The 49,341-nt window shown below is 55.1% G+C and carries 38 protein-coding genes; 25 read left to right on the forward strand and 13 right to left on the reverse strand.

Going from position 1 to position 49,341, the window contains the following annotated elements; all coding sequences use genetic code 11:
* Positions 1 to 234: 234 nt before the first annotated feature.
* From HQL65_07930 to HQL65_07945, 4 genes are read right to left on the reverse strand one after another with little or no spacing between them, the layout of a single operon-like run.
* The gene (locus tag HQL65_07930) at positions 235 to 1,590 is read right to left on the reverse strand and encodes an aspartate/glutamate racemase family protein (protein MBF0136154.1); all 1,356 of its coding nucleotides are present in this window, start codon (positions 1,588 to 1,590) and stop codon (positions 235 to 237) included.
* 20 nt (positions 1,591 to 1,610) lie between these two features.
* Positions 1,611 to 3,398 (reverse strand): asparaginase, encoded by a 1,788-nt coding sequence (locus HQL65_07935; protein ID MBF0136155.1) that lies wholly within the window; start codon positions 3,396 to 3,398, stop codon positions 1,611 to 1,613.
* A 47-nt stretch (positions 3,399 to 3,445) separates the two neighbouring features.
* Entirely contained in the window at positions 3,446 to 5,701 is a 2,256-nt protein-coding gene (locus HQL65_07940; protein ID MBF0136156.1) for an asparaginase, read from the reverse strand.
* A gap of 17 nt (positions 5,702 to 5,718) precedes the next feature.
* Complete coding sequence (locus HQL65_07945) at positions 5,719 to 7,170, reverse strand: hypothetical protein (GenBank protein MBF0136157.1); 1,452 nt, start codon at positions 7,168 to 7,170, stop codon at positions 5,719 to 5,721.
* A gap of 331 nt (positions 7,171 to 7,501) precedes the next feature.
* Between HQL65_07945 and HQL65_07950 the strand changes: the two genes are divergently transcribed.
* On the forward strand, positions 7,502 to 8,353 hold the full coding sequence (locus tag HQL65_07950) for an aminotransferase class IV (protein MBF0136158.1): 852 nt from the start codon (positions 7,502 to 7,504) through the stop codon (positions 8,351 to 8,353).
* A gap of 97 nt (positions 8,354 to 8,450) precedes the next feature.
* Here HQL65_07950 and HQL65_07955 read toward each other — a convergent pair whose 3' ends face one another.
* The 3 genes from HQL65_07955 to HQL65_07965 all read right to left on the reverse strand — a co-directional run bounded on the left by HQL65_07955 (position 8,451) and on the right by HQL65_07965 (position 12,493).
* On the reverse strand, positions 8,451 to 11,729 hold the full coding sequence (locus HQL65_07955; GenBank protein MBF0136159.1) for a tetratricopeptide repeat protein: 3,279 nt from the start codon (positions 11,727 to 11,729) through the stop codon (positions 8,451 to 8,453).
* A gap of 81 nt (positions 11,730 to 11,810) precedes the next feature.
* Entirely contained in the window at positions 11,811 to 12,014 is a 204-nt protein-coding gene (locus HQL65_07960) for a hypothetical protein (protein ID MBF0136160.1), read from the reverse strand.
* A 2-nt stretch (positions 12,015 to 12,016) separates the two neighbouring features.
* Positions 12,017 to 12,493 carry a type II toxin-antitoxin system VapC family toxin gene (locus tag HQL65_07965; GenBank protein MBF0136161.1) on the reverse strand — a complete coding sequence of 159 codons (477 nt, stop codon included), beginning with the start codon at positions 12,491 to 12,493 and terminating at the stop codon, positions 12,017 to 12,019.
* Positions 12,494 to 12,777: 284 nt separating this feature from the next.
* Between HQL65_07965 and HQL65_07970 the strand changes: the two genes are divergently transcribed.
* On the forward strand, positions 12,778 to 13,098 hold the full coding sequence (locus HQL65_07970; GenBank protein MBF0136162.1) for a DUF2442 domain-containing protein: 321 nt from the start codon (positions 12,778 to 12,780) through the stop codon (positions 13,096 to 13,098).
* A 13-nt stretch (positions 13,099 to 13,111) separates the two neighbouring features.
* Here HQL65_07970 and HQL65_07975 read toward each other — a convergent pair whose 3' ends face one another.
* Positions 13,112 to 13,684 (reverse strand): hypothetical protein, encoded by a 573-nt coding sequence (locus tag HQL65_07975; GenBank protein MBF0136163.1) that lies wholly within the window; start codon positions 13,682 to 13,684, stop codon positions 13,112 to 13,114.
* 174 nt (positions 13,685 to 13,858) lie between these two features.
* Here HQL65_07975 and HQL65_07980 point away from each other — a divergent pair, with 174 nt between their 5' ends.
* On the forward strand, positions 13,859 to 14,281 hold the full coding sequence (locus HQL65_07980; protein ID MBF0136164.1) for a VOC family protein: 423 nt from the start codon (positions 13,859 to 13,861) through the stop codon (positions 14,279 to 14,281).
* A 1-nt stretch (position 14,282) separates the two neighbouring features.
* On the opposite strand, the gene HQL65_07985 is transcribed toward HQL65_07980, so the two are convergent.
* The 3 genes from HQL65_07985 to HQL65_07995 are packed head-to-tail and all read right to left on the reverse strand — an operon-like array spanning position 14,283 to position 18,320.
* Positions 14,283 to 16,448, reverse strand: a complete 2,166-nt coding sequence (locus tag HQL65_07985; GenBank protein ID MBF0136165.1) for an AMP-binding protein — start codon at positions 16,446 to 16,448, stop codon at positions 14,283 to 14,285.
* Between the two features lie 2 nt (positions 16,449 to 16,450).
* Positions 16,451 to 17,812, reverse strand: coding sequence for a glycosyltransferase (locus HQL65_07990; protein ID MBF0136166.1), 1,362 nt, complete (start codon positions 17,810 to 17,812; stop codon positions 16,451 to 16,453).
* Between the two features lie 25 nt (positions 17,813 to 17,837).
* Complete coding sequence (locus HQL65_07995; protein MBF0136167.1) at positions 17,838 to 18,320, reverse strand: ferritin family protein; 483 nt, start codon at positions 18,318 to 18,320, stop codon at positions 17,838 to 17,840.
* A 262-nt stretch (positions 18,321 to 18,582) separates the two neighbouring features.
* Between HQL65_07995 and HQL65_08000 the strand changes: the two genes are divergently transcribed.
* The 5 genes from HQL65_08000 (at position 18,583) to HQL65_08020 (ending at position 26,433) form a co-directional block, all read left to right on the forward strand.
* Positions 18,583 to 21,951, forward strand: a complete 3,369-nt coding sequence (locus HQL65_08000) for a response regulator (protein MBF0136168.1) — start codon at positions 18,583 to 18,585, stop codon at positions 21,949 to 21,951.
* Positions 21,948 to 24,353: a response regulator gene (locus tag HQL65_08005; GenBank protein MBF0136169.1), complete on the forward strand. Its 2,406-nt coding sequence runs from the start codon at positions 21,948 to 21,950 to the stop codon at positions 24,351 to 24,353. The genes HQL65_08000 and HQL65_08005 overlap by 4 nt, the downstream gene beginning before the upstream one ends.
* Positions 24,354 to 24,603: 250 nt before the next feature.
* Positions 24,604 to 25,056 carry a CBS domain-containing protein gene (locus HQL65_08010; GenBank protein ID MBF0136170.1) on the forward strand — a complete coding sequence of 151 codons (453 nt, stop codon included), beginning with the start codon at positions 24,604 to 24,606 and terminating at the stop codon, positions 25,054 to 25,056.
* A 23-nt stretch (positions 25,057 to 25,079) separates the two neighbouring features.
* Positions 25,080 to 25,571 (forward strand): CYTH domain-containing protein, encoded by a 492-nt coding sequence (locus HQL65_08015; GenBank protein MBF0136171.1) that lies wholly within the window; start codon positions 25,080 to 25,082, stop codon positions 25,569 to 25,571.
* Between the two features lie 4 nt (positions 25,572 to 25,575).
* On the forward strand, positions 25,576 to 26,433 hold the full coding sequence (locus HQL65_08020; protein MBF0136172.1) for a symmetrical bis(5'-nucleosyl)-tetraphosphatase: 858 nt from the start codon (positions 25,576 to 25,578) through the stop codon (positions 26,431 to 26,433).
* 135 nt (positions 26,434 to 26,568) lie between these two features.
* Here the strand turns inward: HQL65_08020 and HQL65_08025 are convergent, their stop codons facing one another.
* Entirely contained in the window at positions 26,569 to 28,914 is a 2,346-nt protein-coding gene (locus HQL65_08025) for a CHASE domain-containing protein (GenBank protein MBF0136173.1), read from the reverse strand.
* Positions 28,915 to 29,449: 535 nt separating this feature from the next.
* Here HQL65_08025 and HQL65_08030 point away from each other — a divergent pair.
* The 15 genes from HQL65_08030 (at position 29,450) to HQL65_08100 (ending at position 44,298) form a co-directional block, all read left to right on the forward strand.
* Complete coding sequence (locus HQL65_08030; protein ID MBF0136174.1) at positions 29,450 to 29,728, forward strand: BrnT family toxin; 279 nt, start codon at positions 29,450 to 29,452, stop codon at positions 29,726 to 29,728.
* Positions 29,729 to 29,749: 21 nt separating this feature from the next.
* Positions 29,750 to 29,974, forward strand: a complete 225-nt coding sequence (locus HQL65_08035; GenBank protein MBF0136175.1) for a CopG family transcriptional regulator — start codon at positions 29,750 to 29,752, stop codon at positions 29,972 to 29,974.
* A gap of 141 nt (positions 29,975 to 30,115) precedes the next feature.
* Positions 30,116 to 31,744, forward strand: a complete 1,629-nt coding sequence (locus tag HQL65_08040; GenBank protein ID MBF0136176.1) for an efflux RND transporter periplasmic adaptor subunit — start codon at positions 30,116 to 30,118, stop codon at positions 31,742 to 31,744.
* A gap of 6 nt (positions 31,745 to 31,750) precedes the next feature.
* Positions 31,751 to 34,981: an efflux RND transporter permease subunit gene (locus HQL65_08045; GenBank protein ID MBF0136177.1), complete on the forward strand. Its 3,231-nt coding sequence runs from the start codon at positions 31,751 to 31,753 to the stop codon at positions 34,979 to 34,981.
* 11 nt (positions 34,982 to 34,992) lie between these two features.
* Entirely contained in the window at positions 34,993 to 35,376 is a 384-nt protein-coding gene (locus HQL65_08050) for a hypothetical protein (GenBank protein MBF0136178.1), read from the forward strand.
* Positions 35,377 to 35,451: 75 nt separating this feature from the next.
* Complete coding sequence (locus HQL65_08055) at positions 35,452 to 36,840, forward strand: TolC family protein (GenBank protein ID MBF0136179.1); 1,389 nt, start codon at positions 35,452 to 35,454, stop codon at positions 36,838 to 36,840.
* Positions 36,837 to 38,111, forward strand: a complete 1,275-nt coding sequence (locus HQL65_08060) for an efflux RND transporter periplasmic adaptor subunit (protein ID MBF0136180.1) — start codon at positions 36,837 to 36,839, stop codon at positions 38,109 to 38,111. Before HQL65_08055 ends, HQL65_08060 begins: the two co-directional genes overlap by 4 nt.
* A gap of 16 nt (positions 38,112 to 38,127) precedes the next feature.
* Positions 38,128 to 41,277, forward strand: a complete 3,150-nt coding sequence (locus HQL65_08065) for an efflux RND transporter permease subunit (GenBank protein ID MBF0136181.1) — start codon at positions 38,128 to 38,130, stop codon at positions 41,275 to 41,277.
* A gap of 69 nt (positions 41,278 to 41,346) precedes the next feature.
* Entirely contained in the window at positions 41,347 to 41,550 is a 204-nt protein-coding gene (locus HQL65_08070) for a hypothetical protein (GenBank protein MBF0136182.1), read from the forward strand.
* Between the two features lie 187 nt (positions 41,551 to 41,737).
* Complete coding sequence (locus tag HQL65_08075) at positions 41,738 to 42,028, forward strand: CopG family ribbon-helix-helix protein (GenBank protein ID MBF0136183.1); 291 nt, start codon at positions 41,738 to 41,740, stop codon at positions 42,026 to 42,028.
* On the forward strand, positions 42,016 to 42,306 hold the full coding sequence (locus tag HQL65_08080) for a type II toxin-antitoxin system RelE/ParE family toxin (protein MBF0136184.1): 291 nt from the start codon (positions 42,016 to 42,018) through the stop codon (positions 42,304 to 42,306). Before HQL65_08075 ends, HQL65_08080 begins: the two co-directional genes overlap by 13 nt.
* Before the next feature lie 211 nt (positions 42,307 to 42,517).
* Positions 42,518 to 42,793 (forward strand): hypothetical protein, encoded by a 276-nt coding sequence (locus HQL65_08085; protein ID MBF0136185.1) that lies wholly within the window; start codon positions 42,518 to 42,520, stop codon positions 42,791 to 42,793.
* The gene (locus HQL65_08090; protein MBF0136186.1) at positions 42,783 to 43,190 is read left to right on the forward strand and encodes a PIN domain-containing protein; all 408 of its coding nucleotides are present in this window, start codon (positions 42,783 to 42,785) and stop codon (positions 43,188 to 43,190) included. Before HQL65_08085 ends, HQL65_08090 begins: the two co-directional genes overlap by 11 nt.
* A 153-nt stretch (positions 43,191 to 43,343) precedes the next feature.
* On the forward strand, positions 43,344 to 43,610 hold the full coding sequence (locus HQL65_08095; protein ID MBF0136187.1) for a hypothetical protein: 267 nt from the start codon (positions 43,344 to 43,346) through the stop codon (positions 43,608 to 43,610).
* A 280-nt stretch (positions 43,611 to 43,890) separates the two neighbouring features.
* Complete coding sequence (locus HQL65_08100; protein ID MBF0136188.1) at positions 43,891 to 44,298, forward strand: DUF411 domain-containing protein; 408 nt, start codon at positions 43,891 to 43,893, stop codon at positions 44,296 to 44,298.
* A gap of 104 nt (positions 44,299 to 44,402) precedes the next feature.
* On the opposite strand, the gene HQL65_08105 is transcribed toward HQL65_08100, so the two are convergent.
* Positions 44,403 to 47,276: a bacteriohemerythrin gene (locus tag HQL65_08105; protein MBF0136189.1), complete on the reverse strand. Its 2,874-nt coding sequence runs from the start codon at positions 47,274 to 47,276 to the stop codon at positions 44,403 to 44,405.
* A 553-nt stretch (positions 47,277 to 47,829) separates the two neighbouring features.
* On the opposite strand from HQL65_08105, the gene HQL65_08110 reads away from it, so the two are divergent.
* Together HQL65_08110 and HQL65_08115 are read left to right on the forward strand one after the other, a co-directional pair.
* The gene (locus HQL65_08110; protein MBF0136190.1) at positions 47,830 to 48,675 is read left to right on the forward strand and encodes an ankyrin repeat domain-containing protein; all 846 of its coding nucleotides are present in this window, start codon (positions 47,830 to 47,832) and stop codon (positions 48,673 to 48,675) included.
* A gap of 219 nt (positions 48,676 to 48,894) precedes the next feature.
* Positions 48,895 to 49,341, forward strand: a 447-nt coding sequence (locus HQL65_08115) for a hypothetical protein (GenBank protein ID MBF0136191.1), incomplete at its 3' end; no start/stop codon positions are given.

Below are 49,341 nucleotides of genomic sequence, written 5' to 3' on the forward strand. Positions count from 1 at the left end.
AAATCCAAAATTCGTTGAATGATGTCCAGAGCCAAAAAAATTACCTCCATCAATCGATAAATTGTCATATCATCCTCCCTGAAAGTCAAGCCGGCCACAGCAGGATTGCGGTGGTCACAGTTCGACTCTACAACAAGGAAAGATTATGTCAAATGGTATAGTATTGCTTATTTAAATTATTATAAAAATTTGACATTTACATTTTGAGTCAAAACCAAAGCCAAATTCTCAAATCTATTCCCACTCGTCGAAACGATCCCCGATTTCCCTCGGCATCGCGTCAAGATGGACTTTGGCAAAAAATTTGCCGTATAATTCAAGGCAATCGATAATATTGATGCCGGAAATTCCCTGTTTGGCATGCCTGGGAAACCGTTCGAGGAGAACAGAAATTTCGGTGAGGGCAATCAACACATTTCTGGTTTTGACGCCGATGCGCAGAATCAAGACGAGCTTGTTCAGGGTCTTGCTGTCGTCCTTGCCGCCCTGCCGCCCCAATTTTTTTACCATGTAACCAATCTCTTGCAGATGCGGCAAAGCGGTCTCCAGAACAGATTGCACCCCCAACTCCTTGAGTGGTGCATAGGCACTGTATTGTCCCATGTTGGCCACAATCGGAATGCCAAGGATTGTCAAATCATCCAGATGATGGTCGCGAACGTGTTGGACGACGACATCCGCCATGGAGGTAAACTGGATACCGGATGGCTTACAAAGGTCCTTGATCTGGTTGGCAAAGTATTGGGTGGTATTGCAGGCCAGGGCGATGTGGGTGACGCCATCCTGGATGAAACGTCGGATGGCATCCTGCATCACCAGCCACACCTCCTCTTTTCTTTCCAACAATTCCATGGAAAGTCCCATCTCTGGGATCGACTGAATGTGGACCCTGGGATAGGAGAGATCACCATGCAATCGACTCTCCTCACTCATCGAGGCATAGATATGATCGTTGATATGACGCCACAGAGCCATCCCACTTTCCGGGCCATTGCCCGTGAGAATACCGAACACCGGCGGGGTATGCTCTTCCGAGTCCAGGGTGGTGATACGGGATACCACGACCTTGGGTGATATTTTTTCAAGCGCAGCAATGGCCTCGGCAGGGCGAAACTCCACTCCCCAGGTCAGGTCCCCTGCATTGGTCATGACGGTGTGCGGCGGTGTCAACCGGGTCAACAGCCCGCTATCGAATACTTGAATGCATTCGGCTGCCTCCGAAAAGGGGTTGACTGTACCGTACCGTATCCCTTGGCCAAGTCGGGCCAACTCCTCGCCCTGGACCCGGACCAGCGCGGTCTCGGCATCCAGGGCAACCGCAGCGGCTTCCAGGTCAAAACGGGCGGTGGCCCGGCAATGCAACAGGACATGACGGGCACCCAATGGACCAAATTGCCCCTTCATGAAGAGGGATTTGACCTCGTCATGCAGGGGGATGCCCGTTTTCCCCAGACGTTGCCGGCGATGCGCCGCATCCTGACAACTCGTGGCCGGGGTGTTGCGGGAAAGAATGTGCCAGACCCCGTGGGAACGAAAAAAATCCAGTGTCTGGCGTACCCGGGGCGGCAGGGTGGATACATCCGTTTCCATGGCAGAATCCGATGGAACTCTCATTGGTCGTGGGTATAAATATTGAGTTCTGCACCCTTCCAGGCGAAAGCAGCGCCAGAATCTCCGGCCAGGGCAACATGAATTTTGACTTTTTGTTTGGCTTTGATGCGTCCGGCACTCTCTTTGATCAGAAAGAGATGCTTGTTGCGGGTCAAATCGACGGTCAGGCTTTCTCCGACACTCTCGTTGGTACCCACCAGGGCGTTTTCAGGCACCCGTCGCCGGGAAAAAGTACCCAGGTATTGGTCACTTTGTTCGTTCATGGCGCTTTCCAGGGAGATGCGTATGGTGGCGCGATAATCGGGGTCCTCATTTTGTCCGGTCTGCAACTGGGCATGCATGAAACGCAGCATCACCTTTTCAATGCGACTCTCTTCCGGCACACTTGCCAGTTCTCCCTCCACAGCAACCGCTTTTCCATCGGCTTCGAGCTTTTTCTCGCCTGCCAGGAAGGTGCTTTCCAGACTGAGGCGCTGTTCTCCGGCAATGGATTGTTGCATCAACTGTTTCACAGTTCGCAGATCGTAATCGTCTTCGCCGAGCAGCACCATCAATTTACACAGGGCGGCTTCTGGAGTGATGTCAAACCCGCCGATAATGCCCCGGTCAAGAAGAACCTGGCTGGTTTCATACAGTCCCATGACCACTTCGCCAGCCGGGCAACTCGTGGTACAGACCACCACGCCACCCCGTTCGATAAATGCACTGAACAGGTCCAGAAAAAGTGCATCCGTAGGAATGTTGCCGGCACCATAGGCCTTCAACACCACCCCACGCAGGTTGCCATCCTTCAAAATGTTGGCCAGGACCTGGGAATTTTGCATGCCGGGAAAGACTTCAACAATGATGACGTTGGTGTCCATTTTTTTGTGGAATTGGACCGAAGAGTTATCAACCGAGCGAATGTTCTTGCGCTCGATGACGATATGGTCACCCGCCTTGCCAATGAGGGGATAGTTGGGCGAATTGAATCCCTGATATTCGACGACATTCATTTTTTTGGTGCGGTTGCCGCGAATGAAAAGATTGCCGAAGGCGACAATGACTTCCGAAATCAATGGCAGATTGTGAACCATGGGATTGGCCAGCATGATGGCTGTGATCATGTTTTGGTGGGCATCATTGCGCGGATTGGTGATGCCGGCAATCTGGGATCCGGTGATCACCACAGGTTTGCTCAGATACAACATCATGAAGGAAAGGGCAGAAGCCGTGTAGGACATGGAATCGGTACCGTGGAGAATGACGAAACCGGTATAGTCGTCATAATGTTTTTCAATAATATTCACCATCGCGTGCCAATGAGGAGGACCGACATTGCAGGAATCCAGGGGATTTACAAAGGCGATGGCATCCACCGGGTATCCCAACAGGCCCAGCTTGGGAGCAGCCAGTTTCAGGTCACGCCAGGGCTTGACCACCTGGGGGCTGTCGGGATCATCCATGTCTTTTGGGGCGCTGCCAATCGTGCCGCCGGTGTAGATGACCAGAACTCCTTTTTTTTCTTGCAACGTGGCCTTGGCATTGTCAATGGCAATGGGAACATAGCGTTCCAGTTCCGGGGCAATACCCTGGAGCAAAGCGGTAACCACCTTCTGGAAACCATCGATTCCCTCAAAGCGCATGTTACGCAAAGTGTCGAGAATTGCCTCAACAGCTTCCTGCTGCTCTTTTTTGAGCTTCGCGAAGCCGCTTTCCTCAGGCAAGGTTCTGATAAAATTATTGACGACCTCGTCAATGCGATCATCCCGTTCCAGATCAGTCAATTCTACGGATTCAAGAGACATGGCAGAACTCCTTGCTGATTGCTGTCGAATGGCTGTGATTATTGCGGTTAACGTGTTTCACCGTACTCTCCCTCCTCGCCAACATGGATGGTACGCATCCGTTTTTTCACCTCGGCCAAATAGTCTTGCGGGTCATCAAAACGGATCAGTTTCATTTTTATTTCATGCTGGATGCATCCAATGACCCAGGCAAATTTGGTCAGGGCGGCAGCCAGGGTCAGATTGCCTGCCGGGATGGCACCATATTGCGCCGGGACACTGGCCATTTCATATTGTGTCTGGGTGTAGGGATTGATGGGTACCTGGCTGGCGATGAGGACAGGAATACCGGATTGCACCGATTTATGAATCAAATGTCGGAAATTAAAGTCACCCCGGCTGGGAATGTTACCCAAACCCGGCGTGGTGATCAAAATACCGTCAATTTTCTCCGTAACCGGGTTTTCAAACGACCTTTCCAAAATTTGTTCATAAAAAACCGGACGCAATCCCGGTGCCAGGGTGATGAGCAGGATGCGGTCGGCAATGTAGGGGCGAAATATGTAGTCGGGTGCCGTTTTTCTCTCGTCCATCGCGTATCCATTAACCAGAAAGTGTTCGGTGATACGGGCCAACAGGGGCCAACCCGGAGATTGGAAACCGTCATAGGTCCGGTCATCCTTCTTTTCCGCCCGCACGGCCCGCATGACCAGGTCCCCAAAACAAATTTGCACTTCGGGTAGTGCCTGGTCGTTGACCGCTGCGAAACAGGAGCGGATAAAATTGTCACGGGTGTCGCCATGAACCTGGTCAATGGTGGTTTGCGAACCGGTGAAGACGACCGGCTTGCCAAAACCGCGCCCCAGCATGAAGGCCACAGCACTGGCGCTGTAGGCCAGGGTATCGGTGCCATGCGCAACGACAAAACCGTCAAATGTATCGCGGCGTTTGTGAATCTCTTCGGCAATGCGGATCCACTCCAGAGGAGTGACGTTGATGCCATCCAATTGGAACAGGGGCACATGCTCCACTGCGGCAAGTTTATCCAGTTCCTTGCGAATGAACTCCTCAATCGGTCCCATGGCACCCGCAAAGCTGGAAACCCTGCCTTCCGTGAGCATGCCCATGGTCCCTCCGACCAGGATCAGAGACAGTTTTTTATTGAAGCGTCGTTGAACAGGTTGACCTTTAGCCTGATCCAGGGATGTGCGCTGGCGTCCAGCCTGCATTTCATAACTGGCAACCACCTCATCGGCCCAGGCTGGAGTCAAATGCGTGCGGTAAATGGGGTTGGAGATGATGTGGCGTCCACTCCGGTCCCTGGCGATCAAACCAATATTTTCCAATGGGGCAATATTCCAGGGAGAGGGATCTGCCTTTCTGTCTCCATGAATATCTTTGTAGGTCTCCACGACCGAAAAAATTCGTGTTCCAAGGGATAACAATTGAATACGCAATCCTTGCAGGTGGTTTTGTGCCAGATTACGCCCCGGCTCCATTAATTCCGCTTCCAACTCGGCGATACGGGCAGATATGTCCGTAGCCAATTGAATCTCCTGGCCGATCAGGGAAGTCAGGAAAGGTTGGCCACCTGTCATGGCCAGCATTTTTTCCAGGATTGGGCTGATCTCTGCAAAATGCTCTTCAGGGAAGGCTTGTTCAGCGAATTGTCGATGATTGGCCGTGGTATTTTCAAAAGGCAGCAGGGCAACATCCGAAAAAAAGCTGATCCCCATGCCAGCCCTGTTATGTTCCATCAGCATTTCATTGGGTGTCAGTACCGAGACGAGAAGAAACGTGATTCGTTCTTTTCCGGAAGAATCCCCTTGAAGATATTCTCGCATCGAAAAAAAAAACTCTCCCACCTCGCCAAGCGGGAAAATCGTCACGATATCGAGTTCATCCAGCATGACAAACAGTCGCTTTCCTTCAGGTATAGCCATGGCCATGGCATCCAGGTGCCGAACCCAAAAAGAGCCGATGGATTCATCCTTGCGGCGACGTTTCAAACTGACGGAAATTCCTGGTATCTGTTTTCGCAACGCCTCCATGATGTTTTGTATCAGGCTGACGACACCTTCCTGGAAAGGATATTCCTGCCGAAACAGCAAGGAAAGATTGATTTCCACGCATAAGTGCCCCTGTGCTTCAAAACGGCGCTTGGTTTTGCGCATCAGGCTGGTCTTTCCCCCCTGCCGTCCTGCGTGCAGGTTGCAATGATTTCCTTGTAACAACAAATCATACAGTCGCTTGTCGGCGTCCCGAACGATATAAACGTCCTTTCGGTCGTCAATGGCTCCAGCCGGACGAAATCTTCGTTGCACGGATTTATTCCTGCCGATCAGGTGGTTTTATCTGCATTTGGAAGTTCCCGGGCAAACAGTTCCAGATTTTCTTTGACCCAATCGGATATGGGCACAGCACACGCAACATTATCATTACCCATTTTTCTCTTGAACAAACCACTATCCAGCAACCATCCAGAAATGCGTGAATGTTTTTGCATAAATTTTGTATAATTTTCCGACGAAATTTCCAGGAAACAATTTTTTATTTCGAAAGGCTGACCGTTTCCGGAATATTTTTCCAAAAATAAATCAAGCTTTTGGAAAAGGGGTCGGAATAAATGCTCCTTGCTCAGGAGAACCATCTCGTTTGAAGTCTGTTCCATAACTGCTGCCAACTCTTGACCTGAACTGTTGGCCACTCGTTGCACCGCATTGAAAGTGAGAAAAGGGTGACCGCGGAAGTGGCTCCATGCCCAATCGATCAGGCATCCACGATCCTTGGCAAAAGGGTGGACGGATGAACCGACAGAACCTTTCGGGTCTTTTTTTGTTTTTACCTTAAGTTCCTTTGCAGTTCTGGTCAGTATTTGCACGGCCATACGCTCGACTTCACTTTCCGTGCAGTTGGTCATGTAATAGGGCATGAGCTGCCGATGGATGGTACTCCCTACACCGAGATAAGCATCGGTTGTTCCACCTGTTTCATCGTAGGCACCAACAAAATGAACAATGCCTCCATGGTGATCCGGATCTCCCATATCATGTAAAAAATATCCCAGCTCAGTTGCAACCGCACCGGAAACCTCCTCCATGTGATCAAACACCAGAGCCACTCCAGCCTCACGATTCAGACTGTTGTTCAGAACATTTCTGACAATCCAGTCATGCACATCCTTTGGCTTTTGCAACCTGACTGAAAAACGTCCCTTGGGCATCTGTTTTCTGGTCTCCTGGTGCATCCAATCAAAAAGGGTTTGATTCTCTTGCCGACTGGCGATGAATTGCCGCAGGTCAAAAAGCAGGGTGGTCACTTCCTGTCGGGTCAGGGACCTGACAATCCCCCGTAAAGTGCTGCTCTTGCCCATTTTGCCCCCCCCCACCACACCAATGCGCAAGGGGGATCCCTGGGCATTTTCCAAGGTCCTGAATATCTGCGAATGTCTCTGTCCCTTGAGAAAACCCGGATTGTGGACCGGAATGACGCCCATGGCATCCAATTCCCGGGGATGCAGGGCATGACTCAAATATTGCGGGCTGTTTTCCAGTATGGCCACCTGGGCATGGTACGTGGAGCGCAAATCCTCTTCTCTCTCGCTGGATTTGATATCGAGATGCTCCAGAACTGCCTGGACAATCTTGGCAATCCCTTCTTCTCCTAAATCCTTGTTTCTATTTAACCATTGCGACAACTGTCCCTGGTTGATACCGGAATCTTCAGCCATGCGTCTCTGATTGAGAGAAGGTTCGGCTTTGATGATGAAATGCACGGCTTCATGGAGTTCCATCGTTATCACCCCTGAGGACATTCTGCCCGGTCTGGCGTTTGAATTGTAATCTGGTTATTATCCATCGGTTGGCGTCCAGGAGATATTGACTCAAACAGATTCGGTCAAATTTCTCGCTCCCCATGCCAAAACGAGGTGTATTTTTCATTTGATAGGCATTTGAGTCAATAGATTTAATTCAAATTTTTCACAGGGTGTATCAGGTCAATGGATGCCGTGGAGGTGGATGGTGGGGGGGGATGTTTTGACGTGAAAGTTTTGCATGTAATAAAGTTAATTTTTTACTGTAATCATGCCGGTTAAACATTGTGCGTATGCGAGGTCAATCAACATGGGAACTGTCTATTTAAACGGGAAATATCTCCCCCTGGAACAGGCCGCCATCGGGCCGCAGGACCGGGGCTTTCAGTTGGGTGATGGCATATTCGAACTGGTTCGCGCTTACAGTGGACACTGGTTTCACTTGCCAGAACATTTGGCACGCCTGGGCCGGGCGGCCCATTTTCTCAGACTGGTCAGGCAGGATTTTTCCGAGATGGCTGGTGTGGCAGACCGGCTGCTCGCAGAAAATAGAATGCAGGGACAAAATGCCCTATTCTATCTACAAATCACCCGGGGCGTGGCACCACGCGGTCTGACCTTTCCAGGAGTGGACACACCGTTGACTCTCTACGCCAGCGTGCAAAAATTTCAACCGGATTTGCACATGCGAGAACAGGGCGTGCGGGCGGTATGGGTGGCGGATGGACGCGGGGCCAGATGTGATCACAAGACCATCGAACGCTTGGCCAACGTACTGGCACACCAGGAGGCCCTGGATCAGGGAGCGGATCAGGCCATCTTCGTTCGCAATGGCCTGGTCTCGGAAGGGGCACACACCAACGTTTTCGCTCAGGTGGGGGACACGCTGATCACCCCGGCCATCGGGAGTGGCCACCTGTTGCCGGGAATCACCCGCCAGGTGTTGCTGGATTTATGTCGGAGTCACGCCATTCCGGTCCAGGAGACGGAATTGTCGGTCGGCATGCTGCACTCTGCATCGGAAATCATGCTTTCCGCCACGACGATGGAGATTGTGCCGGTGGTCTCCCTGAATGGACGCCCCGTGGGCACGGGAACCCCCGGCCCGGTGGTGCGGCGGTTGCAACACCTGTTTCAAGACATCACACCCAAACCCCGGTGAAGCGGCGTGTTTCTCGGCAAACTGGACCAACGCAGACGCTGCACTCGTGCGGTCACGGCTTGTTTCGGGAGTCCCGATATGGCGACCCGGCTCCTGATCAGGTGCTGGCAGACTCATAGCGCACCAGTTCATTCTGGGTATCGGCGGCCTCTTTTTCCAGACCGAGGCGGGTGAAAAGTGCAATCGCCTCGCGGAATTTATCTTCGGGACGCCGTCCTTCCAGGAGAATCAGACGGGCTTCCAGCCGCAGGGTCCGGGCCAGATCGGCCTGTTCCTTGCCGATGCCCAGGGTGCGTTTGGCCTCCTCAAGATAGGTTCGCGCCGAGGCCGGATCCTTTTTGTCCAGATAAAGCTCTGCCAAAACGAGGGCATTGGCGACAATCTTGCGTTTGAGATCCAGCTTGCGGTGAATGCGCATGGCCGCCAAAAGGGCCGCTTCACCGGCATCTGTTTCTCCCATTTCCAGGGAACAACGGCCCTGGCTCATCAGGGCCGTGCCGGCCCCGAATGGATTGCCGATCCGTTCCATGATCTGGGAGGATTTGCTGAAATAATCGAGGGCCGTGGCCAACTCTCCCTTTTTGGTGTGCAGAAAACCCAGGGAAAGATACAGGTTGGCCGTCTGGCGTCGATTGCCAAGTTCGGAAAAAATTTGCAGGCTGCGCTGACTGAAGGCGGTGGCCTGATCGAAATCGCCCCGATGTTCGTGGATGACGCCCAGATTGTTGCAGGCCATGGCCACTGCATCGCGGGCCTTGTGTGTTTCGAAAATGCCCAGGGCGCGATTGGCCAGCTCCACAGCCGAATCGGATTGTCCCATGCTGTTCATGATCCAGCTTTGGTTGAGCAGCAACAGACCGGTTTCCAGGGCATCCGGTTCGCCAACCAAGAGCTGCTGTGCCTGCTGGTAGACGGCCAAAGCCTCGTCCCGGGAACCCAGTTTTTCGTGGATGCGGCCAATGTTGCGAATGATATCGGCTTGACGGCGGGGTTCCTTTTCCAGGGTGACGGCCCGCTGGCGGGAGGCGATGGCGGCTTGCATCTCCCCGGCCAGTTCCTGGACTTCCGACAGATGCACCAGGATTTCCCCCAATGACACAGGGGTTGCTTCCATGTCGCTCGCGAGTTCTATGGCCTGGTTGAAATAGATCACGGCGTCCGGATTGGCATAGGCCTTTTTGGCCTTCAGGCCGCTGCGCACCAGAAAATCCAGGGCACGCTCCCGCTCCCCGGCCCGCTGATAGTGCCGGGCGAGAATTTCGTAATGATCCTCCAGACGGCTGCTGTACAACTCTTCGATGACACCGGCCACGGCCGCATGCATCTCCTTGAGCTTTTTTTGCAGCAGGGTGGAGTAGATGGACTCCTGGATCAATATATTGCGGAAACTGTATTCAATTTCGGGGAAGGATTTGGATTCGAAGACAATGCCCATTTCGACAAACTGGTTGAGACGCTCTTCTGGATCCTTGACTCCCCGGACATCACAGATACGCCGCAGCAAGGCCAGCTTGAATACCGGACCGATCACGGCGGCGGTGTGCAGAATTTCCTTGGGTTCATTCTGCAATTTATCGATGCGGGCAATGATCATGCCCTGGATCGAACTGGGAATGGCAATCTCGGCCAGGTTTTTGACAATCTGGATGGTGCCCTGTTCGTCGCGGCGGATCACCTCTTCTTCTTCCAGGTTGCGCACGATCTCTTCGATGTACATGGGATTGCCATCGGCCCGATCCCGGACCAATTCCAGAATTTCCGTGGGAATGGTCGCGGATTGCAGGAGATGCTGCACCATCTGGTCACACTGGTCGGGTGTCAATTGCTGGAAGGTGATTTCGGTGGCGCGTTCCCCGAGGGTTTTGTGGGCAATCATGGGGAGCTTGGCGGAGGGGTGATCCTTGACGGGCCGCAGCAGCAGCAACAGCATGATGGGGGCGTCACGCAGGGAATCGAAAAGAAAATTGATCAATTCCACGGAACTGGCATCGGCATAGTGCAAATCCTCCATGACCAGGACCAGGGGTTTGTTGCGTGCCATGCGTTTGAAAAACCAGGCAAAGGCCCGAAACGACGCCATTTTGATCTCCTGGGCATCCATCTGGGCCATGGGAATGTCATACTCCTCGCCCAGATTGATGCCGAGAATGCTGCCCAGAAAAACCATGGCTTCGCGGGTTTCGGTATCCAGATTGTCCGGATTGATGTGCAGCAGCAGGGGAAGATTGGTGGTCACTTTCTGGGCCACGGCTTCGGCGAGGTCTTCCGAGTCAATGTTGAACAGGTGTTTCAGGATTTCGGAAAAGACATAATAGCTTGTGGAGCGACTGAACGAGCGGCAAATGCCATCGATGATCTGGGTATCGCCACTTTTGAGGTGATTTCTGACTTCAAACTTGATGCGGCTTTTGCCAATGCCGGGATCCGAGATCAGGAACACGGCCTGTCCCTGACCGGACATGAGCTTGTCGGCGCACTCCTGGAGGATGCGCAATTCCTGGTCGCGCCCGACGAGCGGCACCACCATCTGGCCGGGTTTGCGATCCATGGCCTTCTGGCTTTTGGCGCGCAGGACTTCGTAGACGGCAACCGGATCTTTTTTGCCTTTGACCTTGATGGGATCGTGTTTGACAAAATCGAACAGGTTGCGTGTCTGATTGTAGGTATAGACAGAAATGAAAATCTGGCCGGATTTGGCGATGGATTCGAGACGGGAGGCCAGATTCACCGTATCGCCCATGACGGTATATTCCATTTTTTGATCCGAGCCGACGCCACCGGCGATCACCATGCCGGAGTTGATGCCGGTATGGAGTGTGAGGGGTTTTTCCAGTTTGATTGGCAGGCGGCGGTTGTACTCTTCCATTTCCCGTTTCATGTCCAGGGCGGCGCGGATCGCCAGTTCCGGGTCATTTTCGTGGGTGATGGGGGCACCAAAGATGGCCATGATGCAATCGCCGATGAATTTATCCACATGCCCTTCATAACGCATGACAATATCGGCCAGCATTTTCAGGCAGCCATTCATGACATCGGTCACTGCTTCGGGGTCCATTTTTTCGCTCATGGCGGTGAAACCCGAAATGTCGGCAAACAGGACCGTCACATTTTTGCGTTCGGATTCCATGTCTACCACGTTGCCGGTGGTGCGTGGGGGGGAGAGTGTGGGCGGGGTGGTGCGAGAGGTACTGGTCAGGACCGGCAGGGGAGGGGAACCGCTGCCCAGGGCCAGACGGTTGCCACAGCCGCCGCAATACTGGTCTGTCTCCATGGCAGGTGTATGGCAACGCAGACAAAACAGGTGCAATGGCGCACCGCAGCGGGTGCAAAAACGCACACCATCCCGGTTGACGGTTCGACACAGGGAACAATTCACGTCCAATACCCCCATTTTCTGAACGGCAAATCAAAATCTCACAGGCTCCATCCCCGGCATGATACACCATTGCCGGGCTTCTCAGTATGGGGAATTTGTTCCATCAATTTGCGATATTTTATTCACGTGGCCGGGCTTGGAATCAGCCAGAGAAACCATTGTCCTATCGGATTTCGCTTCCCGTTCTTGCAGTGCTTTTCCCATGGCCCGCAAATCGAAATCAAATTGAGCGGCATATGCCTCCCTGTTTTTGCGTACTTCTTCGACAATCGGATCAGTCCACATGGTTAATCCTCCTCTGGTAATTCTTCAGGAGTCACGATGATTGGGGATACCATTTCTTGTGTACGTAGAGCCTCATCAACGGCACGACGGGTCCTGCCATTGGCGATATGTCGGCAGTTCCATGTCAACAAAAAATCCATGCGGTAGGATGCTGCCAACGCAATATGCAGACTGTCCGCATTGGCCTTCGCGGGCAGATTTGTGAATTGATGCAATTTTTCACCAAGCAGGATTGTTTTGTCGTCAAGCATCAAAACAGGAACGGCTTCCAGTAGGGCCAATCGTCTCCGAGCCGCATCCTGGTTACCCATTTCAATTTCCTGTATGACCAACTCTGATACGAACAGATCATACCGATCGCGCCGCTCGGTCCACCACTCCTGGGTAATTTGCTGATGGGCGGCAACGATCAAATCTCTGCTTGGCAGTGCGGCCAGGTAGCTGATGATGCTTGTCTCAAGATAAAGGCGAGGTTTCATGTAATTATCTTCCATAATATCAATAACATAAATATGATTATTGACGCACACTATCCTGATTGACGGTTCGACAAAGGGAAGATGGCAAATCAAGATTCCACAGGCCCTATCGCCAGCATGATACATCATTGCCGGGTTTCTCAGTATGGGGAATTTGTTCCATCCATTCGCGGTGGATTTTGCATCATCCATGGATCATACTGCGTGGCACTGACAAGCCCTTCTTTGGGCTGACGCCAATCTAAAGAATTGCTTATGGATGCCTGGCACAAATGGAGCCTGCCATGAATTCCTGGAAAATTACCAAAGTCACGCCTGTCACAGGCGTTCCTCAGTTGGATATTTTGTGGGAGGATGGCTACTTTGCCCGGGTGGATCTTTCCCGGATCGTTGCGCTCAATGCCGAGACTGCCCGGTTGGGAGATATGGATTATTTCCAGGGCGTGACGATCATTGACTGGGGATGGGGAGTTGGCTGGTCCGACGATCTTGATCTGGGTGCGGATAATCTCCGTACATGGGCTGAGGAACAAAACAGGGCATGCACGGATCGTGCTGGCAAAAATTTACCAACAGCGCCTGTCTCATCCTGGGCACAACCTTGAAATCCTTGCCATCTCAGGTCGAAATTTCTTGCAGAACCCGGTGGGCGGTTTTCTGGAAAATTTCTGCGTCCCGGACCGGGGCAATGGTCGTCTCATGCCCGGACCCGTCCCGGATGACCAGTGCCGAATAACAGGATAGTTTCCAGGGATGGTGTCGGACCGTGAGCGTTGTTCCTGGGGCCAGGGACCAACTCCGGGTTTGCGGATGCCGGGCACGGGTCTGCAAAACCACCTGTCGGGAAGTCAGGGTCAGACGGGTAAATTCCCGCCGCCACATGGCACGCACGAAGAGTATGGCGGCGGCAAGCGTGGAAAAAAACAATCCGGTCACGGCAAACCGGGCCAGGGGCACCATGCGCAGAGGAGGGGATTTGCTGTAGGCAAATTCCGAAAAATCCGTAACATAATAAAAATTGTGTATCACCTTCAATTGCACCAATGCCAGAAAGATTGCTGCCACAAGACCCAGAAAAAAGGGTACAAGATAGACGCAGACATGCAGGATGGTCTGTTGCCGAATCTCTTCCCCGTCTGCCAGGGGAAAACCGGTTTTGCTGGTGGGAAGGGTGCGATATTTGCGGAACATAAGTTTCTGCCAGCTTTATTGGGGGGTATGGGAATATTTGGACAGCGGGTCAAACAGCGGATAGGATGCAATGTCCGATCAAGAGAATGGAGGATAACGGACCCGGGCGGTTTCGTCATCCATTTTTATCAATGATTTTTGTCACGCGGAATTTGTCATCTGGGAGAAACCGGAATGGATCAACGTCTATCGCTTGTGACCCTTGGGGTACGGGATTTGGCCAGGGCGCGGGCATTTTATGAATCTCTTGGTTGGCGGGCTTCGTCGGCCAGCAATGCGCATATCTGCTTTTTTCAGACCGGTTCCATGGGGATTGGCCTCTATCCCCTGGAGGCTTTGTTGGCGGACAGTTCAACAGTGAATACCGATCCCAGGCCAGGCGGCATCACCCTGGCGATCAACGTGGTGCATCGTGCAGATGTGGACCGGGAACTGGCCGCTGTACTGGATCATGGCGCAACCCTTCTCAAGCCGGCGGTCGATACGCCTTGGGGGGGACGCACGGCCTATTTTGCCGATCTGGATGGCCATCCCTGGGAAATTACCTGGGCACCCATGTTTCCCCTGGGACCCCGGGGGGAGTTGTGCCTGCCGTAAATCAAGAATTTTTCTCCTCGTCCAGACTTTTCAATAATGCCGAATAATCAATTTTCCCCACTCCCAGGAGCGGCATGCTTTCCATGGGGATGATTTTTTTGGGAAGGAAAATTTCACCCAGGCCGGTGGTGCGGGCACACGTCAGCAGGGCATGGCGTTGGGGATTGGCCTGGGTGGTAACCAGAAGGATTTGTTCTCCTTTTTGGGCATCGGCAATGGCCAGGGCCGCATGCTGGGCGTCGGGCCAGACCTGGCAGGCCAGGGCCTCCACCATGGCCAGGGAGACCATTTCGCCACCGATTTTGGCAAACCGCTTGACCCGCCCGATGATGAACACAAAACCGGCCTGATCCACGCGCACGACATCCCCCGTATCGTACCAGCCATCGACCAGCCCGGCAGAGCCTTGATGTGTGGCCAGATAGCCCAGCATGATGTTGGGACCCCGCACCCAAAGCCGTCCACCATCCGTCAGGCCGGGAAGCGATTCCAGACGAAAGTCGAGACCCGGCATGAAACACCCGACGGAACCGGCCCGACAGGCAAACGGGGCATTGACCGCCAGGACAGGACTTGCTTCGGTGGTGCCGTATCCTTCCAGGATGCGCAGGCCAAATTTGTCCATCCACAAGGCGCGGGTGCGGTCCCGCAACGGTTCGGCCCCGGAGAAGACCAGACGCAGGGTGGCAAAATCCAGGGGATGGGCGGCACGACCATATCCATGGAGAAAAGTATCGGTACCAGCCAGAATGGTGGCCCGACTGGCATGGACCAGATGGGGAATACCCTCGAAATCCAGGGGCGACGGCACCAGGTGAATCCGCACCCCGGCCAGCAGGGGGGCCAGCGTGCCCATGGTCAGACCAAATGCATGAAACAGGGGCAGAATGTTGAGCAGGGTGTCCCGGGCATCAAAATCCAGGCGTGCCCCAACCTGGGCGCAATTGGTCAGGAGATTCAAATGGGAGAGCAGGACACCCTTGGGCACGCCCTCGGAACCGGAGGTGAACATCAACAGGGCCGGATGTTCCACCCGCAGCCACGCCGCCTTCCGCCGATGCATCCAGCAGGGGGTTAGTGTCGCCAAGCCGGCCCAGAGCATGTGCCCGGGGGTGATGTGTTGCCGCAAATCTTCCAGAATGAGAATGTGGCACACCTCGCCCAACCGTGCTACGGTTTTGGTCAGACCGGCCTTGTCGATGAAGGTGCGCGATGTGACGATGGTCTGGATGCGGGCCAGCCGGCACGCCTGCAACATGGGCTCCACACCGGCGGTAAAATTGAGCATGGCTGGCAACCAGCCCCGGAATTGCAGGGCCAGAAAGGTGACCACGCCGCCAACCGAAGTGGGCAGCAGGAGACCCACCGGCAGGGAAGGATTGGCCGGCAGGTGCTGTTGGAGCAGCCGGCTCAGCAACAGGGAACGAAACACCATCTGCCGGCGGGTCAATTGCTGCCCAGTGGTATCCCGGATGGCCCAATCCTGACCGGAGAAGGCCTGGCCGGTTTTCAGCAGGGCCTCCCAGAGGGTGCGATACTGCACACGGCCCGCCAGGGCGGCCTGTTCCATGCGCAGGGCCAGTTGCCGGCTGTCGGCCAGACGGCGTTCCCGGGGGGATACACTCTCCTCGACCTGGCTGTCATCGGGAAACCAGGGGGCCATGGCCGTCAGGCTGAGACGGGGCAACCACCACCGCCGCCCCGGGGCACTTCCGCCCAGCAAACGGGAGCGCTGGGGACCCTCCAGATGTACCGGCACCAGGGGCACACCGGCCAGGCGTGCCACGTGAACCGGCCAGGCCTGCACCTTGCCCGGACGCCCCGCATGCCGGGGCCGATCCTCCGGAAAACAAACGGCACACCCCCCGTCACGCAAAAAAGCGATCAGGGAGTCCTGGGTTGCGGGTTTTTGACCATCAATCCGCAACAGCCGCGACAAACCAGGCATGAAGCGCCCAAAAGCGTTCCATGGGTGGGCGGCGAGAGCGTCATGGGGCAGGACCAGGGCCAGGCTGGTGCGCGGCAGCAAAGAGGCAAGCAGCCAATCCCGTTGTGCCGGATGGTTGCAGACGAACAGGAGACCGCCCGTGGCAGGTATCTGTTCCCAACCAACCTTTTCGACCCGCAACAGGCGGCCCAGTACACGCACGACCAGAGACTGCGCCACAGTCAATCCGTATCACGGCGGCTGGGAGCGATGCCCAACTTGTCAGCTACCGCACGGGGAATGTCGGCCCGGGCCTCGGCAAGAATTCTGGCCAATCGCTGTTGTTGAGAAAAACTGGGTTTTGGCAAGGCAAGGGCGGTGCGCAGGGCACCCGGCACATGCCGGGTACGTTCGAAGGTACCGATCAACACGTCGCTGATCTGCTGGAGATAGTTGGGATCCGGGGGTGGGGTCAACTCCAGCAGGGCGTGCAGCTCCCTGGCGGCATGATCGTAATAATCGCGGGACATATAGGCCAGGGCCTTGATGAGGAAAATTTCCAAATCCCGAAAACCGTCTTGTTGCAGGCGCTCCAACAAGGTGATGGTCTGTCCCGGCATTTCGCGATGAAAATAGACAAAGGCATGGGCCTTGATGCGATCCGGTTGTGTAAAAACCACCTGTTTTTCAGTCGCCAGGCCGGCCACAATGGCCATCATGCGTTCAACACGCACATCCCAACTGTTGACCGCTGCGACCCGTTTGGCCTGCCGGGAAATTTCCTGCCAGCGATCCGGATGGCGTTTCATTTCCCGACAGAAACGCAGGAGTTCACCGGTATCATGATAAATCAGGATATTCTGGCCCGGGGTAAAAAACTCTTCCAGGGAGATGGCGGGATTGGCCAGGACCACAGCCCCACAGGCCGATCCTTCGAAATTGCGTGGGTTGAGAACCTGGGTATCGTTGTCGTTGAAAACAAGTTTGGCGCGGGAATAGAGACGAGCCACTTCTTCATTCCAGATTCCCTCTGTAAAGAGCGTCTGGAAGCCTGCTTCCCGCAAGGCATTCAAATGTTTGACCCTGAGGGGACGTGTCTCTGGATTCATGTCCCCCACGAAAGCAATATCAATGTCGCGTGGCGTACCAAAGTCACGATAGTGGTCGGCATCGAAGCCATGGGGCAACCAATGGATCCCTGCATGTCCCGTCTTGAGAAAGCTTTTCAAATATTGTTGAAAGGAGACAAAAACGACATTGAAGAGCTTGGCATACTCGATCTGCCAGTGGAGATTGAAATGGGGATCAAGGGCGTAGTACCAGCACGGCAGCGGGGATTCCTCCAGCCCTTCGGGAAAAAATCTGACGCCGGACTCGATGACGCATACCACCTCGGGCACAAAGGGACTTTCCAGGGATGCCAGATTGGCGAGGATTTCCTGGATGGATGTGGTCTCTTCGCAGCCAAAACTGGTTTCGGTGGCGACATGTCCCGGCCCCACGGAAAAGACAGCAACCCGCTTCCGCAGGGCCTTGTCCAGGGAGCTGGCTGTGGTGCCCCGGTGATATCCGTACAACAGGAGAATTTTTTCCGGGAATTTCATGTCATGTCCCGGGTACGTTGTCTACTCACAGGGCGGAACGATCCTCATCGGCCATGTCGAGGGAGTTGAGGGTCCTCTCCAGGGAGTTGAAGTGGGATTGTTCTTCGACAGCCAGATCCAGGCAATATTTGCGCAGGGTGGGATCGGTGACAGTTTCGGCCATGTCGCGCAGATTGTCGCGGGCGTCAGCCTCCATGTTCATGGCCATTTCCAGGATGGTGCGGGGATCGGCTTTGGCCAACGCCTGGTTTTCCTTGGCACCCAGGGAACCGTCCGGGTCTTTTTCCAACTCTTTCAGGTAAGCCTCGGCATCGAACTTCTGGCCCAGGGGGGTTCCCCGGGTCTTGGCGATCAGATTGCGGGCATGGTCATCTTCCTGGTTGGCCAACTCCAAGAGGAGCATGCGCGACACATCATTGGTAGTCACTTCAGCGGCCTGGGCATAATAGGCTGAAGCCTTGATTTCGTTCAGTATTGCTGTCTTGAACAGCCTGACGGCCTTTTCCATGATCTGGTTCCTTTTCAATGTCTTATCGCGACACGGTTGCAGACTACCCACTCAACCAAAATCCGGGTGCCAGGGCCATTAAGCCATATTTCAGTCTGAATTTCAACCATCACCCGCTGATGGTACTTTGCACAAGGCTCCGGCAAGGGTAGGATGCTGGAATCAGCAACCTGTACACTAGTCGGCTGCCATGGAATCACTCCTTGTCGTTGAAGATTCGAAAAGTTTCGGAGAATTGCTCTGCAAACGGATGCAGGGTGCCATGGATCTGAACGTGGTTTGGGCGCGTTCCCTGGCCGAGGCCAGGGAGGCTGTGGCCCAGGCCCAGACCAGACGGCCCTTTGCCATGGGAGTTCTGGATCTCTATCTGCCGGATGCCCTGAATGGAGAAATTGTCCCCTTTACCTTGAAACAAGGCATCCCGGGCGTGGTCCTGACTTGTGAGTATCACGAAGAGTTGCGGAATCGCATTCTTGCCCAGGGAATTCTGGATTATTTCATCAAGGACAACATTCACGTCATCAACTCCGTGGTGCATTTCGTCAAGCGGTTTTTCCGCAATCATCAGACCCGGGTTCTGGTGGTGGACGATTCGCGCAGTGCCCGCAGGGTTTTGGCCGATCTGCTGCAACGCCATGGTTTTACCACGTTGGAGGCTGCCGATGGCAACGACGCCCTGCAACAACTTGCCACCACGCCCATTCAAATCGTGCTTGCCGACTATCAGATGCCCGGCATGGACGGCTTTCAACTGACTCGCAAGATTCGCAACCAGTATTCCCCCGAAGAGATGGCGGTGATCGGACTCTCCGCACATGGTGACGGGGATCTGGCCAGCCGGTTCATCAAGGCGGGAGCCAATGATTTTCTGGCCAAACCGTTTCGCAATGAAGAGTTGTTGTGTCGGGTCTTCCAGACCAATGACATCATCGAGCGGCACCGGGAACTGGGCAAACTCGTCAAGCACCAGGAAAGCCTGGTCAAACGCCATCAGTCTGTCCTGGAAAATGCCCTGGATGCCATCATCATGACCGACCGCCACGGTCGCATCACCGATTTCAATCCTGCTGCCGAGACGTTGTTCGGATATGACAGGGATACGGTCGTGGGACAGTTCGCCCACGAATTCATTGTTCCGCCCCACCTGCGGGAACGACACCGCGACGCCATTGTCCGCCGGGCAACTCCGGAAAAGATTGCTGCCCCACTCAAGCGTCGTCTGGAACTGCCGGGATTGCGGGCCAATGGCGACATCATCGACCTGGAAATTGCCCTGACCACCATCCGCCACGATGATGATTTTCAGTTCACGGCCTTTCTCCAGGACATTACCCAACGGCGGCAACTGCTGAAATCCCTCGAAGAAACCCTGGGCGTGGCCGAATCCGCCAGCCGGGCCAAGAGCGAATTCATCGCCAACACCAGTCATGAAATCCGCACTCCCATGAACGCCATCATCGGGTTTACGGAGCTGGCCCTGAAGACCGATCTTTCTCCCCGACTGACCGATTATCTCAGCAAGGTGCAAAGGGCCTCCCATACCCTGATGGGACTCATCGATGACATTCTCGATTTTTCCAAGATGGAGGCCGGCAAACTGGAATTGGATCCGGTCGCCTTCGACCTTCAGGACATGATCGACCGTCTGGCGGAATTGTTCAGCATGCAAACGTCCGAAAAGGGGATCGAGCTGGTTTTTTACATGCCCATGGCCACCCATCGTGCCACTTTCGGTGACGCGCAGCGCCTGGAACAGATTCTCATCAATCTGATCCGCAATGCGATCAAATTTACCGAAGGGGGCACCATTGCCGTGCGCATGAACCTGCGCGACCTGGAAGGGGAAGGTGTCGAACTGACCTGTCAGGTGCAGGATACCGGTATCGGCATCGATCAGGATCGCCTGCCGCATCTGTTTTTGCCCTTTGTGCAGGCCGATGGTTCCACGACCCGCAAATATGGGGGGACCGGTCTTGGTCTGACCATTTGCAAACGACTGGTCGAACTGATGCATGGCCATATTCATGCGGAAAGCACACCGGGTGTGGGCAGTATTTTTTCTTTTACGATACCCCTGGAGTGGCGTCCGCCTCTGCACCCGGAAGCACCGACCATGGCGCAACGTTTTCGGGGCATGCGCATTCTGGCCGTGGACGACAATGGGGCCACCCGGGAAATGTTGCGGGGCATTCTGGACTCCTTTGGTCTGGAACCGGTCACCGTGGATTCGGGCGAGGCGGCCATGACGGAATTCATCACCGCCCAGGCCGCCGGCCAGCCATTTCCCCTGATCCTCATGGATTGGCGTCTGACGGGCGAAAACGGTATCGAAATCGCCAGAAAAATATGGGAAACCCAGGCCAGGATGACCCCACCCACCGCCAGGGTCAAAGTGATCATGCTGACGGCTTTCGGCGACGACGACACCGAGCAGGAGGCCTTTGCCTCCGGCATCGATGCCTTCATCCACAAACCGGTCACCCGCTCCCAGATCATGGAAGCGATTCAGAGGGTGTTCGGCGAACAGACCCCCAAACGCAACCGGTTTGCCAAGGTGCTGGCCGAAGAAGCTGAAACCTCGAAAAAAATCGGTGGTGCCAGAATCCTGCTGGCTGAAGACAATGCCGTCAATCAACAGGTGGCCAGGGAAATTCTGGAACGGGTCGGATTGTTCGTGGAGATTGCCAACAACGGGCAAGAGGTTTTGGACCTTTTGGAAAAAAATACCTACGAAGCGGTACTCCTGGACATCCAGATGCCGATCATGGATGGTCTGGAAACGGTGCGCAGAATGCGGGCCGATCCCCGCTTCCGCGACTTGCCGGTGATTGCCATGACAGCCCATGCCATGGCCGATGACAAACGGAGGTGTCTGGAAGCCGGCATGACCGAACATGTGGCCAAACCGATTCGTCCAGAACGTTTGTACGGTTTGCTGGGCCGCCTGATCGGACCTGTTGGCGCTCTGCAACCGATCTCTCCTGTTGCCGATCACGAGGTTGACATTCCAGAACTGCCGGGTCTGGACAGCGTCGATGGACTGCGTCGCCTTGGAGGCAACCGCACCTTGTATCGTCGTTTGCTGATCCGTTTTCGGGAGGATCACCTGCACCTGTTGGAAAAAATGTCCACTGCCCTGCAAGAAAACAACTTGGACGAGGCTGCCCGGTTGGCCCATGCCACCAAGGGGGTGGCCGGGAACATCGGGGCCAAACCTCTTGAACGAGCCGCTCTGGAACTCGAAACTGCCCTGCGGAAAAATCAGGATCCACAAGTCGCCGGTACGGCCTTTGCCGCGCACCTGACCTCCCTGCTGCAAGCCCTGAATACAATTACCGAAACAGGTGATGACGATCCGGAGGATGCGGCTTTTTCGGACAAAATCAACGCTATCGACCGCAACCGCCTGGTGCCGTTGCTGCAAACACTGGCGCAACGCCTTGCCGATTACAATTTTGAGGCCCAGGATCTTGTCGATGCCCTGCGCCCGGATTTTACGGATACCCCCCTGAGTGGCCTGTTTGGCAAGATGGCGACCCAATTGGGGCGGTATGAATTTGAGAAAGCCTTGGCAACACTCGAAAACCTGGCCGTCAGGCTGGCTATTCCCCTGGGAGAATGCGTCTCATGAGCGATTCGTCACCCAAGAAAAAGGTACTCATCGTCGATGATCAACGCACCAACATTGACATTCTCATCGGCATTCTTCCCGAATATGAACGTCGTATCGCTCTCAACGGCAAACAAGCGCTGAAAATAGCCCAGTCGGACAATCCGCCCGATATCATTCTGCTCGACATCATGATGCCGGAGATGAACGGCTATCAGGTTTGCCAGTTTCTCAAGGATGATCCGAAAACCCGGGATATTCCGGTGGTCTTCGTCACGGCCAAGAAGGAGGTGGAGGACGAAACCAAGGGGCTGGAAATGGGGGCCGTGGATTACATCACCAAACCCTTCAACCCCGATATTGTGCGCCACCGGGTCAAAAACCACCTGGACTTGAAAGAGCAGCGCAACAACCTGGAAAACCTGGTGCAGATACGCACCCGGGATCTGGAACTGGCCCGGGTCGCCGCAGAAACGGCCAATCGGGCCAAGAGCGAATTCCTGGCCAACATGAGCCACGAAATTCGCACCCCCATGAATGCCATCATCGGCATGACCGATCTGCTCCTGGAAACAAAACCCTCCCAGGAACAACGCGAATATCTGGAAATTGTCCAGACCTCGTCCCGCTCCCTGCTCGATCTCCTCAACAGCATTCTCGAACTCTCCAAGATCGATGCCGGGTATCTGCGCCTGGAAAAAATTCCTTTCGACCTTCTGGGACGTTTGGAAAATGCCTGCGAAACCATGGCCCTGCGCGCCCATGAAAAGGAACTGGAACTGTTGTGTCATGTCTCCCCCAATCTGCCCGCCACCCTGCTGGGGGATCCGCTGCGTCTGCACCAGATCATCATCAACCTGCTCAGCAACGCCATCAAATTTACCGAAAGCGGAGAGGTGGTGTTGCATGTGGTACCGGAAGAAGAGGTTGTTCCCGATGCCACAAGCTGCCTGGTGCGATTTACGGTCCAGGATACGGGAATCGGCATTCCGGCGGATCGATTGGAACAGATTTTTGAGCGTTTTACGCAGGCTGACGGTTCCATCACCCGACATTTTGGCGGCACCGGCCTGGGATTGACCATCAGTCGCCATCTGGTCGAGCTGATGGGGGGCAAAATCTGGGTGGAAAGCCGGGTCAAAGGAGGCAGCCGCTTTCATTTTACGGTGCGGTTTGACATCGGCCATCGCTGCATCGCCAAACCGGACCAGATCATGGAAGAGCGCCGGGTGGAATCCAAACGTTCAGGATTGGACGGGGTCTCCATCCTGGTGATCTGGAAAAATCTCCAGGGACAGGAGATCATGCGTGAGGTATTACAATCGTTCCATGCCGGAGTCACCCTGGCGACCGACACCTCACAAGCCAGAACTGCTTTGGAACATTGTCCACCTGACAAACCATTTGACCTGATCATCCTCGATGACGCATCCTTTGATCAAAACGACCCCTCACTCTCCATACGGGAGTCACATTCGGGCTGGAAGGGAAACTTGATCCTGTTGTTGCCCACCCATCGCCGCGTTCAGAATGCCGATCACCTCTGCAAAACCAATAAAATTGTGTGCTGCCGCAAACCGGTCAATAAATACGCCCTGTGGCACCACATCATGCAAATCCTGGAACGACTTCCAACCCGGGAGACACAACCCACAGCCGTCAAACCGGTCACGCCCCCCCCCCAGCAGGGCAGCCCGCTCAACATACTGCTCGTCGAAGACATGCTCAACAACCAGAGGTTGGCCCTGTCCATATTGAAACGGGCCGGACATCGGGTCATCGTGGTCAACAACGGCAAGGATGCCCTGGTCGCCATTGCCGCCAACATGATCGACCTGATCCTGATGGACCTGCAAATGCCGGAGATGGATGGCTACGAAACCACCCATCACATCCGTCATGGTGACGGCGTGGCCGAGGAAAAACGCCGTATTCCCATCATCGCCGTCACCGCTCACGCCATGGAAACCGAACGGCAACGCTGCTTTCAGTCGGGCATGAACGGCTTTTTGCGCAAACCCTACCGTCTCCAGGAAATGCTGGATGCCATCGCCCCCTTCAGCAATCTGCCCAAAAAAATTCCTGGCAAATCTGCCCACAATTTGGAAACCCAGGTTTTAAAAACCGTCGCCAGCACCCCGGAAGCCATGGCTCTTCATCGTACCCGTTTTCTGAATGAGGGACCGGAGCAATTACGCCTCCTGCAACAGGCTGTTGCCCTTGAAGATGCCCAGCGTGCCCAGAAAATCGCCGAATGGATCAAGGGAACAGCCATGGAAGTCGGTGCAGCCCGGGTGCGGGTGAAAGCCCTGCTGCTGTGCGGCAAGACCGAAATGAAAAACTGGCCCGAAGCCGCCGCCATCCTCCAGGACCTCGTTATTGAATTCGAAAAAGCGCAAGTTGCCCTGCACCCTTCTCCCTGATACGGACTCTGCCGCCATCACGCCTTTTTTTGTCATGGGACTGATTCTTTTCCAGACCCTTTTTTTCTCCCTGTTTCGGCCAGAATCTGCCATGATGACACGTTGAATGATCGGGACTGGAAAGGGAGTGGGGATTCTGTTATAAACTGGACTTTGAGTTACTAAACCATTTTTGGGATAGCCCGGTCCTTGCAGTCGGTGGCTTGAGTGAAGACCGCCGGTATCCCATGGTCAGGAGGGAGATCACATCATGTTGGTTCGTGAAGTCATGATAAAATCCGTGCGCACCGTCAAGGCGGGCGACTCGGTCCGTGCCGTGGCAGCGATCATCTGTACGAACAAGATCAGCGGCTTGCCCGTTGTGGACGAGCAGATGAAACTCATTGGTCTGATTTCGGAAAAGGACATTCTCAACACCCTGCTGCCGAGCTACCACGACTTTCTGGAAGATCCCATCGGTGCCCGGGATTTTGTGGGCATGGAAAAAAGCTACTCTGCCGTTTTGCAACGCGAAGTTTCCAGTCTCATGACCAAAAAATTGTTCACCATTTCTCCCGATGATCCGGTGATGAAAGCCGCATCACAGATGGCCCTGCACAATTTCCGCCGCATGCCGGTGGTCGAAAAGGATGGGACCCTGGCGGGTATTGTCAGCCTGGGTGACATTCACAAAGCCATCTTCAAACGGGAACTCGGCATCTGAGCCACCCGATGCGGAAATGACCTGTGGGCCTGGAAATCGAACGCAAATTTTTGGTCAGGGGAGACGCTTGGCGGTCTTTGGGAAAGGGCACCCTGTATCGTCAGGGTTTTCTTTCCACGGACCGGGAGCGGGTGGTCCGGGTGCGTCTGGCCGGGGATGTGGCCACCCTGACCATCAAAGGCCCCAATCAGGGTTTGGTCAGGCCGGAGTTTGAATATGTCATTCCCCTGGAAGATGCCCGGTTCATGCTGGATGCCTTGTGCATCCGGCCATTGATCGAAAAAATCCGCCATGGTGTTCCGGCAGGCGACCTGCTATGGGAAGTCGATGAGTTTCTGGGGGATAATCTGGGTCTGATCCTGGCGGAAGTGGAGTTGACCACCGCCGACCAGGTGATTGACCTTCCTGCGTGGATTGGCCAGGAAGTATCCGGCGATCCGCGTTACTTCAATTCCAATTTAATCCTGAATCCCTATTGCCGTTGGCAATCGGGATCCGCGACAGCGAGGGGGTAGGATCATGGCGGTCTATGCAATCGGCGATGTCCACGGTTGCATCGAGGAACTGGAAACCCTCCTGAAGCTGATCCGGTTTGACTGGCAACAGGATCGGCTTTGGTTTGTGGGAGATTTGATCAATCGCGGTCCCGGTTCCCTGGAGGTGTTGCGCTTGGTCCGCAGTCTGGGCAAACAGGCCACGACCGTCATGGGCAACCATGAATTCCGGGCAATCCTGGGCCTGTGCCGGGGGGGATCCCCCTACTTTCGGGAACATATGACCTATCTGGTGGAATCGCCCGAAGCCGACCAGATTTTGGCTTGGTTGATCCAGCTCCCCCTCATGCATTGGGACGCAGAGCTGGGTTGTGCCATGGTCCATGCCGGTCTCTCCCCCCGTTGGACCCTGGAGGCCGGGTTGCGCCGCGCCGAAGAAGTGGCCACCATCCTGACCGACATTCCCTCCCGCCTGGAATTTTTTCACCACAATGAAAATCGATCCTTCCCCACCATGGAAACCGACGCCATGCCGGCCATGGATCGCTACTGGCTGGAGCTGACCGTCCTTACCCGCTTGCGGCGCTGCACGGCGCAGGGACGTTTTCTCTGGCCAGGCACTGATATGGGGCGCGGCGACAATCCTTTCTTGACACCCAACGCCGATTCTCCATTTCAGGCCTGGTATGATGTCCGGCGATGGCAACCCCACGAAAAGGTGATCTATGGTCATTGGGCCTCCGCCGGTCTGACCATCCGCCCGCACTCCTTTGGTCTGGATTCCGGCTGTGTCTACGGTCGCGGCCTGACCGCCATGCGTCTGGATGATCCCAAACATCCGATTCTGCAAGTGGCCAGCAAGGCTTATGTCAATCCGGATTGATGTCAGAAAATGCCCTATATTTCAAGTATGGAACGTTTTTTAGAAAAGCGCTGTGAAAAAAGAGGTGAGGCCAAAATGCTGATGCTTCAATTGCAACGTCGCTTTGGATCAGTGCCTGACTGGGCCTCGGCCTCATCATTTTTTTTGTTCCAAAATTTCCAGGGGGATCTGGATATGGAAAGCAGTCCCCTTGCCCGGTTCACTGGTACACTGAATGGATCCCTGCAAAGTCTGCGTCACAAGATTGTAGACGATATGCATGCCCAACCCGCTGCCGCCTTGGCCACGTTTGGTGGTAAAGAACGGATCGAATATTTTTTTCCGGGTAGCTTCATCCATTCCCTTGCCCGTATCGGCATAGGTCAACGACACATTTTTTTCCTGCACTTCAATGGTGATGGTGATGAAACCGTCATCCTGGGTTTCGAAGCCGTGGAGCAGCGAATTGTGAATCAGGTTGGTCAGGACTTGTGACAGGGCACCTGGATAGCTGTTGATTTCCAAATCTGCCGGACAGTGAACGGTGACGGCATGCCGGGTCTTCTTGAGCCTGGGGGCAAGACTCAGCAAGACATCCTGAATATATTTGGCAACATTGAATTTTCTTTTATCCTGACTGGTCTGATCCACAGCGACCATTTTGAAACTTTGCACCAGATCCCCGGCTTTCTGGAGATTCAGGATGATGATCTTCAACCCTTCTTCCAAGTCGGAGAGAAACTGTCCAAGCTGGGAACGTTTGATTTGATTGCTTTGGAAAGCTTGCGCCATGGCACGGGTTGCTTCGCTCAGAAAGGTCACGGTGGTGAAACTGGAACCGACAGGGGTCTTGATTTCGTGGGCAACGCCCGCCACCAATCCCCCCAGGGCGGCCATTTTTTCGGACTGGATCATTCTTTCCTGGGTCCTTTTCAAGGCCACCAGGGAACTGCGCAACTCTTCCGTGCGCTCCGTGACCCGTTTTTCCAGGTCTTCATTCAAGGATTGAATGGCATCTTTCGATTCCTGACGTTTGATGAGGGCAGCCAGGGCATTGCCAATACTGGTCAAAAGATTTTCCTCTTCGGCATGACGTTCGTGACCATCGTCGAGGTACAAGGTCAATACGCCGAGAAACTGTTCTCCGGATACCAGAGGCACAATATAATGGCCGTGCGGTTGCATGCCATCGTAGGTAATGTCATGCCTTGCATCCACATGGGCGGCAAAATGAATCCTGTCGGGACTCTGCGCGGCCTTGCCGCACAGACAATGGCCAAAAGGAATCCGGTTACAGAGATCCGCAAGTTCGGCACCAAGCCCGCGCTGGGCAGCCAGACGCAGGAAATTCCCTCCCTCTTCCACCAGAAAAATTCCCCCCTTCGATTGGTTGAACAGCCAGGGAATTGTCAAAAATTCCTCCAAAGCCAGGTCCAACTGCTCCTCCAGAGGAATATCTTGATAGGTAATCAGGTAAATATTGTTGATGGCGTTTTGATAGATCAAATAACGTTCTTTTTGCAGGGAAGACAATTTTTTCCTTCTCAAATTATATGTTGCAATCATTGTTGAAAACAATCCAAATGCAAACAGAATCCAGGCAAGGGTCATTTCCTTTTCAGAGTCACCGCGCATGGTTTTTGAGTCCATGGCTGCCGTAAAGGACCACTGCCGATCTGGTATATATAAATATTTTTTTGATGTTATCGATATTCTATTATGTTGTCTCAACTCGGAAAAAGAGGAAATTTTTTCGAAACCAAACATGCGGGACTTATGGAAATGCAATAACTGCCTGCCTGCAGGGGCCGATTCATCCGATAGTTCAAAATGGATGCCGCGGGGAACCAGGGTTGCAATGAGGTGATCAATCCACTCACCCACATCGTACAAACAAATGACAAAACCCAGCAAATTTTCCTGCCGTTGCAAAACTGTTCCTATCGGACGGCCGGGGTGATAGACAGGCTTGATGAAAAAAACCTGGGCTGACTGTGCATGGTTGGGATCCAAATAAAATCCGCCAGTGATCATGGAATTGCCAGTTTCTGAAGCCTCTTTTAATATTGTTGCAATATGTTGGTTCGTCTCAAGGTCTGCTCCGATAAATTTTTTATGATCATCGAATGGTTCTATATAATGTATCGGAAAATATTTTGGACTCGGCTCTATTGAAATACCTTTACCTCTATTATCCCACGATGTCATTTTGAATTCAGAATATTGTGTCCGTGCCTGGATTTCAAATTCGTTTCGTTCACGGTCATGCACATAGGGAACCCAGGCCATGAAGTGGAGACCATCCTTCAACCCGGTCAGGTGATGACTGAACCGCTTGAATCTATCCCGATCCAAGGGTATTGCCAGGGATGCAACATTCCCAATATTATCCAATAAATTAAATGCTTCGACGCTGGCACCATGGGCAATCGAGTTGAATATTTCAGTGGATGCCCAATGAAAATTTTTTTTACTATTCGTATCAATATAATGATATGCCAATATCGGGGCACCACAGGAAATCATGAATCCAAAAATAAACACGATCCACGGCGTGATTATTTTTGATGATACATTAATAAAATTATTTTTTTTGTTTTCCATGTATCGAGCATTTTCGGGAATGCGTTGACCTGCGCAAGTCCATGCTCCCAGAGTGTCGTGAACTTGTCAATCCACCCTGCGCCGGCTGAATCCCCAGCGAAAACTGATGAAGTCACTTCAAGTCACCTGACCGACCACCTTGGGCAAACCCTGGTAAACAGAAACAGGCCACGAACATCGTTTCGGCCATGAGCCAACCTCCATGAAGTTCCACACGCGCTGGAACCTGGGACTCATTCTCACATCTGGCTGAAAGGATGATCAAGGCCCAGAAACAGACCGATCCTCTTGAAACCGATTCCCTTGGGATTTTACCTGTGTGCGTATTGTGAGACAATTTTTGATTTAAGTGTTTAAAATCAATAAGTTGATGCCGCATTTAGTCGTTGGGAGACACCACCGAATTTTGTTGACGGGTGGTACACCCGGTTGCATGATTAGTCCCACGAACATTGAATGGGACAAAGCCAAGGCGAAAGCGAACGAACTCAAGCACGGGGTGTCTTTTATTGACGCTGCCACATCTCTGGGTGATCTCATGTCCGTGACGATTGATAGCACGACTCCCGACGAAGAGCGCTTTGTGAACATTGGGATGGACGATAACGGGCGTCTCTTGGTTGTGGTTTACACCTACCGTGGAGAGATTGGCATCCGGATCATCTCTGCGCGCCGAGCAACACCTAACGAACGCAGGAAATATGGAGGTTGAGCAATGGACGAAGAGTACGAGATGAAGGAAGAGTACGATTTCAGCAATGGCCGTCGTGGACCAGTAAACCCACCAGTCAGACCAGTGGAAAGTATTCTGTTTCGGATTGATGCCGATCTCTACGCATGGTTCAGGAAATGCGTGGAAGACGCTGGTGGTGGCAACTACCACAATATGATGAACGATGCCCTGCGCGAATATGTAGAGAGGCAGCGTAAGCCCCTGGAAGAAACTTTGCCTTTGTAAACTCCTTCTGGTCAACTCTGCCATGGATTTGTGACATCCTGGCCATACATTCGTGACACCTGTCGTTTACCGTAGCAAGCTGTCTCCATGGGCTGGCACGTTGCCTGCCGGTGTTCCTGCTTGACGGTGAAGGATGGTACCATGCGTTTGGTCACGAGCGTTTTATGGTTGATCGTTGGAATGGTGTTGTTGCAGGAGAGAGGGTGGGCGCACGGTGGCGAGGAGCATGCGGATGCGGCTCCCCGGCAACAACAGGAACCTCTTGTCTCCGGCTCAGGTCATGGCGGCAATGGGGATTTGTTCGAGATTGTGGTCACGCCGACCGGGGATGGCACAACCCGGCTTTATCTGTCCGACCTGGAAACGAATCTCCCCATCGAACATGCCACCATCCATGTGGACGTGGCTGGGAGTCACCCCTGGACAGGTCAAGGCACATCCACCCAGACACCCGGCATGTATCGCCTGGCCTGGATGCCACCTTCACAGGAAACGGCTGACCTGACCCTGACTGTCATGGTTGCGGATCGTTCGGACCTTCTCCTGATCCAGGTTCCAGGCCTTTCTTCTCCTCCTGCCTTTCCTGCTTCTCCTGCCTCTCCTGCCTCTCTGACTGGGGTACCGGACATTTTTCGTCCGGCTCTCGGGCGACTGCTGGAAACAACATCGTCGCACACTCTCTTGCTTCCGGGTGCGGGTGCCCTCATTGCAATCGGATTGGTGGTTTGGCTGGTCCGGAGAAAAAAAAGCCGGCAGGCGGCGGCTGGGATGGTGATGATAGTTGTTGCCCTGGCGGGCAGCGGATTTCCGGTGACAACGGTACAGGCCCATGGCGGCGAAGAACACGGTTCCGACAGCGGGGAGAAACAGCCCCCGGAACGTTCTGCGACGGGAACAATCGTTTCCGGTTCAGGCATCACCCTGCCCAAGGCGAGTCAATTTTTGTTGGATGTCCGCACGGTATCCGCGACCAGTCGGGAGGTGGCGGAAACGATTCGTCTGGTGGGACGGGTGATCCCTGATCCTGCCGCCCATGCCCATATTCACCCCTCGGTTCTATCCCGGATTGGTTACGATCCGGATTTTCCCGTACCCAGGTCTGGACAATGGGTCAAAAAGGGTGAAACCCTGGCAGTGCTGGATCCGGTGTTGTCGGCCACGGAAAAAGTGGGTCAGCGCCTGGCGTTGTTCAAGGGAGATCGAGCCGAAAGCAGCGTGGGACGGGAGATGGTGCAGGCTCCCATCGATGGACAGTTGACCGATTTGCATATCGTCCCTGGTGATGTCGTCACTGAAAGTACCATTCTGGCCGAGATCATCGATCCCATGCGTCTCTGGGTGGAAGCGATCCTCTACGATCTGCATCAGGCGGACCGGATCACGGCAGGCACGGCCCTGACGCGACAAATTCCCGGGCAGACCTTCCCTTTGCACCTGATCGGCGTCAGTCCCAAGGTCAATCCCGAAAATCAGGGGCTGCATCTCCAGTTTGCGGTGCAACAGACCCATAACCAGCTCAAGTTGGGCATGCCGGTGGATGTCTATGCCGCCACCAAAACCGTCACCTTTGCGGTGGCGGTTCCCCGTTCGGCGGTCCTGGAACAAAACGGCATACCCCGGGTCTGGGTCAAGACCGCTCCAGAGCGGTTTGCGGGACATCCGGTACGGGTGGGCCGCAAGACAGCCGAATGGGTGGAGATTCTCGATGGCATCCAGCCCGGGGACAAAGTGGTGGTCCAGGGTCACAACCAGCTCAATGCCATACGGTGACCGGCCATGTTTGACGCGATCATTCGTTTTTCCCTGCACCAGCGGTTGTTGGTGGTGGCTGCCGCCCTGATGCTGTTGATTTACGGGGGGTGGGTGGTATTGGGTCTGCCGGTGGACATTTTTCCCGATCTGAACCGTCCCACCGTCACGATCATGACCGAAGCCCCCGGTCTGGCTCCGGAAGAGGTCGAATCCCTGGTGACGCTTCGCATCGAGGCAGCGATGAACGGCATGCCGGGGGTGACCCGTTTGCGCAGCAATTCAGGGGTGGGACTCTCCATCGTGTTCGTTGAGTTTGCCTGGGGCACCGAAATATACCGCAACCGGCAACTGGTCGCCGAAAAACTGGCCAATATCACGGAAACCCTGCCCAGGGAGGTGATGCCGGTGATGGGACCGGTGAGTTCCATCATGGGCGAAATCATGCTCATCGGTCTGCGCAGCGCCCAGGGCCTCACGTCGCCCATGGAAATTCGCACCCTGGCCGACTGGAGCCTGCGCACCCAGTTGATGAGCATTGCCGGGGTGGCACAGGTGATTCCCATCGGGGGAGAGGTCAAACAATATCAGGTGCTGGTGGATCCCTCCCGTCTGACAGCCCTGGGTATCTCTTTTGAAGATCTGGAGAAAGCCCTCGCCGGGTTTGCCAAAAACAGCACCGGTGGTTATCTGTCGCAACGCGGACGTGAATATTTGATCCGCAACCTGGGCCAGACCACCGATCTGGAGGATTTGCAGCAGACCGTGGTGCGCGTCAACAAGGGAGATGCCGTCACCCTGGGTCAGGTGGCCGAGGTCCGTCTGGGTCCGGGTGTCAAGCGGGGCGATGCAAGCATCAATGGTGCGGCTGCCGTGATCCTGGCGGTACAAAAACAGCCTGGAACCGATACGGTGGCCTTGACCCGGCGGATCGAAGCACTCCTGGCCGACCTGCAACGCACCCTGCCGGCGGATGTGCGCATCGATCCCATTCTGTTCAAACAGGCCGATTTCATCGAACGGGCCATCGCCAATGTCGAGGCCGCCCTGCGGGATGGGGCCATTCTGGTGGCTGTCGTGTTGTTCCTGTTTCTCATGAATTTTCGGACCACCCTGATCAGCCTGACCGCCATTCCCCTCTCGCTCGTGGTGACGGCCTTGATTTTTCAATGGTCCGGCCTCTCCATCAACACCATGACCCTGGGCGGCCTGGCCGTGGCCATCGGCGAGCTGGTGGACGATGCCGTGGTGGATGTGGAAAATGTCTTTCGTCGTCTGCGCGAAAACGCAATGGCTGCCGCGCCGCGTCCCGCCCTGGAAGTGGTCTGGCGGGCATCCAGCGAGGTGCGCAGTTCCATCGTCTATGCCACGATCATTGTGGTACTCGTTTTCTTGCCCCTGTTTGCCCTCTCCGGGATCGAGGGACGGCTGTTCACGCCACTCGGTGTGGCCTACATTGTGTCGATCCTGGCCTCGTTGGTCGTTTCCCTGACCCTGACGCCGGTGCTTTGTCTCTACCTGTTGCCCCGGGCCAAGGCCATGGTCCATGGGGACTCCTGGCTGGTACGCCACTTGAAGCGCGGGGATCGGCGTCTGCTTTTCTGGTCATTCGCCCATCCGCGCCTGGTGATCGGCGGGGCGGTGGTCCTGGTGGCAGCCGCCATGTTGTCGGTTCCCTGGTTGGGACGGGCGTTTTTGCCGCCGTTCAACGAAGGAACCGTCACGGTGAGCGTGGTCATGACCCCGGGAACCTCCCTGGAAGAGTCCAACCGCATGGGCCGCCTGGCCGAAAAGCTGTTGCGCCAGACGCCGGAGGCCATCTCCACGGGACGCCGCACCGGACGCGCCGAACTGGATGAACATGCCGAAGGGGTCCATTTTTCGGAAATCGATGTGGATCTGCGGGCCTCGGCACGCAGCCGGGAAACCATCCTGGGCGAATTGCGCCGCAACCTGCAGGTACTGCCCGGGGTGGCGGTCAATGTCGGACAACCCATCTCCCATCGCCTGGATCACCTGCTCTCCGGGGTGCGGGCCGAGATTGCCGTCAAAATTTTCGGGGATGATCTGGATCTGTTGCGGACCAAGGCCGAAGCCGTGCGCGAACGGATGGCCGGTGTGGCCGGCGTGACCGACCTGCAAGTGGAAAAGCAGGTGCGGATTCCCCAGTTGCAGATTCGTCTGGATCGGATGGAGGCCCGCAAGTATGGTCTCTCTCTCAACCAGTTGACCGAGACCTTGCAGGCCGCGCTCAACGGCAAGGTGGTTTCCCAGGTGTTGGATGGGCAGCGCACCCACGACGTGGTGTTGCGGCTGGCCGAAGAGTGGCGGGCCGAAACCGGGGACTTTCGCCGGATTCTCATCGACACGCCGACTGGCAAGATTCCCCTGGAACTGGTCGCCGATGTGGTGGAAACCTCGGGTCCCAACCTGATCAACCGGGACAACATGCAGCGGCGCATTGTGGTCCTGGCCAACACCCAGGGGCGGGATGTGGTCGCCGTGGTGAACGACATCCGTGCGACCCTGGCCGATGTCGAACTGCCCGCAGGTTATCGCCTGGTCTACGAAGGGCAATTCCAGAGTCAGCAGGATGCCACCCGGTTGATCTCCCTGCTCTCCCTGCTCTCCCTGTTCGGCATTTTTGTTGTCTTGTACAGCCATTTCCGGTCGTCGGTGCTGGCCATGGTCATCATGATCAACATACCCATGGCCATGGTGGGAAGTGTCACTGCCTTGTGGCTGGCCCATGCCCCCCTGTCGGTGGCCAGCCTGGTCGGCTTCATCACCCTGACCGGCATCGCCGCCCGCAACGGCATCCTCAAGGTGTCGCATTATTTACACCTGGTGACCAGGGAAGGAATGTCCTTCGGGCCGGAGATGGTCGTGCGGGGATCGCTGGAGCGATTGACACCGGTACTGATGACCGCCCTGGTGGCGGCCCTGGCCCTGATCCCTCTGATCCTGGATGCCGACGCCGCCGGCAAGGAGATTCTCCACCCAGTGGCGGTGGTCATTTTTGGTGGCCTGATCTCTTCGACCCTGCTCGACACCATCGTGACCCCGGTGGTCTTTCTGCTGGTGGGCAAAAACACGGTGGCACTCTGGTTGGCACGGTCCAGCAAAACCGGTGACACTTTTGTGACCGATGCGCCATACGCCGGCCACATGTCGCGGATATACTCGCAACCATCATCCGTGACCGAGGTACCAGACACCGGCCGCCCGTCGCCGATCATCGCGAACACTTCATCTTGACAGGAGAATCCATGAACAAGGTCCTGGTTTTATCGGCAACTCTTCTGGCCACCATACTCGTCAGGCCCGTCTGGGGTGACGGGGTACTGGAACCTGTGCATGGGGGACGGATGGTGGAAGCGGCCGGACACCGCCTGGAACTGGTCACGAACCAGGATCGGGTCGATCTCTACGTCACCGATCACGGCAACAAACCCGTCGTGGTGGACCGGGCCAGTGGCAAGGTGATTTTTCTGGCCGGCCAGGAAAAAAAGGACATTGCCCTTGCACCCGCCGGCGACAACCGACTCACAGGCAACGGCAAAATTCCTGCTGGTGGACAGGTGGCCGTCGTCATCACCGTGGAAGGGTTGGCCAAACGCATCACGGCCCGTTTGCCTGCCGGTCAACATTGACATGCCGGGAATAAACGCCTCACGGCCCATTTGCCTGCCGGTCAACACGGACAAGCTGGGTATAAAGGAATTGATATGAAAGACTTTCTTGGGGCTTCGCCCCAAACCCCACCAGGAGGAAGGGCGCAGCCCTTCCTCCTGGACCTCCATCCCAGTTTTTCAGTTGCTTTTCAATTATGTCTCTTTCTTGCTCTGACTTGCCTGGCTTTTCTTGGGGGAGGCGCGTCAGCCGGGGCCGCATCCGCAACCGATGTCAAACCGGTCGCCACCGCCGATCAACCAGTCGGTGCCTCGGTTGCCGAACTGCTCGAACTGGCCCGCAGCATGAATCCAGACCTGGCGGCGGCAACCCTGGAAGCCGCAGCGGCAGAAGCCAGGGTCCAGGGTGCCGATGCCTTGCCGGATCCGAAGTTGCAAATGACGCTCGATGACATATCCGAAAATGCCCAAGGGTTGCCGGGGCGGGCGGCCATTTACAAATACACGCTCCAACAGGAAATTCCCTGGTGGGGCAAACGGGACGTAAAGCGGGAAATTGCCGCCGCCGAAAGCCGGGAAGCAGAGGGCCTGCGTACCGACAAGGTTGCCGAAGTGGTCATGAAGGTCAAGATTGCCTATGCCGATTACCATCGGGTCCACCTCTCCATGGATCAGACTGATGAATTGATTCAGGTGTTGCGTGCCCTGGTGGAGTTTGCCCGCTTGCGGTATGCCCAGGGCATGGGGGGACAGCAGGAGGCCACCTCGGCAGAGGCGGAACGAGGTGCCTTGGCGGTCGATCTGGTCCGCCTGGAAAAGGAGCGCCACCGCATCCGCTCCCGGTTGAATGTCCTGGTCAATCGTCCACCACATGCCCCCCTGGTGGAACATCCCCATCTGCGTTCTCTGCCCTCGGCAACCCAATTGGAATATGACCAATTGCTGGCCCGCGGCCTGGTCACCAATCCTGCCTTGCGCATGGAACGGGCACGTTTGGAGGTGGCCGAGGGAAATGTCCGACTGGCACAAAAAAACTGGTTTCCCGATCTCGAAATGGGCGTCGGGTTCGTCAACCGCCGCAATGCGGAGATGCAGAACGGGTTCGAGGCCATGCTGGCGCTCAATCTGCCCTTGCAGTGGGAACCGCGCCGGGCGCAGGAGCGGGATGCTGCCTTGAAAAAGCAGATGATTGGCGACCGCCTGCAAGCAGAACGCCTGCGGGTGGAGTCGGGATTGCGGGAGGCGTTGCTGAGTCTGGAGGAGGCCCGGCAGGTGGAAAAGGTGACCCGGGAAAGCCTGTTGCCCCAGGCACGCATTGCCCTGCAATCCACCCTGAAGGGGTACGAAAACGGTGGCACGGAAGCCTTGAATGTCCTGGATGCCGTGCAGCGGCTCAAAAAATTCCAGATCGACCTGATCAAGGCGCAGTTTGAACAGCAGGTCCGCCTGGCGGAAATCGAACGGTTTGTGGGAGAAGAGTTATGAAGAGGGTAAACGCCTCCTGTGCCTGTGGTCTGCGAATCGGATTGTCTGGCCGCCAATCAATCCTGGCCACTCTTGTCTGGCTTTTGGTGGTTCCGGCAGCCTGGAGCGGGGCTGAAAATCACGCCGGGCATGGTGTCCCACCCCCTCCGCCGGCCCCGGTTGCCGCTGCGGATCACGCCGGACATGGAACACCTTCATCACCGCCCGCATCGGCTGTGGTCCCGGCGCGGGAGCAGGTCGGAAAACAAAAAACTGCGGGGAGCAACGCCGTGCGGGTCGGTCTGGACAAGGTGCAAAAACTGGGGGTCAGGACTGAAGTCGTGGCCTTGCGACCGGTGACCCGCTCCATTCGGGCGGTGGGGACGGTGCAGGTGGATGAGCGCAAATTGCATGTCATTACCCAGAAATTTGAAGGGTGGATCGAAAAGCTCCATGCCAATGCCACCGGTCAGGCCGTGCGACGGGGCGCACCCCTGATGGAGGTCTACAGTCCCGCCCTGGTGGTGGCGCAGCAGGAGTATCTGGCCGCTGCCCGGGCCATGGACAAACTGAAAGATGCCGATCCGGAGACCCGGGACACGGCGGACAACCTGGCGGAAAGTGCCCTGAACCGTCTGCGCAACTGGGATATTTCCGAACACCAGATCAGGCAATTGCAGGCCGGGGGCCGTGCCAGCAAGAGCATGACCATCCTCTCTCCGGTCTCCGGTGTGATCCTGGAAAAGACAGCAGTTCAGGGGATGCGTTTCATGCCCGGTGAAATGCTTTATCGCATCGCCGATCTCTCCACGGTCTGGGTGCTGGCTGATGTATTCGAACAGGACATGGGCATGGTGCGGGAAGGTCAGGCCGCCGAGGTGACCCTGAGCGCCATGCCGGGCAAAAGTTTTTCCGGCAAGGTTTCCTTCATCTACCCGACCCTGACTGCGGAAACCCGCACCGTCAAAGTCCGCATTGAAATGCCTAATCCGGGCGGCACCCTGCGGCCGGCTCTCTATGCCACGGTGCAGTTGGCGGCCCCGACCGGGGGCGGCACGGTGATGACCGTGCCGGATTCCGCCGTGCTGGACAGCGGTTCCCGGCAGGTGGTCCTCGTGGAACGGGGCGAGGGGTTGTACGAACCGCGTCCGATCCGGATGGGCGGTAAAGGGGGCGGATATGTGGAAATTTTGGAGGGTCTCAAGGCCGGGGAAAAAGTGGTGGTGCGAGCCAATTTTCTCATCGATGCCGAAGCCAATCTGAAAGCTGCGCTGGGTCATTTTTCCCATTGACGCACGGAGACGACCAATGATCGCTGCCATCATCCGCTGGTCCTGCCGCAACGTATTGCTGGTGATGCTGGCAACGTTTTTCCTGATTGCCAGTGGTGTCTACGCCGTCTTGCGTATTCCCCTGGACGCCATCCCGGATCTTTCCGACGTGCAGGTGATTCTTTTGACGGAATATCCTGGCCAGGCCCCGCAGGTGGTGGAAGATCAGGTCACCTATCCGTTGACCACGGCCATGCTCTCCGTGCCCCGTTCCAAACTGGTGCGGGGCATCTCTTCTTTCGGGGTCTCTTTCGTCTACATCATTTTTGAGGATGGGACCGACATCTACTGGGCGCGCAGCCGCATTCTGGAATATCTCAATTTTGCCGCCAAACGCCTCCCTCCCGGGGTCACCCCCACCCTGGGTCCCGACGCCACCGGCGTGGGTTGGGTCTATCAATATGTTGTTCTGGCAAAGGAAAAAACCCTGGCCGAACTTCGCACCCTTCAGGATTGGTATCTGCGTTATCACCTGGCCCGGGCCGAAGGGGTGGCCGAGGTGGCGAGTGTCGGCGGCTATGTTCAGCAATATCAGGTGGTCGTCGATCCCCAGCAGTTGCAGGCCTACAACATTCCGTTGGCGCGGGTCAGTCAGGCCCTGGCCATGAGCAACCGCGATGTCGGTGGCCGGGTCGTGGAGATGGCCGAAACCGAATATATCGTGCGGGGGCGTGGCTATCTGCGGGGTGTGCAGGACATTGAAAAAATCGTTCTCAAGGAGGTGAATGGTGCCCCCATTCGCATCCGGGATATCGCCCGGGTGGAACTGGGACCGGACGAACGCCGAGGCATGGCGGAACTGAATGGCGAAGGGGAGGTGGTCAGTGGCATCGTCGTGCAACGCTTTGGCCAGAATGCCCTGGCCGTGATCCAGAACGCCAAAAAACGCCTCGCCGAAGTCGCTGGTTCTTTGGGCGAAGGGGTGCATGTCGAAGCGGTCTATGACCGTTCGGAACTGATTTTGCGGGCGGTGGCCACGCTGCAATACACCCTCATCGAGGAGAGCCTGATCGTTGCGGTGGTCTGTGTCGTCTTTTTGCTCCATGTCCGCAGTGCCCTGGTGGCCATTCTCATGTTGCCGGTGGGGGTGTTGATTGCCGTTCTCCTCATGCAATCGCTGGGCATGACCTCCAACATCATGAGCCTGGGGGGGATTGCCATTGCCGTCGGGGCCATGGTGGATGCGGCCATCGTCATGATCGAAAATGCCCACAAACACCTGGAACGGGCCGCCCCCGGGGTGCCGCGTCTCCAGACCCTCATGGCTGCGGCCAGTGAAGTGGGACCGCCGCTCTTTTTCAGTCTGCTCGTCATTACCGTCTCCTTTCTGCCGGTGTTCACCCTGGAGTCGCAGGAGGGGCGTCTGTTCAAGCCTCTGGCCTTCACCAAAACCTTCGCCATGGCCGGGGCGGCGTTGCTTTCCGTCACCCTGGTGCCGGTGTTGATGCTCCTGTTCGTGCGCGGCCGCATCCTGCCGGAACACAAAAATCCGATCAACCGCCTGCTGATCTGGATCTATCGGCCCATCATCCGGTTGGTACTGCGTTTCAAGATATTTTTCATTCTGCTGGCCATGGGGGTCATGGCCGCCACTGTGCAGCCGGCCCTGCGTCTGGGCAGCGAATTCATGCCTGCCCTCGACGAGGGAACCCTGCTCTACATGCCCTCGACCCTGCCGGGGCTTTCCATGACCAAGGCCGAGGAACTGATCCAGACCCAGGACAAGATCATCAAGAGTTTTCCGGAAGTGGCTTCGGTGTTTGGCAAGGCGGGGCGCGCCACCACGGCCACGGATCCTGCTCCCACCGAAATGTTCGAAACCGTGATCAACCTGAAACCCGCCGCCGCATGGCGGCCAGGCATGACCACCGACAAACTCATTGCCGAAATGGATGCCGCCCTGCAAATGCCGGGAGTCAGCAACGCCTGGACCATGCCCCTCAAGGCCCGCATCGACATGCTGTCAACCGGCATCCGCACGCCCATCGGCATCAAGGTGTTCGGCAAAAATCTGGAGGAGTTGGAGGTGCTGGCCCAGAAGATCGAGACCGTGGTCAAAACCGTGCCCGGTACGACGAGTGCCTACGCCGAGCGCGTCGGAGGTGGCTACTACCTGACCATCGACCCGGACCGGGATGCCATTGCCCGTTACGGCCTGACCATCGGCGATCTCCAGGATGTGATCCTGACCGCCCTGGGCGGGGAGACCGTCACCACGACCGTGGAAGGCCGGGAACGGTTTTCAGTCAATGTGCGCTATCCCCGGGATTTTCGTTCGGATCCGGAGGCCATTGCCCAACGGGTACTCGTGCGGACCGAAAACGGGGCGCAAATTCCCCTGGGACAGTTGGCCACGGTGCTACTGGAAAAAGGTCCGGCGGTCATTCGCACCGAGAATGCCCTTCTGTCGGTCTACATTTTTGTGGACATTCGTGACCGGGATATCGGCGGCTATGTGGCGGACGCTCGCAAGGCAGTCCAGGAGCAGGTCCAAATGTCTGCCGGGACCTTCCTCCAGTGGAGCGGGCAGTTCGAGTACATGGAACGGGCCAGGGAAAAACTCAAGATTGTCCTCCCCCTGACCCTGTTCATTATTTTCCTCCTCCTGTACCTGAACTTCGGTCGCCTGACGGAAACCCTGATCGTCATGCTCTCCCTGCCGTTTGCGCTGGTGGGGGGGATCTGGCTCATGGATTCTCTGCACTTCAATCTGAGCGTGGCAGTGGCGGTCGGTTTTATCGCCCTGGCCGGGGTGGCCGCCGAGACCGGTGTCGTCATGCTGATCTACCTGGATCAAGCCTTACAGGAGCGGTTTGCCCACTGCAAGAAGGCCGGAAAAACCCTCACCCGCAGCGATCTGTATGATGCCATCATGGAAGGGGCGGTGGAGCGGGTCCGGCCCAAAATGATGACCGTCGTGGCGATCATGGCCGGCCTGCTCCCCATCATGTGGAGTACCGGCACCGGTTCGGAAGTGATGCGCCGCATCGCCGCCCCCATGGTGGGCGGCATGGTCTCCTCGACCCTGCTGACCCTGATCGTCATCCCGGCCATCTATGCCCTGCTCAAAGGGTTCTCCATCGGCACTGCACCGAGAGAGGAAGGAGACAAGAGGAAAAAAATATAAAGCAAACACAGGAATACAGGCTGGTGATATCACATTGATTGTCAAGAGACGAACGTCATGGAGAGCGACATGAAAGCTCAAATGATCACATTGTTATTGTCGGCTGCCTTCTCTCTGTCCGGGTGCCTGCCCATGATGTTGCCCATGATGGGTATGATGGGGAGCCAACATGGCACCCAGGATGCGTCCCACCAGAACAAATCCGGCGCGGAGTCGGCATCGAACAGATCCGCGCCGCAGGAAGAGGAGGCTCAGCATCAGCAAAAGAAATAATCTGTCCATTAAAAATCGACGGCTTTCCAGAAGATATGCCTCACTTCGACCCCGAGAACTACGAACAACGCCTCGATGCAGAGCCAAATTTCTGGACAGCCTCTCAATCAAGCAGTATTCACTGGACTTAAGCCAACGAGGTATGGCAAGGTATTACCTGTGATTCATAATAACGAGAGAACATGCCATGACTGCCTCTGTTGCAAAACCCATGTCCGTCAAACTCGATCCGGATACTCGTTCGCGTGTTGAACGCCTTGCGAAAGTTCGACATCGCACCGCGCACTGGATCATGCGCGAAGCCATAAACCAATATGTTGAACGAGAGGAAAAACGCGAAGCCTTCCGGCAAGACACTCTCAATGCATGGGATGAATATCAAGAAACAGGCTTGCACGCAACCGCTGAAGAAGTGGATGCATGGCTTGCAAGTTGGGGTACAGACAAAGAACGACCAGTTCCAACATGCCACAAGTAAAATATGCTCCCGGCGCAATCCGTGACCTTCAACGGCTGAGAGAGTTTTTGCAACTGAAAAATCCAATTGCAGCCATGCGATCAGGAAAAACCATTATGAAGGCCATTGAGGTGCTTGGCCATCAGCCACAAATTGGCCGTCCCGTAGATGATATGCCGGTCGATTATCGGGAATGGCTCATTGATTTTGGCGACAATGGTTACGTGGCAAGATATCGTTTTGATGGTGATGCCGTGATCATTCTGGCTGTGCGCCACCAAAAAGAGGTTGGCTATTGATGGCAATTGTACCATCCTTTGCACAGAGGACATGCAACATGGGCAGGTGACCGAGGATTTTTTGACCATCACATGCGAAAAGAATGGGGCCGTCACCCATGAGTGAAGCTTGCCGGTTCAAGCGACAGGACGGGGTTGTCTGCGACGTCATAAATGGTCAGACTGAATGTTGCGGGTCACATCAGGGAAAACCTCGTCGGGAGAAACGACCATGATGGCGGTTGAATTGAAAGCATCCATTTGTGATCATCAGATGACCATTGCCAGTGATCATCTGCCAGCCCACGCAAGTCATGTGCGGGTAATCGTACTTTATGATGAAAACATAGAGCAGCAGCAACAATCATCAACAAACAACCAGGAACTTCTGGCAGACATCATTTCCAAACAGAAGAATCGAAAGAAAGAAATGGCACAAGCGCTGGCAGCTTATCGCCTTCCTTTGAGCGATTACAAATTCGATCGGGACGAGGCCAATGCCAGATAAATTATTCCTTGACAGCAACGTTGCCATTTATGGAGTTTCTGACAATGAGGCCAAACGTCAAAAGGCTATCGACCTTTTTCTGAAGGAGCCAGTGATTTCCACCCAGGTATTGAGTGAAACCATATCTGTCTTGCACCGCAAATGGAAGCTGAGTTATCCGGTAATTGCAGATATCTTGGAAAAATCTTTCCCTTATGCGACCGTCATTCCGGTTTTGCCGGAAACGATTCGAATCGCGCTGATGCTAGGAGAAAAATATGGATTCTCTTATTATGATTGCCAGATCATTGCCTCAGCCCTGGAAGCCAATTGTACCACCCTTTGCACGGAGGACATGCAGCATGGGCAGGTGATCGAGGATTTTTTGACCATCGTCAATCCATTTGAAGTCACTTGAAGTCACTTGGTGGATCGTTCCGGGTGACAATCGGCTAAGTGAAAATATTGCTGGATCCCGGATCGAGCAGTCTGCGACAATGGGCACGGAAAAGAGGAAGTTGTCGAATTCGAGCAAGCCTGATCGGTGATCATTGCTGGTGGAGAACGTCCCATGCTGGAAATTTCCCTGACTCCGGAATTGGAGCAACAACTTGCCAGTCAGGCCAAGGATTCAGGACGCGACTTGGCCGGTTTTATCCTGTCCATCATCAAGGATTATGTGGAGGATCAGACAAACGTCAAGCAACGAAAGCTTGATTCGTCGGATGAAATTCGACAACAAGCGCTTGCCGCACAGGCAGGATTTCCAAAAAGAGATCAGGAAAAATTGGACGAGGAATTTGCCGCCATACGAAAAGAATGGGACCGTCACCTGTGAGTGAAGCTTGCCTCATCGATACAAATATACTGATTTACTTTCTTAATCAACACCCTGATTCGATGTTTCATGAATGTGTGTTGTCGGCTCTATCGAAAAAATCCGCCATTTCAGTCGTCACGACGATTGAGTTGCTGGGCAGCAGATTGATGGATTGCAATTGATCAACCCCTTCGGGATAACGTGATGGACGATAATCAGGAAAAGGATGCGTGACATGAACCAACGCAACACGAATCATCTAATCCGGCCCTGGGGGTTGGGCCTGCTCCTGGTGTGGATGGGGTGGTTTGGGATCCAGACACCGGTCCTGGCCGCCGATCTTGTGGTTTACAAATCACCCACCTGCGGGTGTTGCGGTGCCTGGATCAAGCACATGGAACAAAACGGTTTTACAGTGGAAGTGCATGAAAAAGATGCCATGACGGAGATCAAGCGGCAGTTGGGAGTTCCAGCCTCGCTCGAATCCTGCCACACCGGGGTGATCGGGGGCTATCTGGTGGAAGGTCATGTCCCGGCGACAGATGTACGGCGTTTGCTGGCGGAAAAACCGTCCGTGAAAGGAATCGCTGCACCCGGCATGCCGGTGGGATCCCCGGGCATGGAAGTGCCCGGCCAAAAACCGGAACCCTATCAGGTACTTTCCTTTACCGGGAATGGTGAAGCAAAACTGTTCGCCAATCATTGATCCCGGGTCAATCCCAAGGCAATGGGCATTTGTGGAACGGAAACTGGCCACGGGTATTGGTGTTTAGCTGGTCATCAGCCCCCATGTCATGCCCGGTGACTGTGTCATGACACCCCTTTTGACTTCAAGAATGGGGCGAATTTCATGTCGGCATCCATGATATGTTCCAATAACCAGGCCTTGGCAAAATCCAGGGCATCCATGACCACGGTAAATTCCCCGGCATGAAATCTCTGGATCAACTGTGTGACATCATGCACAAGCTTGTCGTGTATTTCGAGATGTTGCCGGGTTTCCGGATAATTGTATTTCCGGAAGTATTCAGCCTCATGTTCAAAATGCGAGACGGTATATTGGGCCAGTTCGTTCAGTATGGTACCGACGGCCTCGGCACCGCGTCCCTGTTCCATGGCCTTGTGGATATCATTGAGGAGATCCAGGAGCTTATGATGATCGGTGTCCACGACCGTGATGCCGGTTTCCAGTTTTTTGGACCAGGGGAAGAAGAGTCCGCGGTCTGCGTTTTGATCGGTTTCATCGCGATAAAATACATCGATGAGGGCAAAAAGATTTTGACAGGATTTTAAATATTCAGCCATTTTGGCGTGGACGGCGGCAGGATCGTGTCCCTCTTTCTTGGCAAGCAAGGTCACCATGGAGCGGGCCAGATCATGGACGGCACGATTGCCTGCCACCAGTTTTTGGAAAGAGGGGTTCTGGCCAAAACGGGATTGACCTGCCTGATGAATCCAGGTACCGAGTTCGGATTGATCCGGACCGGGGATATCGTCGGGGGTGAGTGTCAGGCGACCGGTGCTGGCCATTTCCATGCGACTCTGTAAATTCAGGAAAAAACCTTTGACGCGACGAATATCAAATGGAGGTTGGGTCATGGTGAGCGCGGCCTGGGTGGCGTAGAGGGCACCGCTCATGTTTTGCAACACCTCGCCCATGCGCTGAAAGTGGGTTGCCGAGCCGAGCATCATGGTGGATGTGCGGGCGGATTGATCCATTTTTTCCGCAACGTTGGCGGAGATGGCCATGGTATGGTTGGCCGACTCCAGGATGGATGCGGCAAACTCTTTGGCTTCCCGGCTTTCCTGGGCCACAAAACCGGCAGCCGTGGCCACTTCGGCTGCCGAACGGGCAACCTCGCCGGTGCCGGTGGCTGCTTCGGCGGCGGCCCGGGCCACATCCTGGGCTGCCATGTTCAGTTCGCGGGTGTTGCGGGTGACCTCTTCGGCGGCCTCGGCCACATCGGTCATGGATTGCACGATACCATCGATGGTTCTGGTCTGCGTATCCACCGAACTCGTGATTTCGGTATTGGATTGGTTGATGCGTTGAATGCTTTCGGTGATTTCGGCGCTGGCCCGGGTGACTTCCTCGGTTTTGTCCCGGATATCCTCGGCTTTTTCATAGATCATCCGCGTGGCTTCAGCGGTTTGCCGGGCGAGTTCTTTGACCTCGTTGGCCACCACGGCAAACCCTTTGCCGGCATCACCGGCCCCGGCGGCCTCGATGGCGGCATTGAGCGAGAGCATGTTGGTTTGTTCGGCAATATTGTTGATCACTTCCACCACATGACCGATCTCGCGGGCGGCACTGGCCAGTTCTTTCATGACCGACTGGCTTTCGGTGGCATGGCTGTTGGCCTGTTCCGATTCCCGGCTGGCGGCCAGACACCGCTCGCGGATTTCGGCAATGGCGGAACTCATCTCCTGGACCGAAGTGGCCACGGTTTTGACCGAGCTGTCCACCTGTTCCAGGCTGCGATTGACACCGCCGATGTTGGCGGTGATTTGTTCCGCTGCCGAGGCGATGGTGTTGATATTGGAGCTGGCCTCTTCCGTACCCGCCGCAATGGTGTTGACATTGCTGGCCACCATGTCCGCCGCTTCCGAGATGGTGTTGATGTTGGTATTGGCCTGACTGATGGACCTGGTTACGTTGGTGATTTCCTGGCTCAGAATGGTGTTTTGTTCCTGGACATCCCTGGCCAGGGACTGGCTGTTGGTGGCGTCATCGCGTACCTGGTCGCGAATCTTGACCACCTCGGAGGCACAGGCGGTGATGCTGCCGGAGTGCAGGGAGATGATCCGCATCAATCTGGCAACGGTGTCGGCCAGGTGATTGATCGATCTGGCCATGCCGTGCGTTTGGCCATTGCGGGCCGGAAAACGGACTGTCAAATCCCCGGAAGCCAACCGATGCAGGGTATCGACCATCTGGTTGATGTCGCCGCCCATCTGTTCCAGAATGCTGTGTGCGATCAGCAGAATGCCTCCAGCCAGGATGGCGGTCAGGAAGAGAATTTCTGCCAGGGAATATTGGGCATCGACCCAGAAGGCATGATCCACATCGTCCAGATAAATGCCCGAGCCGATGATCCATCCCCATGGTGTAAATCCCTTGACGAAGGAGATCTTTTCTTCAGGGCTGGAATCAGGGGAACGTGCCCAGTGGTAGGCAACAAACCCTGAACCTGCTTTTTGAACGGTTTCGACCATGGTGCGAAACACGGGTTTGCCTGTGGGATCTTTCGTTTCCGACAGGTCTTGACCGTTCATGTCCGGCTTCAGGGGATGCAGGACCATGCGGGGATGCAGATCGTTGATCCAAAAATAATCATTATTGCCATAACGCAGGGCGGCAATGGTGGCGACAGCCTCTTTTTGTGCCTGGCTTTTGGAGACGGTACCTGATTTTTCCCGGGCGTGATGAAAATCAAGGATGCCATAAGCCGTTTCCACGAGTTGCCGGACCTTGACCTGGCGATCATCCAGCATCTGGGATTTATGGGTCATGAGGCCCAATCCGCCCAATGTCAGGGAACACACCAACCCCAGAACAACAATCAACATGAGTCGCTGACGAATCGTCAGGCGGGAAAGATCAATGCGCTTCAGATAGGCAGGAATGGCTTGCAGCAGGCGATCTGGAGTGTTCGAACGTTGTTGATGAGGCCTGGTTGCCATGGATTGGGTTCCTCCTGCGACAATATTCAGTTTTCTGAACACGTTTGATTTCTGAAGGGTTTGTCCGATTGTGGGCAGGTTGATGTCCTGTCATGAGAGGCACGTCGTCGGTGAGTCGAGGAAAGATTGACCTCAAGCCGGCGAACCAGATGGATCCGCATGCATTTCATGCAGGCATCTGGAGAGGATGACTCCCATCGCCCGCCGGACTTGCAAGGATTGCGCCTGGGACCCGACTGTTTCCCCACATGGTACATCTTCAAGGATGCAAACGAAATGGACGCTTTTCCAGCCAGGGGTGTCTTGGTATGCATATTTTTGACGCAAGTCAAAAATCAGACAGTTTTATAGGCATGTTTTGAACTGGAATTGTGATCATGCCGATTCGGGGTGGCACGGATGCGTGGGGATCAAGAGTTTGGCATTTAACTTGCAACAATATTGCAAAATTTTGACGGCAGCAACAAGCACACGGCAGTTACCGCCAGGGATGCCAAGCTTGACCAAGCCAGTCGCCTTTTTGTACCCATGCCCGGATTCAGGAGTTGAAAAAATGGCCACAATTTTGACACACAGCAGCGATAAACACCAACATCACCATGACCATCTGGTCGATTTCCTGGAGGTGGCTTTTGCCTTTCTCCTGGCTGTTGCCATGGCTGTCGCCATTGTGCCGCTCCTGTTCATGAATCGTTCCAGTGTCGATAAACAGGCCGACCTCAATACCCATCTGTTGCCGGCAGCGGTCATGGAAGGGGATGTGGGCAGGGTCAATCATTTGTTGGCCAAGGGCAAAGGATTCAATGATCTCGGGTTTGGCAACATGTCCGCCCTGATGTGGGCCGCCACCGAAGGCAATCTGGAAATTCTCGACAAATTGCTGGCGTCGGGCGTTGATGTCAATGTTGCCAACTCCTGGGGACAAACCGCTATTTCTCTCGCCTCCCAGTGGGAAAATCCGACGGTCGTCAGGCAACTGCTCGTCAACAAGGCAGACCCGGATAATGCCTCGCGCCATGGTCAGACGCCCCTCATGGGAGCTGCACGATATGGTCAGGTGGCCGCCATTCAGACCCTGCTTGGTGCTGGTGCCCGGGTCAATCTCCAGGATCAGCAAGGCAACTCGGCACTCATGTATGCCGTCCAAAGGGGTTCACTCGCTTCCATCACCATGTTGCTGAAGCATGGTGCGGATGCCAACCTGCAAAACAAGGCCGGTTATTCCCCCCTCATGTGGGCAGCGGAACGGGGCAATGTGTCGGTGGTGCAACTGCTTCTGGCATCAGGTGCCGATCCAACCTTGAAACACAAAGATGAATCCACGGCCCGCATCATGGCCCAGGAAAAAGGTCACAGAGGTGTTGTCCAACTTCTCTTGCAGGCCGAACTGGCCCACTGAAACCTGCCTGAACATCTGTCCCGAAATAAACAGCTTCTGCGTGTGGTAGCTCCTCCTGAACCCAACTCGACCGTCAGATTGATATCTGACGGTTTTTTTTTGACACCGCCGTCAACGCATGATGCAGAGATTCGCTCGATGAAATTCCGTGTTCTGCTTGTCGTGCTGTATTTCTCCAGGCCCCGGACGAGGTGGTATTGCGTTGGATAACAGAAAACCATGCCGGATATCACGACCCCGCCACGGGAAGTGGCATTCAGAAAATTCCTTGGCAATGAACGGGTCGATCTTCTGGCCCAGGGTGCCCGACAGGCTGCCGAAGGAAGTCATGTTTCCACGGCCATGCTTTCCATTGTGGACCTGGCAACCTTGCGCAACTACACCGGTCTTACCCAGGTCGAAGGGGGCGAGCGGAACCATCAACTCATGAACGCCGCGTTGCGGATTGGCGACCGTGAAGAGTTGAAGCGTTTGGCCCCCATGATCACGACCCTTGAAGCGGCTTTGGCCAAACTGCCCAATTATGAAGGGGATGTGGTGCGGGCTACGGACTTGCCGGAAGACGTGGCGAAGGGCATTGTGCCGGGAGGCGTCTTCAGTGATGCCGGGTTCATGAGTACGGCCATTGGCGAGACAAAATTCAAAGGGAAATACATGTTTTTCATC

Source organism: Magnetococcales bacterium (assembly GCA_015228935.1).
In the GTDB taxonomy this organism is placed as follows: domain Bacteria; phylum Pseudomonadota; class Magnetococcia; order Magnetococcales; family DC0425bin3; genus HA3dbin3.

What these genes read in the sequence shown, in the direction of transcription:
- HQL65_08040 (MBF0136176.1), top strand. Translation starts at nt 30,116, where the DNA reads ATGCGTTTGGTCACGAGCGTTTTATGGTTGATCGTTGGAATGGTGTTG.
- HQL65_07935 (MBF0136155.1), bottom strand. Translation starts at nt 3,398, where the DNA reads ATGTCTCTTGAATCCGTAGAATTGACTGATCTGGAACGGGATGATCGC.
- HQL65_07960 (MBF0136160.1), bottom strand. Translation starts at nt 12,014, where the DNA reads ATGTGGACTGATCCGATTGTCGAAGAAGTACGCAAAAACAGGGAGGCA.
- HQL65_08080 (MBF0136184.1), top strand. Translation starts at nt 42,016, where the DNA reads ATGCCACAAGTAAAATATGCTCCCGGCGCAATCCGTGACCTTCAACGG.
- HQL65_07945 (MBF0136157.1), bottom strand. Translation starts at nt 7,170, where the DNA reads ATGGAACTCCATGAAGCCGTGCATTTCATCATCAAAGCCGAACCTTCT.
- HQL65_08100 (MBF0136188.1), top strand. Translation starts at nt 43,891, where the DNA reads ATGGGGTGGTTTGGGATCCAGACACCGGTCCTGGCCGCCGATCTTGTG.
- HQL65_08055 (MBF0136179.1), top strand. Translation starts at nt 35,452, where the DNA reads ATGAAAGACTTTCTTGGGGCTTCGCCCCAAACCCCACCAGGAGGAAGG.
- HQL65_08045 (MBF0136177.1), top strand. Translation starts at nt 31,751, where the DNA reads ATGTTTGACGCGATCATTCGTTTTTCCCTGCACCAGCGGTTGTTGGTG.
- HQL65_08030 (MBF0136174.1), top strand. Translation starts at nt 29,450, where the DNA reads ATGATTAGTCCCACGAACATTGAATGGGACAAAGCCAAGGCGAAAGCG.
- HQL65_08075 (MBF0136183.1), top strand. Translation starts at nt 41,738, where the DNA reads ATGACTGCCTCTGTTGCAAAACCCATGTCCGTCAAACTCGATCCGGAT.
- HQL65_08095 (MBF0136187.1), top strand. Translation starts at nt 43,344, where the DNA reads ATGCTGGAAATTTCCCTGACTCCGGAATTGGAGCAACAACTTGCCAGT.
- HQL65_08065 (MBF0136181.1), top strand. Translation starts at nt 38,128, where the DNA reads ATGATCGCTGCCATCATCCGCTGGTCCTGCCGCAACGTATTGCTGGTG.
- HQL65_08005 (MBF0136169.1), top strand. Translation starts at nt 21,948, where the DNA reads ATGAGCGATTCGTCACCCAAGAAAAAGGTACTCATCGTCGATGATCAA.
- HQL65_08010 (MBF0136170.1), top strand. Translation starts at nt 24,604, where the DNA reads ATGTTGGTTCGTGAAGTCATGATAAAATCCGTGCGCACCGTCAAGGCG.
- HQL65_07965 (MBF0136161.1), bottom strand. Translation starts at nt 12,493, where the DNA reads ATGAAACCTCGCCTTTATCTTGAGACAAGCATCATCAGCTACCTGGCC.
- HQL65_08060 (MBF0136180.1), top strand. Translation starts at nt 36,837, where the DNA reads ATGAAGAGGGTAAACGCCTCCTGTGCCTGTGGTCTGCGAATCGGATTG.
- HQL65_07995 (MBF0136167.1), bottom strand. Translation starts at nt 18,320, where the DNA reads ATGGAAAAGGCCGTCAGGCTGTTCAAGACAGCAATACTGAACGAAATC.
- HQL65_07950 (MBF0136158.1), top strand. Translation starts at nt 7,502, where the DNA reads ATGGGAACTGTCTATTTAAACGGGAAATATCTCCCCCTGGAACAGGCC.
- HQL65_08070 (MBF0136182.1), top strand. Translation starts at nt 41,347, where the DNA reads ATGAAAGCTCAAATGATCACATTGTTATTGTCGGCTGCCTTCTCTCTG.
- HQL65_08020 (MBF0136172.1), top strand. Translation starts at nt 25,576, where the DNA reads ATGGCGGTCTATGCAATCGGCGATGTCCACGGTTGCATCGAGGAACTG.
- HQL65_08000 (MBF0136168.1), top strand. Translation starts at nt 18,583, where the DNA reads ATGGATCTGAACGTGGTTTGGGCGCGTTCCCTGGCCGAGGCCAGGGAG.
- HQL65_07990 (MBF0136166.1), bottom strand. Translation starts at nt 17,812, where the DNA reads ATGAAATTCCCGGAAAAAATTCTCCTGTTGTACGGATATCACCGGGGC.
- HQL65_07980 (MBF0136164.1), top strand. Translation starts at nt 13,859, where the DNA reads ATGGATCAACGTCTATCGCTTGTGACCCTTGGGGTACGGGATTTGGCC.
- HQL65_08050 (MBF0136178.1), top strand. Translation starts at nt 34,993, where the DNA reads ATGAACAAGGTCCTGGTTTTATCGGCAACTCTTCTGGCCACCATACTC.
- HQL65_08085 (MBF0136185.1), top strand. Translation starts at nt 42,518, where the DNA reads ATGATGGCGGTTGAATTGAAAGCATCCATTTGTGATCATCAGATGACC.
- HQL65_08110 (MBF0136190.1), top strand. Translation starts at nt 47,830, where the DNA reads ATGGCCACAATTTTGACACACAGCAGCGATAAACACCAACATCACCAT.
- HQL65_08035 (MBF0136175.1), top strand. Translation starts at nt 29,750, where the DNA reads ATGAAGGAAGAGTACGATTTCAGCAATGGCCGTCGTGGACCAGTAAAC.
- HQL65_07970 (MBF0136162.1), top strand. Translation starts at nt 12,778, where the DNA reads ATGAATTCCTGGAAAATTACCAAAGTCACGCCTGTCACAGGCGTTCCT.
- HQL65_08105 (MBF0136189.1), bottom strand. Translation starts at nt 47,276, where the DNA reads ATGGCAACCAGGCCTCATCAACAACGTTCGAACACTCCAGATCGCCTG.
- HQL65_08090 (MBF0136186.1), top strand. Translation starts at nt 42,783, where the DNA reads ATGCCAGATAAATTATTCCTTGACAGCAACGTTGCCATTTATGGAGTT.
- HQL65_07975 (MBF0136163.1), bottom strand. Translation starts at nt 13,684, where the DNA reads ATGTTCCGCAAATATCGCACCCTTCCCACCAGCAAAACCGGTTTTCCC.
- HQL65_07930 (MBF0136154.1), bottom strand. Translation starts at nt 1,590, where the DNA reads ATGGAAACGGATGTATCCACCCTGCCGCCCCGGGTACGCCAGACACTG.